Genomic DNA, 57,671 nt, shown 5'->3' with positions numbered 1-57,671 from the left:
CCGCGAGCCTGCGGTCGATTTTGTGAGCCTGGTACTGTTTGTGATGACGTGGGTCATTGCCATGTTTGTGCGGATCTCGGAGCAGTGGGGACTTTCGGAAAAGAAGGTTTTACAGTCAGAGGCGGACAAAGCACAGGCGGAATTGTATTTCTTCAAGGCACAGATCAACCCGCATTTTCTTTTTAATACCCTAAACAACATTTACTCCATGGCTGTGAGCCGGAGTGAACATACCGCCCCCAGTATTCTGAAACTCTCGGCCATGATGCGGTATATCACCGAGCAGGCCACTGAAAACTTTGTCCCTTTACAGGAAGAAGTTACCTGTCTTGAAAACTACATTGCATTGCAGAAGCTGCGTTTGACAGATAAAACGAGAGTATCCACAGACTTCGGACCGCCTGACACCAATACATTGATTGCCCCATTGATCCTGATGACTTTCGTTGAAAATGCATTTAAGTACGGCGTCAGCAATCATCACCGGTCGGAGATTACCATCCGCCTTTCCGTGCATGCCGGAGAGCTGTTGTTTTTTTGTCAAAACCAGATTTTCGGGCAGGTGCAGGTTGAAGGCAGGGAAGGAGTAGGCATCAGCAATACCCGCAAGCGCCTCGACTTCCTGTATCCGGATCGGTACAGGCTTGACATTGAGGAGCATGCTCCTTTTTACACCGTGCAATTAAAGCTCGATTCCCATGACATGCGTAGCTATTGACGACGAGCCGCTCGCGCTGGACCTGCTGCGGACCTACCTGGCTGCATTTCCGGACATTGCATTGCTGCGGACCTTTGACGATGCCGTGGAAGCCGCGGCTTTCCTGAAAATTCATCCGGTAGACCTGCTTTTTGCAGACATCAACATGCCCGATCTGTCGGGTCTGGAGCTTGTTGCAGGACTTGATTTCAAGCCGGTTGTTATTTTTACTACTGCTCATAAAAAGTATGCACACGAAGGTTTTGAGCTGGAAGCACTCGATTACCTGCTCAAACCGATCAGCCGCGAACGCTTTGAAAAAGCAGTAACCCGGGCACTGGAAATATACAGCCTGCGCAAAACACCGGTACCCGCACCTGAATACATTGTGGTGAAATCTGAGTACAAGTCGGTCAGGATCAGCCTGGCCGATATTGCGTTTATTGAGGGTATGGAAGATTACATCAAAATTCATCTGACCAGCGAACCACATCCTGTACTGACCTTGATGTCGCTCAAAAGCATTCTTGAAGTACTTCCGGCAGGCGATTTCAGCCGCATTCACCGCAGCTACATTATTCCCGACAGACTGGTAAAGTCTATCCAAAGCAGGAAAGTATTGCTTACCTCTGGCCGGGAGCTGCCTGTGAGCGGGAGTTATCTCGATTTTATCGAAAAATGGAAAGGTAAGTGACACCATGTTAAGGCATTCACCGGGACAATCCGGGCATTGACCGACACATGGCGTTTGTGTTGCAACAAAATAGTCTGCATAAGCGATAAAGCTCTTACAAACATGAACTGTAACTCAGATATGGAGCGTAAAGAGTTTTTAAAAAAGGGGTTTTCTGCATTGACCCTGGCAGCTTTTATTCCGATGATCGGCTGTTCTGGCGACACGGTTGATCCCGAAACGGACATTTCCACGGGCACCACGACGGGTACCGGCAGTTCCGCGGAAATATCTTCCGGGACCTGTACGGCTACTGCTTCCGAAACGGCAGGCCCTTTTCCTACCAAAGTCCCGGGCAGCCTGGTGCTCGACGATATTACTTCGGGCCGTACCGGCAACAAGCTGACCATCCAAATTACAATCCAGAATAAAAATGCAGGCTGCGCGGCACTTTCCGGCGCGCTGGTAGACATCTGGCATTGTGATGCGGCGGGTAATTACTCGGAGTACGGAGGTACGGGCATGCAGTCGACAAGCTATACTTCGGTGCATTTTTTGCGCGGCCGGCAAACAACTGATGCCAGCGGGCTGGTTCGTTTTACAAGCATTTATCCCGGCTGGTACTCGGGCCGTGCCCCGCACATTCATGTGCATGTGTACAATGCAAGCGGCAAGTCGCTCCTGGTAACCCAGATCGCCTTTCCTGAGGATATCAGCAAGCTCGTATATGCACAGGGCGTGTACGCGAGCCACGGACAAGCAGACACGACCAATGCGCACGACAATGTATTTAGTGATGGTGTCGGCACTGAAATGCCGTCAGTTACGGGAAATGTTTCTACCAGTTTTGCACTCACGCATACCATTGTTGTGAGTGCCTGATGAAATTGAAAGATCCGATCGATGCTTACCCAAACTGACGCCCGAATATACCTGGAAAGCCTGCGCGGGCAGTTTCAGATGGATGGTTTCCAAAGTTTACGGACATTCAATTTTGAAGAATACTGCGCTGCCGGCCGTGAGCCGCTGGGAACGCTGGAAGTACTGAATGACGAAATGCTGATGCCGGAATGCAGCCAGAAGCTGGTTATAGAGCGGTTTTGCCAGGTTATTCTGGTGCCGCTGGTTGGGGCTATTGAAGTCGAAGAAAAGGGTACGATGCCAAAATTTGTTAATTCAGGCGAAGTACTTTTTCTTCAGGCTTCGCCGGACAGGCATTATTCCGTTACCAATCCATATCCTGACGAAGCAATCAACTATTTGCAGATCCGGATCAATGACGATCTTTTTTTAAGCACGCCGTTGTCATCAACAGCCATCACTTCTTCCTTCAGTTTGCATGATAAAAATGTTCTTTTTCCGGTACACGGCTATAATGGTAGCTCTGCGCATTTGTTCATCGGGCAATACGATGGCCGGGCAGAAGACATTTTCCCGAACCGGAACCCGGATCATCATGCATTCATCTTTGTCATCGAAGGAGCTTTCGAGGTGCAGAATCGTTTGCTGGAAAAGCGGGATGGTCTTGCATTGCGTCATACCGAAATAATCGAATTTGAGGCGCTGTCGAATGGGGCAATTTTGCTGGTGCTGGCGGGGTTAACCAAGGAGAGCAATCAAAATTGACTTATCCATGTTATATTGGTACCGGATGAAATGCATTTACCATGGAAATAATTATTGATATACCGGAAAAGAAGGCTCCATTCGTACTGGAGTTATTGAGAAATTTAAATTTTCTGAAATTCAGGACGGCAGAACCCAGGGATTCTTTCACGGACTTCAGCAATGAGTGGACGGAGCTTTCCAATCGTTTGCCACAAACGGATCCTGAGATTACGGAAAATGAAATTCTTGCGGAGATAAAAGCTGTCCGGGCGGAAAGAAGCACAAGGTAGTGAGGGTTGTCATTGATACAACGGACTATATCAGTGCCCTTATTGGAAAAACCCATAGGGACAAGTTAGAGCGCGTTCTGTTAAACGAGGGTATCCAGGTATTGGCGGATACAACACTGCTTCAAGAAATCCGCGAAGTGGCTTATCGCGACAAGTTTCGAAAATATATCACAACCAGGGAAGCCGATGACTTTATCAGCACGTTGAAGCGGCGCCTAAAACCTGTTGTGGTAACCTCAGTAATCAAAGAAAGTCCTGATCCGAATGACAATTTTATTCTTGCATTGGCCAAAGACGGCCAGGCTGACTACATTGTGACTGGCGATAAACGTGGATTATTAGATCTCGGGTCTTTTGAAGGTATTCCTATTCTTCGCTTGCAAGCATTTCTTGATATTGTTGGTATATAAAAAAGCGAATGCCGTTTTCACAGCATTCGCTTTCAATTATTTGTATTTTCTTAAAGTACCGCTTCTGCGAGAACCAATACCTTGTTATTCAGCACTTCCACAACACCTCCGTCGATGACGTAAGTTTGCTTGGCAGCTCCGGTATCCACAACCACGTCACCTTTACCCAATGTACTCACCAGGGGAGCATGCCGGTTTAAAACCTGAAACTGGCCTTCTGTTCCCGGCAGGGTTACTGCATTGGCTTCGCCTGCGTAAACTTTTTTGTCCGGGGTGATAATTTCCAAATGCATTGTTTCCTGCGTTTAGCTGTTCGCGATTATCTGCTGGCTTCCGCAAGCATTTTCTCTCCTTTGGCTTGTGCGTCCTCAATCGTTCCGACAAGATTGAACGCCATTTCCGGAAGGTGGTCATAAGCACCGTCCATGATCAGGTTAAAACCTTTGATGGTATCGTTGATGTCAACCAGTGTACCTTTCAGACCTGTAAACTGCTCGGCCACAAAAAACGGCTGTGACAGGAAGCGTTCTACGCGGCGTGCGCGGGATACAACCAGCTTATCTTCCTCGGAAAGTTCTTCCATACCAAGGATCGCAATGATATCCTGAAGTTCCTTATACCGCTGAAGAATGTTTTTCACACGCTGAGCGCAATCGTAATGGGCTGCACCCAGTGTTTCTGCATTCAGAATACGCGAAGCAGAGTCAAGCGGATCCACAGCAGGGTAAATGCCTTTCTCAGAAACTTTACGGCTCAATACGGTCGTAGCGTCCAAGTGGGCAAATGTTGTTGCCGGGGCAGGATCAGTCAAGTCATCCGCAGGTACATAAACCGCTTGTACGGAAGTGATAGAACCACGTTTTGTAGAAGTGATACGTTCCTGCATCTGGCCCATTTCGGTAGCCAGGGTAGGCTGGTAACCCACCGCCGAAGGCATACGTCCCAAAAGGGCGGATACTTCCGAACCTGCTTGTGTAAAGCGGAAAATATTATCGATAAAGAACAGGATATCACGGCCCTGACCTTCGCCTTCGCCATCACGGAAGTACTCCGCCATGGTCAGACCTGAAAGTGCCACACGGGCACGTGCGCCGGGGGGCTCGTTCATTTGTCCGAAAACAAAAGTTGCCTGAGAATCTTTCAGCATGCTGTAATCTACTTTAGAGATATCCCAGCCCCCTTCTTCCATACTATGTTTGAATTCTTCGCCATATTTAATGATACCGGCTTCGATCATCTCACGCATCAGGTCATTTCCTTCACGTGTACGCTCACCGACACCAGCAAATACAGAAAGACCTGCATATGCTTTTGCGATATTGTTGATCAGCTCCTGGATCAAAACGGTTTTACCTACACCGGCTCCACCGAAAAGACCGATTTTACCACCTTTTACGTAAGGTGCCAGCAGGTCAATCACTTTAATTCCGGTAAACAGAACTTCCGTTCCGGTTGCCAGCTCTTCAAACTTGGGAGCAGCCCGGTGAATGGAAATACCATTGCTGTTATCCAGGGGCGCAAGTCCGTCAATCGCCTCACCGATCACATTAAACAGACGTCCTTTGATGCCTTCGCCAATGGGCATTTTGATAGGTGCTCCCAGCGGAGTTACATCCATACCGCGCTGCATACCTTCGGTACTGTCCATCGCAATGGTACGAATGCGGTCTTCACCCAAATGCTGCTGGCATTCCAGCACCACTTTCTGACCGTTTGGTTTGATGACCTCCAACGCATCCAGGATCGACGGAATCGCTCCGCTATCCTCAAACGATACGTCTACAACCGGACCAATTACCTGCGTAATTTTTCCTATGTTTGCCGTGTTTGCCATTATATAATTTTGATTATCTTCTGTGAGGTTTTTTTCAGACCGCAAAAGTATGTGATAATTTGGTCAGTACCAATAGTCAGATCATTCATTTATAGGATAATTTTTAGATAACAGGCCGTATTGGCTGCGGATATATCTAAATTTTCCAGAGCAGAATTCGTTATCTGTTCCTTACCGGTTTGGACAAAATTTATGAAGGAGCTTTTTTTCTGGAAAGTGTGGTCGCCGTCCGAGCGCCGGACAACCATCGCTGTATTGGCAGCAATCATTCTTGCAATCGTTTTATTTTTAATCAAAATCATTGACCCGCTTGGTAATGCCGTCCGCTGGAACGTGCTCAGCGAAGTTTCCGAAATCAATGCTGCAATAGATGTACTGCAGATCGGCACCTGGCAGTTCAGCATTCATACACCCTCCCAGCTGGTGACCGAAAGTTTCATGGCTTCGGTCATGGAAACCGACCTGCTTTCCGTCAGGCTTTTCTGGATTTTTACCATGGCGGGAATATCACTGATCCTGGCTGCACTCACAACCCTGTCGCGGTTCTGGTACCTGGCCGGAATGATCCTGCTGATTCTGTTTCTGGCATTCTGCCGCCTGGAAATCCTCCATGTTTTCGGCGATCAAACCAAGTCATTCTTTCTTCTTACGGTCATCCTCTATGGTGGAATATCCTATTATTTCCATGCATTCCGCACAGACCTGGGCATAAGTACCCGTATTTTAAGCATACTGGGCATTTCTGCCATCGTGGCTGCGCTTGTCACATTTGGCTCTTCCGCAGCAATGCCGGCCTTTGCAGCGGCAAACTATTCCTACCCGGTCTGGATGATGCTTACGGCCCTGTTCCTTCTTATTTCTTCCACGGAGATTATTGCAGCCTGGGTTTGGCTTAGTACGGCAGGAGCACAGCGGAAGGGCAAGGGCGGACTTGTAAACTTTATCGTGATCAGTGTACTGTACCTGCTGGTACTGCTGCTGGTATTCCTGAAAAATACGCGCAAAATCGACTGGGACGTAACGCTGGTCAGTCCGGTGGTGCTGGCACTGCTTTCCGGGATACTCGGTATCTGGGGGTTCAGGAAAAGAGCGGATTCCACAGGCGGAACAATGCCTTTCCGCTCTGCCGGGTTCTGGCTTTATACAGGATTATTCCTTATTGCGCTATCCTTTTCTGCCTTCGCCGCAGCGGCTGCCAATGATCCGGTACTTGAAGTACTGGAAGATGTCGTGGTACAAGGACAGCTGGCGATGGGTATCCTGTTTCTCTTTTACATACTAGTCAACTTTTACCAGCTTTTTCAGCAGGGACTGGCTGTACATAAAGTGCTTTACAAGCCGCTGCGCTTCGGACTTACACAAACCCGGCTTTTTGGATTTGCGGGCGTGGTGATCCTTTTTTCGGTACAAAGATTACTTCCTGTCAACCAGTCGATTGCAGGTTATTTCAACGGACTTGGCGACCTGCACGCAGCTACCGGCGAGTACACGCTGGCGGAGCAATACTACAAGCTGGCTTTGCAGCAGGAGTTTCAGAACCATAAGTCCAATTATGCGCTCGCCTCACTGGCCATGCGGCAGGGCGATAACAATGCAGCGGCTTATTATTTTCGTCAGTCTTTGCTCAAAAATCCTTCCGCACAGGCTTATGCAGGGCTGGGCAACATCCTGATGAGCGAAAAGTTGTTTTTTGATGCTGTACACAGCCTGCAGGAAGGCGTCGGACGGTTTCCGGAAAGTGGTGAGCTGCTGAATAACCTGGGTATGCTGTATGCCCGCACCAATGTGGCCGACTCCGCTTATTTTTATCTTGAAAAAGCTGAAAACAATACTGCGCGCAGTGAAGTACCTGCGACCAACCTGCTGGCAATCCTGGCCAAAAGTGCCGGTCCTGAACTGCTCGATTCCCTGACGAGCGGCGAAAAGAGTTATGAGTATCTTTCCTGGCAGGCCAACTGGCTCGCTGCAAGAAACCTTAAACAACAGTTTTCCAAAACTGCCTACAAGTCGGAGGCACTGCCCGAAGACTCGCTACTGAATGTTTCATCTTTTGCCTATCTGGTGAATTATGCAGGCAACCAGGCGCGGCAGGACAGTACACCGGCGGCGCTGCTCAGAAAGCTCCCGGCCAAAAATCCTATGCTCGGTACAGACCTGCTTCTCGCCTCCATTTATCCTGAATTTTACAGCGGCAACAAGCTCAAGGCCCTGGAAACGCTGGCATCCTGGGCAGCTGAGGACGATGAGAAAAGCGCATTGTACAAAAAAGTGCTCGGACACTGGTTTTTGCAGCTGGGTTTGTATGCGCAATCCATTGAAGCATTTTCGGGCGTGGAAGGGGCGGAAGGGACAATCGGGGTGGCGATTGCAAATGCATTACAGGGTAACCGAGAGGTAGCAGTGGTACTGCTGGACAAGTTGCAGGAAAACGCGCCCGATACAGCCATTGAACAGCTGAAAAATACATTATTCTCGGGTGCAAAGCCAAAGCTGCCCACAGACTCGCTGCTGGCAGCAGCCGTACGCGCACCTTCCCGGGCAACCATAGAAAATGCAGTCCGGGCCAATCCGTTTGATCCGCAGGTCATAACGTCGGCATCGGAATTTTATCGCAAACAAAAACAAACTTCCAGAGCATACCGCCTGGTGGTAGATGCGCTGCGCTTCAATGAGTATGCACCGGAAATATGGGCTCAGTATGCATTGCTGAGCCTGGAACAGGGTTTGTTGAGCCAGGCGAAGGAAGGGGAGGAAAAGGTAAAGCAATATGCCACACCCGCCGGTTATCAGCAATTTGCCACGCGATATCAGTCGATGCGGGCTCTTATCGAAAAACAACGGGCTGCATTTTAGTGTTTAGTTATTTTTATTTCAATTATTACACTTCATCCCAAATAAATGTCTCTTACCTGGAAAACCTCGTTTAGCGGACGCGAATGCCGCATTTTTCGGGGAAAGCTGATGGTTGGCCTTTTAAAGCTCAGCCTCTGGAAGACCGGAGGTTACGGCGAACTGCAAGGCTACCTGCTTCGGTTTAAAACGAATGGAATCTGGCGAAGAAATACCGTTATTCTTGATATTGACGGGAAAAAAGAGCTTGGAGAGATCAAATTCAACCTTTGGAAAGGGTCTGCCACCATCACCTACGATCACATGGAATATGCTTTCAAGTACCACTCATGGACCAGGCGGCAGTGGACAGTGACTGCACCGGACGAGTCGGCCACCTTTGAGCATAAAGGTCTGTTTCAAAAAGAAGGGGTTGTTGAAAATGACGACCTTTCCTTTGCCGTGATCCTGTCGGCCCTTTATGCGGATGCTTATTTCAGGCGGTTGACTGCCACGGTATCCTGATCACGCGTTTCCCGGTTATAACAAAAACATCCTTCTGCAAGTCATGAAAATCATTGAAACCAAAGAGATTTCCCGCCGCTATGTCATGGGCAGTGAGGTCATACAGGCTCTCAAATCTGTGACGATCGATGTTAACAGAGGGGAATATGTTGCGTTTATGGGACCGTCGGGCTCAGGAAAATCGACGCTGATGAACATCATCGGCTGCCTCGATACGCCTTCCACAGGTACTTATATCCTCAACAACAAGGATGTGAGCGACATGACCGAAAGTGAGCTGGCTGAGGTCAGGAATAAGGAAATCGGGTTTGTGTTTCAAACCTTTAACCTGCTGCCCAGGATGTCGTCTCTGGAAAATGTTGCGCTGCCTCTGATTTATGCAGGAATGAGTAAGTCCGACAGAACTGATAAGGCCATGCTCGCGTTGAAAAACGTAGGACTGGAACACCGGGCGGGTCATAAGCCCAATGAACTTTCGGGCGGGCAGCGGCAGCGTGTAGCCATTGCCCGGGCTTTGGTAAACGACCCGAGTATACTCCTGGCAGATGAGCCCACAGGTAACCTCGACAGTAAAACCTCGTACGAGATCATGGACCTGTTTGACCAGCTTTATAGTAAAGGAAACACCATTGTGATGGTGACCCACGAAGAAGATATTGCACATTATGCGCACCGTATCGTACGTTTGCGCGACGGACTGGTTGAGTCTGACACCATTAATCCCAATCCAACGAAAGTAAATGCGTTGGTCTGAAAGGCATGAAAGTTAATTTTAAAGACCTCATCATTTTTGAAAATGAGGATTTCCTACTAGTCAATAAGCCGCCGCACCTGGCCACGCTGGATGAGCGTACCGCCGACCGTGGCGGAAGTGTGCTGAGGCTGGCCAAAGAGTATAATTCTGAGTTACAGGCTGCACACCGCCTTGACAAAGAAACTTCCGGAGTACTGGCATTTGCCAAAAATCCGGCCGCTTACCGGCACCTTGCCATGCAGTTTGAGCACCGCGAAGTGACCAAGCGCTACCATGCCGTTGTTACCGGCGTGCACCAGCTCGACAGTATTTCGGTATACCTGCCCATTTTACCCCTTAAAAATGGAACTGCCGTGAAGATTGACCGTGCCGAGGGAAAGATGGCCGAAACTATTTTCAACACCCTAAAAGTATACCGCGGCTACTCGCTGGTGGAATGCATTCCTGTAACCGGTCGCATGCACCAGATACGCATTCACTTGTCGTGCCTCAAAGCACCCATCGTGAACGACCCCCAGTATGGCGGTGAGCCCATTTATCTTTCTACTTTAAAAAGAAAGTTTAACCTCAAAAAGGAAACGGAGGAGCAGCCGCTGATCCAGCGGGTGGCATTGCATGCGCATGCGCTTTCATTTGCCCTGATGAATGGTGATCCGGTTCGCATTGAAGCACCTTATCCAAAGGATTTTGAGGTACTTGTGAAGCAGCTGGATAAATATGGGGGGTAATTTTCAGGGAGAGCTTGCGGGGGAAAAATAAGTTTATGTAGGTTTGACATAAACTTATTTACCACTATAAATGCTCGATAAAATGAAATTACACACATTACCCTGCACGATTCTTCTTTTCCTTCTGCTGTTTTTCTACGGCATTCTCTCCTCTGCACAGTCTGTCCGGAAAAACGATGTCATCATCAGGCGCGACAGCTCGCGTATCCAGGCGCTGATCACCCAAATGACCTACGAGAAGATCAACTACCGTGACCTGAGCACGGCTGATAGTGCCCGCAAATACATTTACCTCGAGCAGGTCGCCAAAGTACTCCTGAAAAACGGCAAGACAGTCAATGTCCGCGACTCCGTGATGGCTGTACATACGCCGCCGGATACCATTGGGCAGTATGCAGACCTCAGCAATCTGCCGCAAGATCCATTTGAAAAAAGCATTGTCATGGCTAATTCGGATCAGTTGCGGGATAAATACAGGTACCATCACGACAAGGCTGCTAACAACAGAAACGGCGCTATTGTATTTACTTCCTTTGCAGCTGCATCGCTGGTGGCAGGATTGGTGATCATCAGTACAGGGGAGGATCACGACGATAAGATATTCGGCACATCCCTGGCCGTCGCAGGTCCGATAGCCGGAGGAGTATTGGCACTTGTAACCTTCCGGAATTTTGCCATACACAGCAGTCGTGCCAGAAAAGCCAGAAACGAGCTAGAACGGCGCAACCAGCCACTGACTTTCATGCGGATCTCGCCTGCTTTTGATCCGTTTAATAAGTTGGCCCGACTCTCCGTCCGGTTCTCTTTGTGATAGCGCTTAGTTTTGCGGCGATTTCTTACTGTTTATTCAACATCCTCTTTCTTATCCCCGATGAATCAGAAACTACTCTCCAGCACGATCGTTTTCATTTTTGTTATGCTGCTTGGAGCACTTACCACACAGGCGCAAAATGCCCGTAAGCCCGACGTGATCAACCTGCGCAACAATACTAAGCTCGAAGTGTTTATACACGAAGTGGACGACAGTGCAGTCAAGTACAAAAAGCTGACCGACCCGGAAGGACCGCTTTTTACCGTGAGGAAAAATGAGATCGCATCCATTCAGTACGGCAATGGGGAAGTGGAAACATTTGAAGCCTCACTGGAAGTACAAAATTATTATACACCTTCCCAGTCCGGGGCTCCGGTACAGGCACGGCCTGCGGCTCCGGCTCCCAGGAATGACTTCGAAGCCGGGTTGCAAAATGCCAATAATGACCGCCTGCGGTCAACCTACCGCTTCTACAAGGGTAAATCAAAGGGTGGAATGGCTATGGGCATCGCCGGAATTGCAACCGGCATGCTGGTAGCAGGCATAGGTACGGGCATTGTGGCGGGCGCTACGGATGCCAATGGTAATTTTGCGACTTACCAGGACGAAAAGCGGGCCATCAAGGGAGCCTGGATGATGATCGGTGGATTTGCGGGTGCGGTAACCTTTGGTACGGTTGGTTTTGTAAAAGCAGGTAAAAACGGCTCCAAGGCTACACGTGTTAAAAGAGAGCTGATGCGCCGGGGCGAATCGCTGACTTTCCGCCTGCAACCGGCTTTTAATCCTGCCAATGGATCCGGATCTCTGGCATTAAGCCTTACATTTTAAAATTACATTAGAGAAATGTTAAAAACCGCAAATCATTTTTATATTTGCAAGTACCGTATTTCGTAAAAGGAAATTAAACAAGAACATGAAATCTTCATTTAACATCAGCTGGTGGTGGCGTACACATCTAACAAAGATGAACGTATAGCCTATTGCCAGGTATAATGAAGAAAATATACTCTCAAGGCGGCTCGCTGTTCATCTTAACAGCGAGCCGCTTTTTTTGTTTTCAACCCTTTCAAATCACCATCCTATGGAATTGCTTAATAAGGTTTTTACCATACAAACCCACTACAAAAAGCTCCTCGCCGACACATTTACGCCGGTGTCCATTTATCTGAAATTAAGAGACCGGTATGTTAATACGGTTCTGCTGGAAAGCTCTGATTATCACGGTAATGAAAACTCTTTCAGCTATATCTGCTGCGATCCGGTGGCCTCTTTTAAGCTGAACAATAACCAGATTACCAAGCAATTCCCGGATGGCAGCACGGATGTTGTCGAGCTGGCTGACCGCCGGGATGCAGTGCAGCATCTGTACCGGTTTGCAAAAAGCTTTCAAGGAGAAAAAAGTCCGTTTTCCTTCATTTCAAACGGACTTTTTGGGCATATGACTTATGATTCGGTGCAGTATTTTGAAGATATCGACATACAGGCCCCCAATGCTGAAACGCATATTGATCAGATCTTTTACCAGGTATACCGGTACGTCATCGCCATCAACCATTTCAAAAATGAGCTTTACATTTTTGAGCATAATTATGGCGACAACCACAAGGAAAGCAATTTCGAACAGATTGAAATACTGATACGGAACCGGAACTATCCGAAGTACGGGTTTGAGACAATTTCGGAGGAAACATCCAATGTAACCGACGACGAAATGCGGAAGGTTATCCGCCAGGGAATTGACCACTGCCTGCGGGGCGATGTGTTCCAGATTGTGCCTTCGCGGCGTTTCAGCAGGAACTTCAAAGGAGACGAATTCAATGTGTACCGCGCATTGCGGTCGATCAACCCTTCGCCTTACCTTTTTTACTTTGATTATGGCAGCTACAAAATCTTCGGATCTTCTCCGGAAAAGCAGATTTTCATCAAAAACGGTCAGGCCGAAATTCACCCTATTGCCGGTACTTTCCGGCGTACCGGCGACGATCAGGCAGACGCAGAGGCGGCTCAGCAGCTGCTCGACGATCCCAAGGAAACGGCCGAGCACGTCATGCTGGTAGACCTTGCCCGGAACGATCTCAGCCGCAGCTGTGACCAGGTACGTGTAACCAACTACAAGGAAGTGCAGTACTACTCACATGTTATCCACCTAGTTTCCAAGGTAGTAGGCAAAATGAAGCCCGATGTCAATCCATTGCAGCTGGTAGCAGACACTTTTCCTGCGGGTACACTGTCGGGCGCGCCCAAACACAATGCCATGAAGCTGATTGACCAGATGGAAAGCAGCAACAGGAGTATTTACGGCGGGGCCATCGGGTTTATGAATTTCAACGGTGACTTCAACCATGCCATCGCCATACGTACTTTCCTGAGTAAGGATAATACCCTTTTTTACCGTGCCGGGATGGGCGTCGTAGCCAAATCCGATGTTGAAAGTGAGCTGCAGGAGATCAATAACAAGCTTGCTGCATTAAGAAAAGCCATTGAAGTTGCAGAAGAAATCTAGTCCGGAAAACGCACCATATTATGAAAATCCTTGTCCTCGATAATTACGACTCTTTTACCTACAACCTGGTATACATCCTCCGCGAATTGCACGACCAGGTGGATATTTTCAGGAATGACAAAATCAGCCTGGAAGATGTAGGCAAATATGATAAAATCCTCCTTTCACCCGGTCCGGGAATACCGTCCGAAGCTGGCATTATGCATGAGCTTGTCCGCGAATACGGTGCTTCCAAAAGCATCCTCGGCATCTGTCTCGGGCATCAGGGAATAGGGGAGGTGTACGGTGCCACGCTCGAAAACATGACCGACGTGCTGCATGGAATCAGTGATACGGCCATCGTAACCGACTCATCCGAGCGCATTTTCAAAGGTTTGCCCGACAAGATCAAAGTAGGCCGTTATCACTCCTGGACGGTCATGCCGGACACATTTACCGAAAATATCAAGATTACGGCATTGGATGAAAAAGGCAGGGTTATGGGGCTTTCACATCGTCAGTATGATGTGAAAGGATTGCAGTTTCACCCGGAGTCGGTGCTCACGGAACATGGCAGGGAAATGCTGCAGAACTGGCTCGAATACTGATTACCCGCCCTGACAATGAACTGTTATTATACCCACATGCATCAATATGAAAGAGATTTTAAACCATCTTTTTGAGTACAAGGTATTAAGTAAAGATCAATCCAAAGACGCCCTCATCGGAATCAGTACCGGCAAGTATTCTACCTCTGAAATTGCCTCTTTCCTGACCATTTATGCCATGCGGAGCATTACCGTGGAAGAGCTTCAGGGCTTTCGCGATGCCATGCTGGAACTTTGCCTTTCGGTAGACTTGTCGGCTTACGACCCTATCGACGTATGCGGCACGGGGGGCGATGGAAAGGATACCTTCAATATTTCGACACTCTCCTGCTTTGTGGTTGCCGGCGCAGGCCAGCGTGTAGCCAAGCACGGCAACCACGGCGTATCCTCACTTTGCGGATCTTCGACGGTGCTGGAATACCTCGGGGTGAAATTTACCAATGAAAAAGATCAGCTTGAACGCAAGATCGAAGAGGCGAATGTATGCTTTCTGCATGCCCCGCTTTTTCATCCGGCGATGAAGAATGTGGCCCCTGTGAGGAAAGAACTTGGGGTTAAAACCTTCTTCAATATGCTGGGTCCGATGGTCAATCCGGTATCTCCCCAAAAGCAGCTTGTAGGCGTTTTCAGTCTTGAATTAGCGCGTCTTTTTGCATATCTTTACCAACAGACGGACAAGCAATTTCTGGTTCTCCATGCATTAGACGGCTACGACGAAGTGTCATTAACAGGTCCTTTCAAAATCATCGCCGCTCACACCGAGCAAGTTCTTAGCCCCTCTGATCTGGGATTGAAAACCGTGCGCGCTGAGGAATTATCGGGCGGAAAAACAGTGGAGGAGTCAGCCAGGATTTTTATGAATGTACTTCGCGGAGACGCAACCCCGTCCCAGCAGCAGGCCGTACTTGCCAATGCAGCGCTGGCCCTGCATTGCTCAGATCCGCAACTTTCACTGACCGACTCCGTAGCCATGGCACGGGAATCGCTTGAAAGCGGCAGGGCCCTGAACAGTTTCAAAAAATTGATAGCAGATTAATCCGGAGACAAGCACTCTGAAATGAACATATTAGAAAAAATCGTTGCCCGAAAAAAGGAAGAAGTCAGTGAGTCGAAAAAGCGTGTAAGCATTGCACAGCTGGAAAACAGTCGTCTTTTTACCCGTCCAACCATTTCTCTTGCCACAGCGTTGTCCGATGCTGCGGCACCCCGGATTATTTCAGAATTCAAAAGGAAATCGCCTTCCAAAGGTATCATCAATGATCAGGTGACGCCTGCGCAAGTCACTCGTGACTATGTTGCTGCGGGAGCAGTTGCACTATCCGTACTGACGGACACCGACTTCTTTGGCGGCTCATTTGCCGATTTCGGCAGTGCCCGGGAGGCCAATACCGGCACCCCGATGTTACGTAAAGATTTTATGGTGGACGAATACCAGCTGTACGAGGCTAAGTCGATCGGGGCGGATGTAATTCTGCTGATCGCCGCCTGCCTTTCTCCTGCCGAAGTAAAGTCACTGAGCCGCAAGGCGCATGAGCTGGGGCTGGAAGTACTGCTGGAAGTGCACAACGCAGAAGAACTGTCTGAATGCCTTACAGACGAGGTAGATATCGTAGGCGTAAATAACCGGAATCTTAAGACGTTTGTCACGTCCATTGAAACATCTGTTGCTTTAAGTGAACAGATCCCGGCGTCTTTTGTTAAGATATCAGAGAGCGGGTTGCAGGGCGCTGATGAAATCGTCCACCTTTACAAACATGGTTACAAAGGTTTTCTGATTGGTGAAACATTCATGAAAACCGCAGATCCCGGGGCCGCACTGGCGAATCTGCAACTTGAACTAACTCAACATAGCAATTTAAATCCTCTGGTTTTATGAAAATCAAAGTATGCGGAATGCGCCGGCAAGATAATATTGAGCAGGTGGTTGCTTTACAGCCTAACTTTATCGGGTTTATTTTCTATGATAAATCGCCCCGCTTTGTTGGAGAAGAGCTGAACGAGGAGTACATCAGAAGCATTCCGAAAAACATCAAGAAAGTAGGCGTGTTTGTCAATGCAAATCCGGGCTATATCCTCAACATGGTCAAAAAGTACGACTTGCAGTATGCGCAGCTTCACGGTAACGAAATGCCCGACATTTGCCGCAGCATCCGTCAGAAAGGTGTGAATGTGATCAAGGCATTTTCTATTGACGCAAGTTTCAACTTTACCATGCTGAACAACTACAAATCCTACTGCGATATGTTTTTGTTTGACACAAAAGGAGAGAATCCGGGCGGAAACGGGCTGCCTTTTGACTGGCAGGTTCTTAAAAAGTATGATAATGAAAAGCCTTTCCTGCTGAGCGGGGGAATTAGTCTTGATAACATAGACGAAGTGATTGCATTATCCCGTACCATGCCGGTTTACGGCATCGACGTCAACAGCCGGTTTGAAACCGAGCCCGGCGTAAAGGATATTGCCATGCTGGAAGAATTGTTCAATACAGTACGTGTCAAAGAGCAGGAGGAGGCGGAAGCCTGATTGGAAATATGGAAATCGCAGCAGAAAAGAAGTCATACCAGGTTGACGGCAACGGCTACTATGGAAATTTTGGGGGAGCATTCATTCCCGAAATGTTATACCCGAATGTAGAGGAGCTTCGTGAAAATTACTTGCAGATCATTGCTGAGCCTTCTTTTCAGAAAGAATACAGTGACCTTCTGCGGCACTATGTAGGCAGGCCCACACCTTTGTACCGGGCCAACAGGCTTTCAGAAAAGTATAAAACAAACATTTTTCTGAAACGGGAAGATCTCTGCCATACCGGTGCGCACAAGGTCAACAACACCATCGGACAAATTCTGATGGCTAAAAGGCTCGGAAAGCAGCGCATTGTGGCCGAAACTGGTGCAGGGCAGCACGGCGTAGCTACGGCTACCGTATGCGCGCTGATGGACCTGGAATGCATTGTGTACATGGGCGAGCTCGACATTGAACGTCAGGCGCCGAATGTGGCCCGGATGAAAATGCTGGGCGCAGAGGTGCGGCCGGCTACCTGCGGCTCACGTACCCTGAAAGATGCCACCAATGAAGCCATGCGCCACTGGATCAATAATCCTGTGGATACGCATTACATTATCGGGTCGGTAGTAGGCCCGCATCCCTATCCGGATATGGTGGCCAGGTTTCAGTCTATTATTTCTGAGGAAATCAAATGGCAGCTGAAAGAACATACCGGCAGTGAAAATCCGGATTATGTACTGGCTTGTGTAGGTGGCGGCAGCAATGCGGCAGGAGCGTTTTTTCATTACCTGGATCAGGAAAATGTAAAGCTGGTAGCCGTGGAAGCCGCCGGAATGGGCATACAGTCCGGGCATTCTGCTGCTACTACTGCCCTGGGCAAGCCCGGCGTACTGCACGGCAGCCGCACGATCCTGATGCAAACCGAAGATGGCCAGGTGGTTGAGCCTTTTTCCATTTCCGCAGGTCTGGATTATCCGGGTATCGGTCCGCAGCATGCGTATCTGTTTGACAGCGGCAGGGGAATTTTCATGTCTGCCACGGATGAAGAAGCGGTACAGGCTGCCTTTGAGCTGACCCGCCTGGAAGGCATTATTCCCGCTCTTGAATCGTCCCACGCTCTGGCCGTACTGGGGCGGCTGAATGCATCTCCGAACGAAACCGTGGTTTTGAACTTGTCGGGTAGGGGAGACAAGGATATGGGAACTTACATGAAGTATATTGTCTGATTTTAAATCATAAATAATTACCGATATGGCTACACTAACATTGCCGGAGGTTTTTGACGTGCGCCTGAAAATTCAGGAACTCGAAACCAAGGTAAACTCCGGTACGCTTTCCCTTTTTGAAAGGTGCGACATCGAGGACGAAATTCTTGAACTGAAAGAAAAGCTGGGCGAATTTGACCGTACCAAGTTCAGTGAAGACGGCGAATGCCTCAACTGCTCGGCCTAGTTTCGATTATTGCATTTTCACCTTTTTCTAAAACCCAGTTACCAATGAAGATTAAATACCTGATCGGTGCCCTGATGCTGATGGTCGCATCGGCCAATTTTGTTCAAGCTCAAACCACTTCCAAAAAAATGCTGCGTCACGTTGTTTTGTTTAAATTTAAAGACTCCGCTACGCCGGCGCAAGTGAAGGAAGTAGAGGAAGCATTTAAGGCATTGCCTAAGAAAATCAAGGAGATCAAAGGCCTTGAATGGGGCACAAACAACAGCCCGGAAGGATTGTCACAAGGTTTTACGCACGTATTTTTTGTGACATTCGAGAATGAGGCCGGCCGTGAAGTGTACCTTCCGCATCCTGATCACAAAGCATTCGGCAAAGTGCTCGGACCCTATCTTGACAAAGTATTGGTAGTGGATTACTGGACTCAGGAATGAACCGCATTACATCACTTTTTCAAAGCCAGCCACAAAATACCGGATCAGGTTTCCTGAACGTGTATTTCACAGCAGGCTTCCCGGAACTTTCAGATACCCGCCGCGTTTTGCAGGCATTACAGGACGGGGGTGCTGATCTGGTTGAGATTGGTATGCCTTATTCGGACCCGGTTGCTGACGGTGAAACAATCCAGAAGAGCAATGATCGGGCACTGGAAAACGGCATGACCGTCAAGATCCTGTTTGAGCAGCTGAAAGGCATGCGCGACAGTATTACGGTGCCTGTGCTGCTGATGGGTTATGTAAACCCGGTTCTTCAGTTCGGTATAGAAGACTTCTGCAGGAATTGCGCAGAAGTCGGTGTTGACGGTTTGATTCTGCCGGACCTGCCGATGGACGTCTATCTGAATGAATACAAAGCGATTTTTGATGCTTACGGCATCCTTAACATATTCCTTGTCACGCCTCAGACTTCCGAAAAACGCATCCGGCAGATTGATGAAGTGAGTGAAGGATTTATTTATACCGTTTCGTCTGCAAGTGTAACTGGTTCCAGTACCGGTGTGAGCCACGATATGGAGGCTTACTTTGAAAAATTGAATGGAATGAACCTGAAAAATCCGCGCCTTATCGGTTTCGGAATCAAGGACAATGAAACATTCAGCAAGGCTTCACAGTATGCGGCAGGTGCTATTATCGGCAGCGCATTCATCCGGCTTCTGCAGGCAAGCAACAACCTGGAAATGGATATCAGGTCGTTTGTAAGAGAAGTCAAAAACAACACTGAGACGGTGGAAGCTTAACTTTTTGCTTTTTATAGGGAAAGAACCCGGAGGCCAAGGCTTCCGGGTTCTTTCTTTTTGCACCTTTCCAAGCTGATTTCGGTAAATTTTCGATAAATTACTGTGTTTTCTGCGGATGGCGGTCAGTGGTAATTTTTGGTTCCGGCATACGTTATTCATCCATCATAGATAACACATACAAGCATGGCTGCACCTTTCACCCCGGCGATGGAAGGCCTGTTAATCCGCATACAGGAATACCGTCAAAAATATTACCAGAATCAGCTTCTGAAAGGGTCCATACTATCCGCCGGACTGCTGCTTTCTGTTTTTCTGTTTTTTAATACCATTGAATATTTCGGAAGGTTCAGTACCACCGTGCGCGGGCTGCTCTTTTTCGGGTTTCTGGCTGTACTGGTATTTTCATTTTTTCAATGGGTTGGCAAGCCGCTCATTCATTTGTGGGGAATCAGGAGACCGATTTCTGATGAGGTTGCAGCTTTGCAGATTGGCTCCTACTTTCCCGAGATCGGCGATAAGCTGGTCAATACGCTGCAACTACGAAGCCTTTCGGGCATGCAGTCAGACCTTATTGAAGCCAGTATCCGGCAAAAGTCTGCCCAGATGCTCATCGTGCGTTTTTCAGACGCAATCCGCTTTAATGAAAATAAGAAGCGTATCGGATATGCCATTTATCCTCTCGCTGCCATCGCGGTCATTCTGCTTATCAATCCTTCCTTTTTTTCGTCGAGCTCCGACAGGATCATTCACTTCCAGCGCAATTACACATATGCGCCATTTTCATTTGTATTGGAAAACAAAAGTCTGAAAGCTTTCCGGAATGAGGACTTTACATTAAAACTGAAACTGAAAGGCGACGCCATACCCGGCGCTGTGTACCTTGTACAGAATGGATCGAGGTTCAAGCTGACGCAGGAAAGCAGCCGGGATTTTTCGTATACTTTCAAAAACCTGCAGCGTGACGTAGCTTTCTCTTTTGATGCTGCGGGCTTTGCTTCGGATCCATACAGGATTACGGTCAGAGAGCGGCCATCACTGCTTTCGTTTGATGTAAACCTGCATTACCCGGCTTACCTCAACAAGCCGGCGGAAGGTCTGAACAATGTTGGGAACCTGTCGGTACCTGAGGGTACTACCATTGAATGGGACTTTAATACCAACTCAACAAATACATTGGGGATCAGGTTTGAGAATGACTCCGCACTTTATCAGGGCAGGGAAGGTACGAACGATCATTTTCAGGTTCGAAGATCGGTACGAAAGTCGGCCCAGTATGAGGTTTTACTGAAAAATGAGGAAGTATCAAACGCTGAGAAAATCGGGTACTTTATCAATGTCATCCCTGACAAATATCCGGTCATGAGCATTGAGAATTTCCAGGATACTACGCTCTACAATTACCTGGTACTTGGCGGTTCCATCAGCGACGATTACGGATTTTCACAGCTGAAAATGTTTTATTCTGTAAAGAGGGTAGGGGAGCCGTCCGCCACTGAACCGAAGAGCATACCTGTTCCTTTTAATAAAACGGTCAACACACAAAGCTTTTTCTTCCAATGGTACGTAGACAGCCTTAAACTTAATCCGGGCGACCAGATTGACTATTATGCCCAGGTGTGGGACAATGATGGCGTAAATGGCCCGAAAAGTGCCAAATCCAGACCGATCCGCTTTACTGTACCATCCCGTGATTTGCTGGAAGCCGAGATCAGGAAATCAGAGCAGGAAACGGAAAACCAGATGCAGTCGGCCATGAAGAAGGCGCAAAGCCTGCAGAAAGATCTCAACAACCTCGACAACCGGCTGAAAAGTAACAAGGAGCTCGATTTTAAAGAGCAGAAACAGATTGAGGAAGTTTTGAAAAAAAGAGAAGAGCTGATGAAAGAACTGCAGGCTTTGCAGGAAAAGCATCAGAATTCCAATGAAAAGTCGAAGCAGTTTAACCAGCAGAGCCCGGAACTTCAGAGCAAAATTGAGCAGCTGCAAAAGCTGATGAACGACCTCATGAATAATGATACCGACAAGCTTTACAAAGAGCTTAAAAAGCTTTTGGAACAAAAACAAAGCGACCGGATGTCGAGCATGATGGAAAAGCTGAAAAACAAGGAGGGAAATCTGGAAAAAGAGCTGGAACGCACCATGAAGCTTTTCAAGCAGATGCAAATGGAGCAGAAGATGGAAAACCTTACTGAAAAGCTGAATGAGCTGGCAGAGAAGGAGGATGCACTTGCGGAGAAAACCCAGGAGAATGACAAGAACAAAAATGCCGCGGATAAGCAAAGCAAGAATGAAGATCTGAAAAAACAGCAGGAAAGCATTCAGCAGGAGTTCAGCAAGGCTGAGGAAAATTCGAAAGAAATAGAGAAGATGGCCGAGGAGCTCGAAAAGCAAATCGATATGCCCAAGGATGAGCAGAAAAATGCGTCTGAGAAAATGGAAGAGGGAAAGCAGCAGCTGAGCAAGCAGCAGAACTCAAAAGCTTCCCAGGCGCAGAAAAAAGCGGCTCAGTCCATGAAAAAAATGTCGGAGTCGATGGCTGAGGCGATGGAAGCACAGGAAATGGAGCAGATGCAAGAGGACCTGGATGCATTGAGGGACATTCTTGAAAACCTGATCACCCTTTCTTTTGACCAGGAAACACTGATGAAGGATTTCAGGGGCGTAAGCCTGCAGGATCCTCGGTTTGTAAAACTGGGCCAGCAGCAATTAAAGCTGAAAGACGATGCAAAGATTGTTGAAGACAGCCTGTATGCACTGGCCAACCGCGTGGTGCAGATACAATCTTTCATTACCCGCGAGCTCAATGACATGAAGTCGTACATGGATGAGAGTGTGAAAAGCATCAAAGACAGGCAGATTAATCAGGCTACTTCCAAGCAGCAGTTTGCAATGACTTCCATGAACAACCTGGCCTTGATGCTGAGCGACGTATTTAACCAGATGCAGCAGCAGATGGCGATGGCTATGCCGGGATCGGGTAAGAGCAAGAAAGGGAAGCAGAAAGGAGAGCAGCCGGGAATGGGTGAGATGCAGGAAAAGCTCAACGGACAGATCAAGCAGCTTGGTCAGGGTAAGGAAGGTCAGGGTAACAACTCAGAACAACTTGCCCGCATGGCGGCTCAGCAGGCGATGATCAGGCAGATGGTACAGGAACTCATGGAGTCTCAGAAGGGGAGCCAGGCCGGCAAGCAAATGGAGAAAGAACTGCAGGAGATTGCCGAGAAAATGGACCAGACTGAAACTGATCTCGTCAACAAGAAGATTACACCTGAGCTGATCAAACGTAACCAGGAAATTACAACGCGGCTTCTGGAATCGGAAAAAGCGGTGAAGGAGCAGGATGAAGATGAGCAGCGCAAGGCACAGGCGGCCAGGCAGCAGCCACGCCAGCCACCTGCCGCATTTGAGAAGTACATCCGGGAGAAGGAAAAGCAGACCGAGCTGCTTCGGACGATCCCGCCTACGTTCTCTCCATTCTATAAGCGTGAAGTTGACACATACTTCCGCAAGTACCAGGCGAAGAACTGATTTTTAGCGGCTTTTGTTGCATATATCCGGCACAGGTGCACCGTACAACGGGATCCTGCTGCCGGATAAATTTTTGTAACGGGATAGTTCGTATTTTTGCAAATTATTTCACGTTAATGCATTTATAGGTTTACAGCATAAACATTGCTGCTGCCCGACCTGCCAGATTCATATGGTGAATTTCTTCACAGAGGATGTCGATTTTGATCTTGTTAAACCATTGAAGACAAAGAAATGGTTAAAGAGCATTTCAGAGTCGGAGGGGTATGCCGTAGGAGAGTTGAACTATGTTTTTTGTTCAGACGAATACCTGCTGGAAATCAACAAGCAATACCTGGATCACGACTACTTTACGGATATCATCACCTTTGACAACAGTGAGGAAGAACATGTACTTGAAGGTGACATATACATCAGCATAGATCGTGTGCGCGAGAATGCGGCTACCTTTAAAGCCGATTTTGACTTAGAAATGCGGCGCGTTCTGGCTCATGGCCTGCTTCACTTAATGGGGTGGGAGGATGCGGATGATGATCTTAAAAAACAAATGCGGGCGAAGGAAGATGAAGTCCTTAGCCGATTCTAGTTAAATTTCCACGTGGAACACTTTAATTAAAGTGCTTCAACAAGTGACAACAATATGTTTCAAGAATATGACGTGATTGTCGTGGGTGCAGGCCATGCCGGGTGTGAGGCTGCTGCCGCTGCGGCAACGATGGGGTCGTCCGTACTCCTCATTACCATGAATATGCACACGATTGCACAGATGTCCTGCAACCCTGCCATGGGCGGTGTTGCCAAGGGGCAGATTGTGCGGGAGATTGATGCGCTCGGCGGTCAGTCCGGTATTGTCAGTGACCGTACCATGATCCAGTTCCGGATGCTGAACTTGTCCAAAGGACCTGCTATGTGGAGCCCAAGGTGCCAAAGCGACCGGGCGCTCTTTGCCCAGGAATGGAGGAACATCCTTGAACAGAATCCGAATGTGGATTTCTGGCAGGATACTGCCAAGGAAGTCATCATTGAAGACGGGAAGGCAAGAGGTGTAAAAACCAGCCTCGGTATCGAAATCCGCTCAAAAGCGGTAGTCCTAACCAATGGCACCTTCCTGAACGGACTGATTCACATTGGTGAAAAAAACTTTGGGGGTGGACGCACAGGTGAAAAGTCAGCTACCGGATTAACGGAGCAACTCGTTTCCCTGGGATTTCAGGCAGGCCGGATGAAAACGGGTACACCTCCGCGCGTGGACGGGCGCTCGCTCGATTACTCCAAAATGGAAGAGCAGCCAGGCGATGAGAACCCGGCTAAATTCTCCTACACCGATACGAAACCACTGGCGAAACAGCGGAGCTGCTGGATAACCTACACCAATTCCGAAGTACACGAAGTGTTACGTACCGGATTTGAAAAATCGCCCATGTTCTCCGGCCGCATCAAGGGACTGGGACCAAGATACTGTCCCTCGGTGGAAGACAAGATTAACCGGTTTGCAGATAAAGACCGGCACCAGATATTTGTGGAACCGGAGGGTTGGGATACGGTTGAGGTGTATGTTAATGGATTTTCTACTTCTTTGCCTGAGGATGTCCAGTATGCCGCATTGCGTAAAATCCCCGGCTTTGAGAATGCCAAGATGTTCCGTCCCGGCTACGCCATCGAGTACGACTATTTCCCGCCCACACAGCTGAAATCAACCCTTGAAACGCACCTGGTTGCTGACCTGTTTTTTGCGGGTCAGATTAATGGAACGACAGGGTACGAGGAAGCAGCCTGCCAGGGTTTGATGGCGGGCATTAATGCACACCGGAATGTACATGCACTTTCACCTTTTGTTTTGAAAAGGTCCGAAGCGTACATCGGGGTGCTGATTGATGATCTCATTAATAAAGGGACCGAAGAACCTTACCGTATGTTTACGTCCCGTGCTGAGTACCGCACGCTGCTTCGGCAGGACAATGCTGATATCAGACTTACTGAAAAAGGCTACGAAATAGGATTGGCAGATGAATTGCGACTGGAAAATGTCCGTACGAAAATCCGTGAAACAGGAGAGATCATTGATCTGATGTCGGCTACTAAACTGTCCCCGGCAGAAATCAACGATGCACTGGAAGCAATGGGAACGGCGCAGATCCGCGAGAAAATGTCAGTAGCGCACATACTCAGACGTCCGCAGGTTTCCATCGATGCATTGATCAGATCCAATCTGACAGTAGCTGCCTTGCTGGCCAACTATGCAGAGGACTCTGTTCACCAAGCGGAGATCAGCCTGAAATACGACAGCTATATTGAGAAAGAGATGCTGCTGGTAGAAAAGATGAACAAGCTCGAAAACCTGAGCATTGTAGACAATTTCAACTACGATGTAGTTACCTCACTCTCTTTTGAAGGCCGTGAAAAACTCAAACGTACCCGTCCTTCAACCATTGGGCAGGCTTCCCGTATCAGCGGGGTGAGTCCGTCGGATATTTCCGTACTTATGCTTTTTATTGGAAGATAAATGTCCCTCGAAACATTAGAAAATTGCCCTGTTTGCGGGCACACCAACTTTGAAAATCACCTGCTCGTGGAAGACTATACGGTCTCTCACGAGCAGTTTCATATCTGCCGGTGCAGCTCATGCTCCTTTTTGTTCACCAATCCACGGCCTCGTGAGGCATCTATCGGAGGGTACTATGCATCGCAGGATTACATTTCGCATCACGACGATCGGAAAGATCTGATGAGCTCGGTGTACACTTCCGTAAGGAATTACACCCTGCGTCAAAAAGTCGGAATGATTAATGACCTGGCAAAAAGGAGAGGAAGCCTCCTCGACATTGGCTGTGGTACCGGTGCATTCCTGAATGCTGCGAAAGATGACGGCTGGAAGATCAGCGGAACAGAGCCTGACCCCGATGCCAGGGGTATTGCTTCGGGCAGGGTAGGTGCTCCTGTCTTTGAAAACATCCAGGCAGCCGAAATCCAGCAAAAGTCCTTCGATATTATTTCCCTCTGGCACGTTCTGGAACATGTCCACCAACTCAATGAAACCATTAAATGGATAGGCACTCACCTGAATCCGGGCGGGAAAGTAATTATTGCAGTACCCAATCCAGAATCGGCTGATGCCCGAAAATATGGTCCGCAATGGGCCGCCTACGATGTGCCCCGCCACCTCTACCATTTTACAAAAGCATCCATGCAAAACCTGCTTGGAAGGCACGGGTTACAGGTAGCAGAAGTGCGGCCGATGTGGTTTGACTCTTTTTACGTGAGTATGCTCAGCACAAAATATAAGAGTGGCAAAGTAAGGCTTGCTGAAAGCTTTATAAGCGGAGCAATATCCAATATCCGGGGTACGAAACCATCCGTAAATACATCCAGCCTCATTTACGTTGTTTCAAAAAAATAACATTTTTTAAAATCATAAAGCAGCCCTCAGTACGTAACACTTGTATTGAGGGCTTTTTTCAATTCATACCAATGTTCAGAACCTTTCTCATTGCTGTAATCTCTCTCCTTATTTTCGGTCGCTGTGCTCAGCAGGTCACTCCTACAGGTGGTAAAAAGGATTCCATTCCGCCCGGTCTGCTGGAAAGTAACCCGGTCAACAAGACATTAAACTTCAAGGGCAAAGTTGTCGAGCTGTTTTTTGACGAGTACGTGATTGTAGATAATATCAATCAAAAGCTTGTGATCACTCCCGAGGCCGACAACCCTTATTCCTATAAATTGAATGGTCAGTCGGTGCGGCTGACATTCAAAAACGAGTTTAAAGACAGTACTACTTATACCCTGAATTTTGGTGATGCGATCAAGGATTTTGCAGAAAAGAACCCCGCAAAAAACCTGAAAGTAGTGTTTAGTACAGGCGCTACACTTGACTCGGGAAGGGTATACGGTACATTGAAAGACATTCGTACCAGCAAGCCTATCTTTGATGCCCTGGTGGGACTCTATAACATTTCAGATACGCTCGACATTGCCAAACAAAAGCCCTACTACTTCTCCCGTACAGACAGCTCCGGCAATTTTTCCATTGAAAATGTTCAGACAAGAAATTACAGACTGATTGCAGTTGATGACAAAAACCGGAACATGCTTTACAATGCAAAGGACGAGCGCGTAGGTTTTTTGAACAATGAGATCAGTGCAGGCGCTGATTCCGTATCCTACCTGCTGGACATGTTCTTGTCCGACAATACGCCGCTCAAAGTACAGCGAACCCTGCCGCGGGTCAACAATTATGCAATTGTCTTCAATAAATCTGTGGAGCGCGTGGCGGTCAATTTCGTTAACAAAGATTCGCTCCCCTACCTGCTGGAAAACCCTACAACACTGAAATTTTTCAATGTTGAACCTCATCCTGACTCTACGATCGTGAAGCTTACGGTTACTGATTCACTCGGTGCCAGTGCTGAGTTTGATCAGAAAATCGCGTTTCAGGCACAAAGAGGAAAAGAGCGGCAGCGCGATCCGTTTTCGATCAGTACCGAACCGGAAAGCAACAAGCCACTCACGACGGATTTCAGATACAAGTTTGTTTTTAACAAACCTGTAAAAAAACTCGGCGCAGACAACATTGTGCTCATTACAGACAGCCTCACGCATGAGCCGCTGAGTACATTTCCGCAAACGTGGAATGCCACGCACAATGAACTTGTAATAACTGCCAAATCTTTCGCGAAGGATTCCGTGAAGTGGGACCTTCCCAAAGGCAGCATCATCAGTGTTGAAGGCGATACCCTTCCCAAAACCCTCTTCAAACATCCCCATTTGAATGAAGAAAATTACGGCCAGGTCCAAGGCCGCCTGGTCAATGCTGATCCTGCAGTAAAATACATTGTGGAGTTGATTGACGAACAATTCAAAGTGATCGCTACGCAGTTTTCAAATACTTACACTTTCAGGTACATCCCCCAGGGCAAATACCAGCTGCGCGCAACCCAAGATCTGAATGGGAACGGAAGGTGGGATACGGGTGAAGCAAAAGCGGGTCTTCAGCCGGAGCCGATTTTCTTTATGCCAGACAAATTCCTGCTCAAGGCGAACTTCGAACTGAATGATATAAACATAATACTCCCCAAAAACCAATAATCTTATACACTTAATGTGGATAACTATGTGCATAACCGCGTTTATTTGTTGGTAAGACCCCGAATTTTGTGGAGAATTGTGTGTATAACTCGTATTTGCTGTGGATAAATAATTGATTTTGCTCCTCCAGTGGACAACACCCAGGCTAATCCGGAGTTAACAGCCTGTTGATACACTATAGCTGCAGTGGATAACTGAATTCCATAAAAACAGTGTTCTATCCACATAGTAATGTGAATAAGATTTTAATTATCTTGTATATCAGCTCACTACAATGTGAATTCTCTTTCAGTGACTGTTGATAAACCACTTTAGTTATCAACAATATGTTGATAACTATGTTAATCTTAAGTGGATAAGTTAGTTATCCTCATTTCCACACAACTAATAATCCATAATAATGAAAGGAAAATTTTTTTTATCTATTAAGGAAGGATTACTGAAGGGTTTATTGATAAGCATTTTGGTTCCGGCGGCGGCGGCGCTGGGGCAGAGCGACCGGGAGCTGGCGGAGGAGTATTTCAAAAGCAATGACTGCCCGAAGGCCATTACTTATTATGGGAATATCCTAAAGTCTTCCTTCGAGAAGGCCGCGCTTAAAAACTATACGACTTGTATTGTCAAGACGAAGGAGTGGAGTGCCGCCGAGCAGCTGTTTAAAAAGCAGATCAAGGCAGATGCTGCCAATTCAAGCTGGTACCATATCTATTGGGGTATCATGTTGGAAGCTCAGGGAAAAGCACAGGAAGCCGCTAAGCGTAATGAACAGGCTATTGCCGCTGCCGGATCAAGGATTGACCTGCGCCGGGATATGGCCGAGGAATTCAGGACACAGAACAAGCCCGAACTTGCCAGAACTGTCCTATTGGAAGCCAGGCAAATTACCAAGAGAGACGACCTGTTTCAGCTCGAACTGGCAAGCGTGTACCGCGACCTGAACAGTCCGGAAAAAATGATCGACGAGTTGCTTTCCTATGGCATGCGCTACCAGAATACAGAAGTAGTGCAGAACATGCTGCAGGATTTTACCAAAGATGAAAAAGAGCAGGCGTTGCTGGAAAAGGTACTTTATGACAAGATCCAGAAATTTCCGAATGAGGGCTTCTACAATGAGTTGCTGATCTGGTACCAGATCCAGAAAAAGGACTTTTACAAAGCTTTCATTCAGGAACGCTCATTGGACAAGAGATTCAAGCACAACGGAGCAAGACTGTACAATCTGGGTAACCTTGCTTTACAGAACCAGGATTATGCCAATGCCGGCAATATATTTGATTATCTGGTAAAGGAGTATCCCAAAGGGCAGCTCTATCCGGTGGTTCGCAGGATGGCGATTTTTGCCCGTGAAGAACAGGTAAAAAATACCTATCCGATTAAGACTGCCGAAGTACAAAAGCTGCTCGGCCAGTACCAGGCTCTGGTTGATGAGCTGGGTGTCAATCTGCGCACGATGGAGGCATTGCGTAACATGGCTATTCTGAATGCCTTTTACATGAATGACTTCAAGGTTGCGATTAATATTCTGCAGAAGGCCATAGAAGCTGGAAAGCAGGAGAAGAATTTTGTAGACAAATGCAAGCTTGATCTGGGTGATATTTACCTGCTGCAAGGTGAACCCTGGGAAGCTACGCTCGTGTACTCCCAGGTTGAGAAATCACAGAAAGATGACCTGCTGGGATACGAGGCAAAGCTGAGGAATGCAAAGCTGCATTATTTTAAAGGAGAATTTGAACTCGCAAAAGCAGTGCTTGACATTTTGAAAAAAGCAACATCAAGAGAAATCGCGAATGATGCCAATGAACTCTCCCTGCTGATTATGGATAACACAGGACTGGATAGTACCGAGGCGGCCATGAAGCAATATTCGAATGTGGAGCTGTTGCTTTTTCAGAACAAGAGGTTTGATGCACTGGACACTCTGAAGCAGCTGTACACTAAGTATCAAAATCACAGCCTTGCTGATGAGATCCTATGGCTCACCGCAAGAACTTACATCAAGCTTGACAGTAACCAGCAGGCGATGGAAAACCTGCAGACGCTCTATGCCAAGTTTGGTCACGACATCTATGGAGACGATGCACTCTTCACCATGGCGAAATTGCTGCAGGAAAAATTAAATGATAAGGATCAGGCTATGAAGTTTTATCAGGAGCTAATGGAAAAATATCCGGGAAGCATTTTTGTTGCTGAGTCACGAAAAAGGTTCCGGCAGCTGAGGGGAGATGTAATCAACTAGCTCACGACATTTCAGACCAAAGAATAAGCCTTTCAGATTCAGATATTCACGGGACAATATACGTTCGTGAACTTCTGTGAAAATCTGAAAGGCTTATTTTTTAATTATAAATACTATAAAATGCTGATAAGCAATTCCTTAAAGTCCTGAAAAGAAGGCTTCATTTTCAAGGAAGTTTTTTCAACAGAAAGCAGTTTTTCCAATCGTTCAGGGATTTCTATCCTGAAACGCAGAGTATCCTCCACCAACTCGAGAAATTTGGCCGGGTGAGCTGTTGAGAGGAACACACCGGTAAAGTCGGACTGGTTTTTACGGCGGTACTCCTGCAAGCCCTGGTAAGCAACAGCAGTATGCGGACACATTACATATTCGTAAGCATCGTAAACTTTCCGCATAGCTTCTCTGGTTTGCTGGTCATCGAAGTAGAAGCCGGAAATTTTATCTGTGATCAGATTCCAGTCATCCTGCATAAAAGTCTTCAACCGTACAAAATTGCTCGGGTTACCTACATCCATTGCATTGGAAATAGTTTCAATAGAAGGTATCGGATCATAATCGCCGGATTCCAGATAGCTGGGAACCGTGTTGTTCAAATTTGTAGAAGCAACAAACTGCTCCACGGGCAGGCCCATGCGGTAGGCGAGTAATCCTGCACTAAGGTTACCAAAGTTTCCGCTAGGTACTGAAAAGACGACCGGCTTTTGTAAATGTTTTACTTGTGCATAAGCAGAGAAGTAGTAAAAAGACTGCGGGATCAGCCTTGCAATATTAATAGAGTTCGCAGAAGCCAGATGAAACCTGGCTTGAAGGTCTTCGTCCAGGAAGGCTTCCTTGACCAGCCTTTGACAATCGTCAAAATTACCGTCTACCTCAATCGCACTTACATTATGGTCCAGGGTAGTCAGCTGACGTTCCTGTATTTCACTGACTTTTCCTTTGGGGTAAAGGATTGTTACCGTAATCCCGGGAACCTTATAAAAACCCAGCGCCACAGCACCACCCGTATCGCCTGAAGTAGCTACAAGAATTTTGATTTCCTTTTGTGATTTTTGCAAAAAATAGGACATTAATGCAGCCATAAACCGGGCACCAAAATCCTTGAATGCCATGGAAGGACCATGAAAAAGTTCAAGCACAAAATCATTGCTACCAAGCTGTTTTACAGGCGCTTCAAAGTCAAAGGAACGTTGTATGATCTCCTCAATTTCTGCTCTGGTAATTTCATCCCCAAGTAAGGTCCAGGCAACCTCTGCTGCAATTTCATTAAATGTTTTTTCCTCAATATTGTTAAGAAACTGAGCGGATACTTTTGGAATGTATTCAGGTACATAAAGACCATTGTCGGAAGGAAGACTATTGAAAACAGCTTCTTCCAGGGATGCTTTCAGGCTGGGAGTTTTGGTACTATGGAATATCATTTCAATAATTGTAGTAGCCTTTAAGAAATCACAAATTTAAGGAAAAATAACCGGCTGGCATTTGTTATTCAAAACCATTGCGCACAGTTGTAGGGGTTTACAGCAGGACATATGGCCGCCAGCCGGTAAGAAGCAACTTTTTCATCCACATCAAATCAGCAAATTATGTCATTAGGAATTTTCAAGGCGCCAGCACCAAAAAATGAAACAGTCAGAAGCTACGTACCCGGGAGCCCCGAGCGGCTGGAACTGCAGAAGGCATTGGAAGAAGCCCGGTCAAAGGTTATCGAAATTCCGCAGTATATAGGTTCAGAGGAAATTTTTTCAGGGAACAGGCAGAAAGTAACACCTCCTCACGATCACCAGCATGTGCTGGGGTATTTTCATCAGGGGAGCAAGGAAGATGTAAATAAGGCAATAGCAGCAGCATTGAAAGCACGTAAGACATGGGCCAAAATGCCGTGGGAACACAGGGCAGCCATTTTCCTGAAGGCGGCGGATCTAATTGCTGGTCCGTACCGAGCTGAGATCAATGCGGCCACGATGCTAGGGCAATCAAAAAACGCTTATCAGGCCGAGATCGACTCTGCATGTGAACTGATCGACTTTCTGCGGATGAACGTTAACTATATGACGGAAATCTACCATCAGCAGCCGGCTTCCTCTGACGGCGTCTGGAACCGGATGGAACATCGTCCCTTGGAAGGGTTTGTTTTTGCAATTACCCCTTTCAATTTCACGGCCATAGCTGGGAACCTAGCAGCAGCGCCTGCATTGATGGGCAATGTAGTACTATGGAAACCCGCCTTCACGCAGGTGTATGCTGCGCACGTGATTATGAAAGTGTTCAGGAAAGCAGGTCTGCCTGATGGCGTAATTAATATGATCCTCATTGACGGCCCGGAAGCGGGCGAAATTATATTTTCTCACCATGAATTCGCTGGTATACATTTCACCGGAAGTACCAAAGTATTCCAGGAAATCTGGAAGAATATAGGTGAGAATATAGCACAGTATAAGAGCTTTCCGAGAATTGTCGGGGAGACAGGAGGTAAGGACTTTGTACTGGTGCATAAATCTGCTGATCCTAAGGCGGTAGCTACTGGTTTGGTAAGAGGTGCATTTGAGTACCAGGGACAAAAGTGCTCAGCTGCATCCAGGGCCTACATTCCTTCCAACCTGTGGGATGAAATACGTTCATTAATGTTAAAAGACTTGGATGAGATGAAGATGGGTGGAGTGGAGGATTTCGGTAATTTTATCAATGCAGTGATTGATGAACGTTCTTTTGATAAAATTACATCCTACATCGCCAGGGCAAGGGAAAGCAACGATGTTGAAATAGTTGCTGGTGGAACATATAGTAAGGATTCAGGCTACTTCATTGAGCCGACTATATTACTGGCACACCAAGCCGACTACGTGACTTTATGTGAGGAAATTTTTGGGCCGGTACTGACCGTCTATATATATGATGAAAATGAATTCGAGCAAATCATTCCTGTTATAGATTCAACATCTCCTTACGCGCTTACCGGTTCAATCTTTTCGAAAGACAGGGCAGCTATTCTTTATGCTTCCGAAAACCTGGTCAATGCTGCAGGAAACTTTTACATTAATGATAAACCGACAGGTGCGGTAGTTGGTCAGCAACCTTTCGGGGGAGCAAGAGGTTCGGGCACTAATGACAAAGCGGGATCCATGTTGAATTTGTTGAGGTGGGTTTCTCCGAGAGCTATTAAGGAGACGTTTGTTGAGGCTGTTGATTACAAATACCCTTTTCTAAGGAGTGAATAATTGAACTTTCGAGGATAAATATTTGAACAGAAAAAAGAACTTTCAAATATTCCTAAATATTTTCGGCACAGGTATTGACTTGAAAAAGTCTTTTTCTACCTTTGCAATCCCAATCGCAAACAGCGAAACAAACAAAAGGTTTGTAAGCGTGATTGGCTTGTTCTTTGACATGATGAGATAGACCAAAAGAGTAAGAAATACTCGTTTAGAAAAGACAAAGTGTTTTTTAGGAGACACTAAATAGAATTTACAATGGAGAGTTTGATCCTGGCTCAGGATGAACGCTAGCGGCAGGCTTAATACATGCAAGGCGAAGGGGCGGCAACGTCACTGTCGTACGGGTGCGTAACGCGTATGCAACCTACCTATCACTGGGGGATAGCCCGGGGAAACCCGGATTAATACCGCATAACACAGGGGTCCCGCATGGGTACTATTTGTTAAAGATTTATCGGTGGTAGATGGGCATGCGTTCGATTAGCTAGTTGGTATGGGTAACGGCCTACCAAGGCGACGATCGATAGGGGAGCTGAGAGGTTGATCCCCCACACGGGCACTGAGATACGGGCCCGACTCCTACGGGAGGCAGCAGTAGGGAATATTGGGCAATGGATGCAAGTCTGACCCAGCCATGCCGCGTGCCGGATGAAGGCCCTCAGGGTTGTAAACGGCTTTTATTCGGGAAGAAGAGCGAGGATGCGTCCTTGTGTGACGGTACCGAATGAATAAGCACCGGCTAACTCCGTGCCAGCAGCCGCGGTAATACGGAGGGTGCGAGCGTTGTCCGGATTTATTGGGTTTAAAGGGTGCGTAGGTGGCCTATTAAGTCAGTGGTGAAATACAGCCGCTTAACGGTTGAGGTGCCATTGATACTGATGGGCTTGAAATAATTGGAGGCTGCCGGAATGGATGGTGTAGCGGTGAAATGCATAGATATCATCCAGAACACCGATTGCGAAGGCAGGTGGCTACGATTGGTTTGACACTGAGGCACGAAAGCATGGGGAGCAAACAGGATTAGATACCCTGGTAGTCCATGCTGTAAACGATGAGGACTCGCTGTTGGTACGCAGGTATCAGCGGCTTAGGGAAACCGTTAAGTCCTCCACCTGGGGAGTACGCCGGCAACGGTGAAACTCAAAGGAATTGACGGGGGTCCGCACAAGCGGTGGAGCATGTGGTTTAATTCGATGATACGCGAGGAACCTTACCTGGGCTAAATCACAATAGACGTATTCAGAAATGGATATTCCAGCAATGGCTGTTGTGAAGGTGCTGCATGGCTGTCGTCAGCTCGTGTCGTGAGATGTTGGGTTAAGTCCCGCAACGAGCGCAACCCCTATGGTCAGTTGCCAGCACGTAATGGTGGGGACTCTGGCCAGACTGCCTGTGCAAACAGAGAGGAAGGAGGGGACGACGTCAAGTCATCATGGCCCTTACGTCCAGGGCAACACACGTGCTACAATGGGCGGTACAGAGGGTAGCTACACTGCGAGGTGATGCCAATCCCAAAAAGCCGTTCTCAGTTCGGATTGGAGTCTGCAACTCGACTCTATGAAGCTGGAATCGCTAGTAATCGCGTATCAGCTATGACGCGGTGAATACGTTCCCGGACCTTGTACACACCGCCCGTCAAGCCATGGGAGTCGGGGAGACCTGAAGCGGTAGGTTAAAGACACCGTTAGGGTAAAATCGGCGACTGGGGCTAAGTCGTAACAAGGTAGCCGTACCGGAAGGTGCGGCTGGAACACCTCCTTTCTGGAGACGAAAGATTCTGCTTTTGGTTTATCTTTATCATATATTAGGGCTTGTAGCTCAGGTGGTTAGAGCGCGACACTGATAATGTCGAGGTCCGTGGTTCGAGTCCACGCAGGCCCACGGAATACAAGGATTGCGGTCAGAAAATTGTTTCTGATTTTTGAGTATTGAAAACTTTGGGGGATTAGCTCAGCTGGCTAGAGCACCTGCCTTGCACGCAGGGGGTCAACGGTTCGAATCCGTTATTCTCCACATTACTGCTGTTAGAAGTAGTAACGAGTTCATTGACATATTGGAAAAGTAGAAGAGAAGAAGAATAAGGTCGTGCAAGCGACTTAAGGGCGCATGGGGGATACCTAGGCTCTCAGAGGCGATGAAGGACGTGATAAGCTGCGAAAAGTTACGGGGACAGGCACATACTGATTGATCCGTAAATATCCGAATGGGGCAACCCAGTGTAGTGAAGCTACATTACCCTACGGGGGGCAAACGCGGGGAACTGAAACATCTAAGTACCCGCAGGAGAAGAAAACAATAGTGATTCCGCAAGTAGTGGCGAGCGAACGCGGAACAGCCCAAACCAGTCTGGTTACGGCCAAACTGGGGTTGTAGGACCCATCAAGTGGATAAAGAGCGAACTGGAATGGTCTGGGAAGGCCAATCATAGAGGGTGAGAATCCCGTACAGGCAGTGACTTTATCTGAGTGGGTATCCTGAGTAAGTGGGGACCGGTGGAATCCCCTCTGAATCCGGCGGCACCATCCGCCAAGGCTAAATACTCCTGAGAGACCGATAGTGAACGAGTACCGTGAGGGAAAGGTGAAAAGTACCGCGAGCAGCGGGGTGAAATAGAACTTGAAACCATGCGCTTACAAGCGGTCGGAGCCTGTAATGGGTGACGGCGTGCCTTTTGCATAATGAGCCTACGAGTTACGGTTACTGGCAAGGTTAATGTTTGCAGAACAGGAGCCGAAGCGAAAGCGAGTCTGAATAGGGCGATTAGTCAGTGGCCGTAGACGCGAAACTTTGTGATCTACCCTTGGTCAGGTTGAAGCGCTGGTAACACATCGTGGAGGACCGAACCGGTAAACGTTGAAAAGTTTTCGGATGAACTGAGGGTAGGGGTGAAAGGCCAATCAAACTGAGAAATAGCTCGTACTCCCCGAAATGTTTTTAGGAACAGCGTTGTGGTTGAGTCATGTTCAGGTAGAGCTACTGATAGGACTAGGGGGAGTCAAATCCTACCAAATTCTGACAAACTCCGAATGGGGCATGATATACACGGCAGTGAGGGCTGGGGTGCTAAGGTCCCAGTCCGAGAGGGGAACAACCCAGAGCATCAGCTAAGGTCCCAAAATATATGCTAAGTTGAACTAAGGGGGTCCGACTGCAGAGACAGCCAGGATGTTAGCTTGGAAGCAGCTATACATTTAAAGAGTGCGTAACAGCTCACTGGTCGAGCGGGGCGGGCATCGATAATAAACGGGCATCAAGCATATTACCGAAGCTATGCGATAGTATTTATACTGATCGGTAGGGGAGCATTCTCACAGGGGTGAAGGTGTGGCGTGAGCTGCGCTGGACTGGTGAGAAAAGCAAATGTAGGCATAAGTAACGATAATGCGGATGAGAAATCCGCACACCGAAAGACTAAGGATTCCTCCGCTATGCTAATCAACGGAGGGTTAGGCGGGGCCTAAGGTATAGCCGACAGGTGAACACCGATGGACAGCAGGTTAATATTCCTGCCCTTGCTGTAAGTGTGAAGAAGTGACGGAGTAACATGGCTTGTACGTACTGACGGAATAGTGCGTTGAGCGGCGCCTACGGGCAAAGCGAACAGGCGAAGATACTTCCAAGAAAAGCTTCTGAAACGCCAGCTTATAGCAACCCGTACCGTAAACCGACACAGGTAGTCGAGAAGAATATTCTAAGGTGCTCGAGTGAATCACGGCTAAGGAACTCGGCAAATTAACCCTGTAACTTCGGGAGAAGGGGAGCCTCCTCTGCAAAGAGAGGCCGCAGAGAAATGGCCCAGGCGACTGTTTAGCAAAAACACAGGGCTCTGCCAAATCGAAAGATGACGTATAGGGCCTGACACCTGCCCGGTGCTGGAAGGTTAAGAGGGGATGTCACCGCAAGGGAAGCATTGAATCGAAGCCCCAGTAAACGGCGGCCGTAACTATAACGGTCCTAAGGTAGCGAAATTCCTTGTCGGGTAAGTTCCGACCTGCACGAATGGTGTAACGATCTGGGCACTGTCTCGGCCGTGAGCTCGGTGAAATTGTAGTAGCGGTGAAGATGCCGCTTACCCGCCACGGGACGGAAAGACCCCGTGCACCTTTACTATAGCTTTGCATTGTTTTCGGGTCAGGGATGTGTAGGATAGGTGGGAGGCTGTGAATGGGCGTCGCCAGGCGTTCAGGAGCCAACGTTGAAATACCACCCTTCGCTGGCCTGGGATCTAACCTGACTTGTGTCAGGAACCGTGCATGGTGGGTAGTTTGACTGGGGTGGTCGCCTCCAAAAGTGTAACGGAGGCTTCCAAAGGTCTGCTCAACACGCTTGGTAACCGTGTGTGGAGTGCAATAGTACAAGCAGGCTTGACTGCAAGACCGACGGGTCGAGCAGGTGGGAAACCAGGGTATAGTGATCCGGTGGTTCTGTATGGAAGGGCCATCGCTCAAAGGATAAAAGGTACGCCGGGGATAACAGGCTGATCTCCCCCAAGAGCTCACATCGACGGGGAGGTTTGGCACCTCGATGTCGGCTCGTCACATCCTGGGGCTGGAGAAGGTCCCAAGGGTTCGGCTGTTCGCCGATTAAAGTGGCACGCGAGCTGGGTTCAGAACGTCGTGAGACAGTTCGGTCCCTATCTGTGGTGGGCGTAGGAAGATTGACGGGGGCTGACCTTAGTACGAGAGGACCGGGTTGGACCCACCGCTGGTGAGCCGGTTGTTACGCCAGTAGCATGGCCGGGTAGCTATGTGGGGAATAGATAAGCGCTGAAAGCATCTAAGTGCGAAACTAGCCCGAAGATGAATCTTCCACATAAGGGTCGTTGTAGACTACGACGTTGATAGGCTGCAGGTATAAGTGTAGAAACACATTCAGCTGAGCAGTACTAATTACCCAACAGCTTGCACATTTAATCTTTATCTTTTTCTCTTCTACTTCCAATATGACATGAAAAAGCATGACCGAATGAATGAACGGCCCGCCGCTGCGGTGACCCAATGAGAGAATAAAGCATTATTCAATCATTCGAAATTCAATCATTCAATCATTGAACTCAAAGAGCTTGTTGGTGGCTATTGGACGGGTGTACACCTCTTCCCATCCCGAACAGAGAAGTTAAGCCCCGTACCGCCGATGATACCTGGATCAAACCCGGTAAAGTAGGTAGCCGCCACAATCATTATCCATAAGACCATCCCTCAAAAGATGGTCTTTTTTTCGCTTTAGACTACTGGATTGTGGCCTGAATGGTGTATGTGGGAATGTTTAGGTACTACTATTTATGAATTGGAATTAAAGAGCTTTACTTTTCTTCCTAGTTCAAGGAAGCATATCTTGTTAATATAAAGGAAAAAGCCTGGTCAATTTGCACTCCCCCCAAAAAGTTAGACACTTCTTGGGGGCATTTTTTATTGGTAAAGACAGAAAACACAATCTAGAGTTTAGGCTGACACTAGTCAGCTTGTATTTGAAAGGAGCTACTTTCAATGGTTTGTCAAAAGAATTTGGCATACCAGGTATCTGATACAAAGTGGGTTAGCCACTATCAACTTCATAGCGTGCCGAGTCTTCTTCCTCAATATGGCCGTTTGTACACGACAGAATTTAAGTTGCGGGTAGTAAAGGCTTATCATGACAAAGGGCTATCTTTGAGCCAATGCTGCCTTACATACAAAATACTCAGTATCAGTACGTTGTTTAGCTGGGTCAGACAATACAAGCAGTCTGGTGTAAATGGTTTGAACAATTCTCCTGGCCGGCCCCGCACAATAACAAAGAAAACCACATTCAAAAGAACCTACGGCCCTCTTACCCGCCTGGAAGAGTTTGAAAGGGAGAATTTGTACCTGCGTGCGGAGAATGAAATTCTAAAAAAGCTGGAAGCCTTAGCCCAGCAGGAGCAGCAAGAAGCAGCGCAAGGAAAAAAGCGTGATTGCTTATGAGCTAAGGTCAAAATTCCCGGTTGAATTATTGTTGCAAATCCTGAAAATCCCCAGGAGCAGCTTCTACTATCACCTGCAAACCAAGTCGGTGCCCGGCAAGCATGAGGATGCAAAACGTCAGAGCAGAACGATAAGAACGATATACCACCAGCACAAAGGCAGGCTGGGCTATCGCAGGATTACCCTGGCCATGAAAAATACAGGCACCTGCATCAACCACAAAACGGTTTTGAAGCTGATGAAGCAGTCAGGGCTGCGCCCACTAATACGCACCAGGAAGTATTGTTCTTACAAAGGAAAGACGGGCAGGGTTGCACCCAATGTTCTGAAAAGGGCTTTTCACTCCCAGCGTCCCGGCCAGAAATGGGCAACAAATGTAATAGAGTTCAAGGTCAAAGACCAGAAGCTGTATTTATCGCCCATTATAGGCCTTTTTAATGGAGAGATTGTTAGTTATAACCTCTCACAATCCCCAACTTCAAGCAGGTGGCCGATATGCTCAAAGCCGCGTTCAGGAAATTAGATCCAGAAACAGAGCTGATACTGCACTCAGACCAGGGTTGGCAATACCAAATGAAGGCTTACCAACGTATGCTGGCCGACAAAGGGATTACACAAAGCATGTCCAGAAAAGGCAACTGCCTGGATAATGCTGTAATCGAAAACTTTTTTGGCACTATCAAGTCCGAGTTGTTTTATCTCAAACAGTACCGCTCAGTGCAGGAGTTGAAAACAGAAATAAAACAATACATCCATTATTACAACCACGACAGGATCAGGCTTAATCTAAACAGAATGAGCCCGGTACAATACCGGACTCATCACACTAATCGTTAATTCTTAAACCGTCCAACTTATGGGGCAGTCCAATTACTACTGACTTTTTTCTATGCAAAAAATAATTACTTTCAGAACTTCCAACGAACAAACGCCTCCATTGCCTCATACTCCGCCAAGCCAAGATCATCATAAAGCTGTGCTGTACCTCTGTTTCTTTCTTCTGCACGTTGCCAGAACTCCCTGGAATCTTCTCCTTGAAAAACTACGCCGTCCTTTTGAGATTGATGTTTGAATATGCCTTGACGCTTTTTTAGAACCTGATCCGGGCTCATAGGAACAGCCATCTCAATTTCGTAAATATCCCACTCTGCCCATGCACCGCGATATAACCATACCCAGCAGTCCTTCATGAAGTCTTTTTCCTTGGATCTGTTAAGCGCAGCCTCAATTGCATCCCAGCATACCTTGTGAGTTCCGTGTGGATCGGCAAAGTCGCCGGCAGCATAAATCTGATGCGGCTTAATTTTTTCAATCAGATCTTCCACGATCTGAATATCAGCTTCTCCAATGGGTTTTTTTTGAACTGTACCTGTCTCGTAAAATGGCAGATCCAGGAAATGGGCCTGGCTTGTAGGAATACCTACAAAACGGCAAGTTGCTTTTGCCTCTCCTCTTCTAACCAGACCTTTTACTTTACGAATTTCAGGAGTGTCAATCTCACTGTCTTTTGTATGTCTTAAAAACTCTTTGGCATCCTGAAACAGCTTGGTTGTTTCGGGACTATTAATGCTGAAGCCACCATTGAAGTCAACAACAAAGTCGATAAACCGTAATGCTTCATCATCAGCTACGGCAATATTGCCAGAAGTTTGGTATGCTACATGAACTTCATGACCCTGATCAACCAGGCGCTGAAATGTGCCGCCCATTGAAATAATATCGTCATCCGGGTGCGGGCTAAATATCAGCACACGTTTTTTGGCAGGTTGTGCACGTTCAGGCCGATAGGTATCATCCGCATTGGGCTTGCCACCCGGCCAACCCGTAATAGTATGCTGAAGCTGGTTAAAAACATTGATGTTGATCTCGTAGGAAGCACCGTATTGTGCGAGGAGATCACTCATCCCATTATCATTATAATCCTTGTCTGTAAGCTTTAAAATAGGCTTGCCCAGTATTTTTGATAAGTGAGCTACCGCTTTTTTGATCATCTTATTATCCCAAACGACCGTATCCACAGCCCAGGGAGTTTTAATTCTGGTCAACTCTGATGCAGCACTTTCATCCACTACAAACGTAACATCAGAATGTGCCTGTAGGTACGAAGCAGGGTTTAGTTCACTTACAGGGCCTTCAACCGCGCCTTTGATGACAGAAGCTTTACGTTCGCCCCAAGCCAGCAGTACAATTCTTCTGGCATTTAAAATAGGAGCAATGCCCAATGTAATTGCCTTACGGGGAACGTTGTGCAGCCCGCCGAATTCCATACCTGCTGCGACCCTTGTAGAATGATCAAGCGTGATCAGTCTGGTACGTGAATTGATGAGTGAGCCTGGCTCGTTGAAACCGATATGACCATTTCCTCCAATCCCCAAAAGCTGGAAATCCAGCCCACCAACAGCATTTATTTTGTTCTCGTAAGAAATACAATAGTCTCGCAAAGCAGCCGATGGAACAGTACCGTCAGGAATAAAATAATTTTCCTGAGGTATGTCAACATGATTAAAAAGCTGCTCCTTCATGAACCGGTGGTAACTGTAAATGGATTCAGGCTCCATTTGGTAGTACTCGTCGAGATTGAAAGCAATGACATTCCTGAAACTCAAACCCTCTTCTTTATGCATCCGAACCAGAATGGCATATACAGTTTTAGGTGACGAGCCCGTAGCCAGGCCAAGAACACAAGGTTTACCCTCACTTTGTTTTTGGCGGATCAGGTCTGCAATTTCCTGAGCTACTGCGTTCGAAGCCTCTTTTGAATCGGCAAAGATCTGTGTGGGTATCTTTTCGTAAGTGATAGGCTGTCCAATGGTACCTTTGGTATTCTTGGAATGGTTAGTGGTTTGCATTAAAATGGTTTGAGGATTCAACGGTTGTTGGCTCATCTTTTGAGAAATTGATTAAGAGTTCGAGAAAAACCGGCTGTGATGTAGCCTGGAACTTGGATAAAAAGATATAAAAAAGCTATCAGCCTGGCAACTAGCCGCAAAAATACAATTTACAGACGTATATTATTAAAATAATTTAAAAAGAACTTCATCACGCTTGATCCTTACAAATCGTATAAAGTGAGCAAGCAAGAGTGCCAAACAAAAACTTGACAGAAATCCTGGAAGCAAATTTCGTTAGCCAACAAATGATTGTACTTTTGCACCTTATTCCAATCGTCACACCATTTTACACCAATATCCGATGTCTACACTCACCAGCATTGAGCGTGATACCACGATTTTTGACCTGATCAACCGTGAAAAGCACCGTCAGGAATCAGGTATCGAACTGATTGCCTCTGAAAACTTTACCTCCCGGCAGGTAATGGAAGCATCAGGCAGCGTTCTGACCAACAAGTATGCCGAAGGCCTTCCAGGCAAGCGTTACTACGGCGGCTGCGAGGTGGTAGACGAAATTGAACAAATTGCCATTGATCGCCTGAAAGAGCTTTTTGGTGCAACCTGGGCAAATGTGCAGCCACACTCGGGTGCACAGGCCAATACTGCGGTATTTTTGGCTTGTTTGAGCCCGGGCGATAAGATCATGGGCTTCAATCTTTCTCATGGCGGTCACCTTACGCATGGTTCGCCGGTTAATATTTCCGGCAAATACTTTCAGCCTGTTTTTTATGGTGTAGAAGCAGAAACAGGACTGATCGACTGGGATAAAGTAGAACAGACTGCATTGAAGGAGCGCCCGAAGCTTCTTATATGCGGCGCATCTGCATATAGCCGTGACTGGGATTATGAGCGCCTGCGCAATATTGCTGATCAAATTGGTGCCTTATTGATGGCTGATATCTCGCACCCTGCCGGACTGATTGCAAAGGGCTTGCTGAATGATCCGTTTGATCATTGCCATATTGTTACAACTACCACGCACAAAACACTTCGTGGTCCACGTGGGGGAGTAATCATGATGCGTAATGATTTTGAAAATCCATTTGGAATCAAAACGCCAAAAGGTCAGCTGAGAACCATGTCTTCACTCCTTGATTCGGGTGTATTTCCAGGAACACAGGGCGGCCCTCTTGAACATATTATCGCTGCAAAAGCCATTGCTTTTGGTGAAGCTTTGAGCGAAGGATATTACAACTATGCAACTCAGGTTGCTAAAAACGCCCAAGCCATGGCGGCGGCTTTTGTTGAAAAAGGATACAGGATTATTTCTGGCGGGACAGATAACCATTTGATGCTGATCGACTTGCGTACCAAAAACGGAGTTGATTCTGGTCTTACCGGTAAGCTGGCCGAAAATGCATTGATTAAAGCCGATATCACGATCAACAAAAATATGGTACCGTTCGATGATAAATCGCCTATGGTTACTTCCGGTATCCGGGTAGGAACGGCTGCCATGACCACGCGGGGACTGATAGAGACGGACATGGCGCGGATCGTTGAACTGCTCGATACTGTTTTAAGCAATCACGATAATGATAGTAAGATCAATACGGTAAAAGGGGAAGTGAATGAATGGATGAAGCAATTCCCGCTTTATAGCTAATCTATTTTCACCTTTTGCAAAACAAAACTGCCCGGTTATAAGCCGGGCAGTTTTGTTATAGGACCAGCGCTTTACCAGCATGCAAAGAATTGTTTCCTAAGTTGTTTGACTTAAAAACTTTCGTAAATTTGCACTCCAAATTCGAATACTTATATGAGCAAGAAACACGCAGACGGATCCGGGCTTGAGATCATTGAAACACCTGAAGCGCTCGCTGGGAAAATCAGCAAGGCCGAGGTTTTTTTCATTAAAAACCGGAAGGTAGTTTTGGGTATCGGGGCGGCTATTCTGCTGGCAATCGTGGCTTTTGCAGGCTATAAGGCTTATATCGCAAGTCAGGAAGGTACCGCACAGAATGCATTGTCAAGCGTAATTTATGATTTTGAAGCAGATTCTTTGCAGAAAGCCCTGAACGGAAGCGGTGGCAATGAAGGCTTGCTTTCAATTGCTGATAACTATAAAGGAACAGATGCAAGCAACCTGGCCAGCTTTTATGCAGGTGTAGCCCTTTTGAAGCAAGGTAAATTTGATGACGCAATCAACCACCTGCAATCATTCAGTTCTTCTGATCTTCTGGTTCATGCCCGCGCTCAGTCTCTGATTGGGGACGCATATTTTGAAAAAAATCAACCTGCGGAAGCTATTTCATACTACAAAAAGGCAGTTGATTCTGAAAAGAACGAGTATTTCACACCCGTTTACCTGATGAAACTCGCGCTTGCACAAGAAAAAGCAAATCAGCCGGCTGATGCAGTGTCAACCTATAAACGGGTTATCGATGAATTCCCGCTTTCGTCAGAAGTGGTGAATGCAAAGAAATACATGGGACTTTTGGAGGGACAGGTCGGCAAATAATAGTATAATTATTACTGTCTCTTGGAAGGATAAAGCCGATAAGGTTTTATCCTTTTTTTATTAATCTTGGATCATTTTAACAGAAAATAATATGTCAAGTGCCGACAAAAACCTAAGCGTTTTTAATACAAATGACCTGCCGGATATATCTGATAAAAAGTTTGGGATACTGGTAGCCGAGTGGAACAGCGAGGTGACGGAAAAACTTTTTGAAGGAGCATACAACACCTTGCTGCAACATGGAGCGCGCGAAAAAAACATTGAACGCGGCAATGTGCCGGGAAGCTTTGAGCTTACATTGGGTTCGCAATGGTTTGCGGGCAGGGAAGACATTGATGCCGTAATTGCATTGGGAGTGGTTATTCAGGGTGAAACAAAGCACAATGATTACATCAACCATGCCGTAGCGCATGGGCTGACGAATGTAGGTATTAAAACAGGTAAGCCTGTCATTTTTGGTGTATTGACCCCCAATAACATGGAGCAGGCACTCGATAGGGCAGGAGGGGTGCACGGGAATAAGGGAGATGAAGCTGCTATGACCGCAATCAAAATGCTGGGTCTTAAGAAGAATATATCAGGAGGTTTTTTCTTTTAGAATCAAATTTACCAATCCATATAAGTATGCAAGTCTGGAAATTCGGGGGTACGTCGGTGGGTAAGCCTGAACGTATGCATTCAATCCGAGAACTTCTCAATAACGATCCCAGCCGTAAGATCGTGGTACTGTCCGCGCTGTCGGGTTCAACCAACGCATTAATTGCGATAGGCGAAGCTGCAAAGGCCTACGAGGAAGAAAAAGTTACCACACAGATAGAGGATCTGAAAACGCATTACAATCTTTTTATCAAGGAACTTTACAGTACCGAAGAAGGACTTGCAAAAGGACAGGAAATTGTAGATGCGGAATTTGGTTACATCAATTCGCTGGTTGGTATCAAACCATTTACAATCCGTCAGGAAAAGGAACTTGTTGCTGAGGGCGAAATATTGAGTACCAGAATGTTCCAGGCTTACCTTGAAGAAAAGGGGGAAAGCAGCGTACTTCTTTCTGCATTGGATTTTATGCGGATTGATGCCGACGGTGAACCCGAGCTTCCGGTTATTGAAGAGAAGTTGACAACAATTTTAAATCAATATACAGACAGGCAGACCATCATCACACAAGGATTCATATGCAGGAACCCACGGGAGGAAGTAGATAACCTGAAACGTGGAGGATCTGACTATACAGCGTCTCTGATTGGCGGAGCTATCCGGGCGGACGAAATTCAGATCTGGACAGACATTGACGGAATGCATAATAATGATCCGCGGGTTGTGAAGCGTACCTTTCCGATCCGGGAACTTACATTCGAAGAAGCTGCCGAACTGGCTTATTTCGGTGCTAAAATCCTGCATCCGAGTACCATTACGCCTGCCAAGCTGCGCGGTGTTCCGGTACGATTAAAAAACACAATGCAGCCCGAAGCCCCCGGAACACTCATTGCAAATCAAACTTCCGACAGGGACATCAAGGCGATTGCTGCAAAGGATAATCTTACAGCCATATACATCCATTCAACCCGTATGCTGAATGCCTACGGATTCCTTCGTAGAGTGTTCGAGGTTTTTGAAAAATACAAAACCCCGGTGGATATGATTACGACATCAGAGGTATCCGTATCCGTAACCATCGACAACTCCGAAAGTCTGGATAAAATTACGGCTGAGCTCCGGGAGTTTGCTGATTTAGAGGAACATGACCGTGATCAGACGATCATTTGCATTGTAGGAAATTTCAGTGCGGATAAAGAAGGAATTGCTTTGAAGGTACTGGATGCTATGAAAAACATCCCTATACGAATGATTTCGTATGGAGCGTCTGAACATAATCTTTCCTTGCTGATTCATACCCGTCATAAAGTAGAGGCGCTGAACGTGTTGAACGAGCGGTTGTTTTACTATGAGGATGCAATGAAGGATATTTTTACAGCTCCATAAGCTACTCCATTTACCTATTCAATTCATAGCGCAGGCTAGCATGTTACAGACTAACTACATCCGGGATCACCGGGACGAAACCATTGCAGGTTTAATAAAAAGAAATTTCAAGAATGCAGAGGAAGCAGTTGACCAGATCCTCACACTCGACCAGCAAAGGCGGGACACACAGCAAGAGCTGGACGATGTACTGGCCCAATCCAATGCAAAGGCGCGCGAAATCGGTGCATTGATGAAGTCCGGCAAGCAGGCCGAAGTCGAAGCAGCTAAATCCGAAACTGCTGCATTGAAGGAACGTTCCAGAGAATTGGAGACAGCACATAAGGCATTTGAAAAAACGCTCCTCGATGAACTTGTAAAACTCCCGAACCTGCCTCATGCAAGCGTGCCCGCCGGCTTTGGTGCAGACGACAACGAAGTAGTACTTGAATCAGGAGAAAAGCCCACCCTGCCCGCTGGTGCATTGCCGCATTGGGATCTGATCAAAATTCTGGGAGGGAAAAATGCCCCTGTCATCGACTTTGAGCTGGGAAATAAGATTACTGGTGCAGGATTCCCGGTTTACAAGGGCAAAGCAGCACGGCTGCAAAGAGGATTGATCTCTTTCTTTATGGATCAGGCTGCTGCGGCCGGATATACCGAAATACAGCCGCCGATTCTGGTAAATGCCGAGTCGGGTTTTGCGACGGGTCAGTTGCCGGATAAGGAAGGACAGATGTACCATGATGCCGCTGATGATCTTTACCTGATTCCTACCGCCGAGGTACCGGTAACAAACCTGTATCGTGACGTGATTGTGGCAGATGCTGATCTTCCCGTTAAAAATGTGGCCTATACGCCTTGTTTCCGGCGCGAGGCTGGCAGCTGGGGTGCTCACGTTCGTGGCCTGAACCGGCTGCATCAGTTTGATAAAATTGAGATCGTGCAGATCAACCGTCCGGAAGACTCGTACAATGCACTGGAAGAAATGGTGGCACACGTACGTACCCTGCTCGACAAACTGGAACTTCCGTACCGTATTCTCCGGCTTTGCGGAGGGGATATGGGCTTTACCTCTGCCCTCACATATGATTTCGAAGTATGGTCTGCGGCCCAGGAACGCTGGCTTGAATGCAGCTCAGTGTCAAACTTTGAAACATACCAGGCCAACAGGCTTAAACTGCGGTATAAAAATGCGGACAAAAAGACGCAGCTGCTGCATACACTGAATGGCTCGGCACTGGCATTACCAAGGATTGTAGCGGCATTGCTCGAAAATAATCAGCAAGCCGACAAAACAGTACGCATTCCCGCTGCATTGGTCCCGTACTGCGGTTTTGATATCATTGAATAACGGGCAAAATATCGCAATTCTGCAACAAAATAGCACTATAAAGATGCAGGTATGCCTGCTTGCCTTGTTGAGGAATACATTGTTGTACTTTTTCCAACCATTTGGCCTGAAAATTGCTCTTTAAGCCAGTATGAAGTAAGTACGAGTTCCTAATAAAAGGCAATTTTGTTATGAAAAATCGAATTACGCTTGTAATAGCATCACTCCTGTTAGGCTTATGCATTATGCAGAAAGAAGCCAGAAATAAAGCAATAGTGAATATTAATGTAGAAAAAGTATATGATCTGCCGACAGATGGTGGCAGGCTGGCCGGCGCTTCCGCACCTTTTGTAAGAAAAAGGAATGATCAGAACGGTGAAAAGACTGCGGCAATCGTAAGTGTTGAGCAGGAAATAGCTTCCCTGGACTCTGCTACCCGCGTTGATGAAGGATCGAGGCTTTTGAACCACAATTTGCTTAACATTGCAACAACCGGCAAGGTGCTGCTGAACAATTAGGAAAACATTCCGGGGCTTTAACTGAAAAGCCCCAGAATGTCGTCCTGACTTAGTTTTTTAACAAATCCGGATTCTCCGCCCACCAGATCTTCCGCAAGGTCTTGCTTCCGCTGCTGCAACAGGAGGATCTTCTCTTCAATGGTATCTTTACAGATCATTTTGTAAGCAAATACCTTTCTCGTCTGCCCGATCCGGTGTGTACGGTCAATGGCTTGCCGCTCTACCGCAGGGTTCCACCATGGATCTACGAGGTACACATAGTCAGCTTCTGTAAGATTAAGCCCTACACCGCCAGCTTTCAGACTCATGAGGAAAACCCGGCAGGTCTGGTCATTCTGGAAGCGGCTTACGCGTCCGGCCCGGTCCACAGTTTGGCCGTCCAGATATTCGTACGGGATTTTTACCTTTTCCAGATGTGTACGGATCAGGTCGAGCATGCCCAAAAACTGGCTAAATATCAGAATCTTGTGATTGGAGGCATTTTCCTCAATTTCCCGGATGATTTCTTCCAGCTTTGCCGACTCGTTTCCATAATGCTCTTCTCCGGACAAAATGGAAGGTGAATCGCATATCTGCCTGAGTTTAAGCAAGGCTTCCAGAATCAGGAAACTGCTTTTGTTCAAACCTTCGGTAGCCAGCTTTTCGGCGATTTCCACCCGGTATCTTTCCCGGAAAGTATCGTAAACCTTGCGCTGCTGCTGACCCATTTCACAAAACAGGATTGTTTCTGTTTTGTCAGGCAGGTCAGTGGCAACCTCTTCCTTCGTGCGTTTCAGCATGAATGGATATACCAGTTTTCTTAACTCCTCCGCTTTTTCCTTATCCTGGTACTTATCAATGGGCGTAGCATATTCCGTCCTGAAAAAGTCTGCATGGCCAAGCATACCCGGATTAAGGAATTCAAATTGAGAATACAGGTCAAAGGTATTGTTCTCGACCGGCGTACCTGTCATGGTCAGTCGGTTATGCGCATGCAACAGCCGCGATGCTTTGGAGGTGAGTGAATCCGGATTTTTGATGGCCTGCGCCTCGTCCAGGATAATGTAGTGAAATTCAAAATGCCGCAAGAGCTCTACATCACTCCGCATGGTACCATAAGTAGTCAGCACAATGTCGTACTCCCTGAAAAAATCAATATCCTTGCGCCGCGTCATACCCCGGTGCACATACAGGCTCAGGTCGGGTGTAAACTTTGCAGCCTCTGCCTGCCAGTTGAAAATTAATGTAGTAGGAACTACGACCAGGTTCGTATGATGTGGGTTGACATTTTTTTGTTTTTGTAAAAACGTGAGCATCTGTAACGTTTTACCCAAACCCATATCGTCAGCCAGGCAGCCTCCCCAGCCGAATTCATCCAGAAAGTGGATCCATTTGTAACCCTCTTCCTGATACTGCCGCAGCGTACCCTGGATATTATCAGGCAGGGCTACATTCGGTATTTGCTTAAAATTGAGCAGCTTTTGCTTTTTCTCCCACAATTCCCTGAATACATCCTCACTGTCGATCTCCGAAATAAGTTCGTCTATCAGCGAAAAATGGATCTTTGATAATCTGATACGATCGTCCTCCACTTTCCCGAACTGAAGAAGCGGCTGGATTTTGGTGATCCATTCATCCGGAAGTACACCCAGTGTTCCGTCTTCCAGCTGCACGTAGTTCTGCTTTTTCAACAATGCTTTCTTCGCATCTGCCAGGGTAACTTTTTGCGTGCCGAATGTGATTTCCAGCTGCATATCAAACCAGTCAATACCCGAAGAGGCCCGAACATTTACAACTGCCCTGTGCGGGTTAAAGCGCATTTTTTTCAGCTCTTTAAATCCGAGCAGCTCATGATGCTTCTTACCTGCTGCCTCCACAAAGCCGAACAACCACCCGTCTTTCATTACATGGTCAAACGGAATATAGAAAAACGGCTGCCCCAGCTGGTTCCCGAAAGAAGGATGCAATGATCTAAGCCACTCCCAAACCTCGTTCTCGGCATTGGTATTGCGCTGCTCAATGGTTATCCGGTTTTCATCAAAGCCGGTTCTTGTTTTGCGCAGATCGTGTAAAAATTCCTGCTCACTTCCATTTTCCTGCTCATAAACATAAGCAGGCACTATCAGCAGGTTTGCATCGTCTTCTTTAAGGTAAATGCGCGTCTTTTTGTAAGTCAATGACTTTGACTCGATCTCATGACGGGTCTGGAAAATAATATCAAACCGGCCTGTCAGCGGAACAATCCAGTCGCGCAGGAACTCTGATGAAAATTCCTTTTTGACGCGGACACGATAGCCGTTTTCACTCAGGTATGCTGCCATTTCGGCCTCGCTGATGCCTGCCCAGCGAAATAATGTATTTTCATTGTAAACCCCCAGCCAGAAACTATCCAGTGAGATCACCTTTTGCAACTCGATCGGGCTGCCGGGTTTGAGCTCAATGTAGGGGTTAAGCGTAATAAATTCCTTATCCTCCGTAAGCACGAAGAAAATCCTGACAGGCTCGCGGTGGAGCTGCAATTGTGTGAGCTGGTTGTTGCTGGTCACATAATCGCCGTCCGACAGGTACAGCCGCTCTGCATCGAGATCATTGAAAACGCGTATAATCTGCTTTCCGACGTAGTTCCGGGCTTCTAACCGCTGCTCAGGCGTAACATCGTCAAAATGCAGGTAAGCATTGTAAGCCCATCCCTGCTTGCGGATAAACTTTTGCAATCCTTCTTCCCAATGCTTGGCGATGCGCACCAGCCTGGCATCGGACTCGGTAAGTACCGGAATTTCGTCAGCAGCATAGTAGTGGCTTGATCCGCCTGCGATGTTCCGGATATTGGTAACCTTTTCAGATTTTGAGCTGAATTTGACCGAAAAAACCCCGAATCCTACATCAAGAAGGTGGTTTTTGCCTTTGGGCCAAAAAACAAAGATCGACATGCGGTCCTCGTCGTCCTGGGTACCCCCATTGCCTGATACATTGAACGTGACGGCTTGCTCGGGTAAAATCCGCTCACGCAGCATTTGCCAGTCCTGGTACGGACCTACTTTCTGCAAACCCGGGTCAAGCTTCACAAGGTACAATGCACCTTCTTCATCCAGCTTAAAGTCGAACTTTCCTTTGATCTGGTCGGCAAGCGAGTAGCCGTACTCGGCCAGCAATGCATTTTTTTCTGCTGTAAAATCCCGCATGACCTCAAACGCGCGTTCTCCAAGCTCTTCCTTCAGTTTGAGAAGTGCTGCCAGCTTGTGTTCACAGAGAGGAACCCATAACTTTTGTCCGCAAGTACAGGAAGTATGGATTTTGCGTGTACCGGAAATGCGTTCAAAGTGAACCTGGTTCTGGTGCCCGCTGTATTCGACAGTGCAGGCAGCTTTACCGTCTTTTGCATCCGTGATTTCAACCTGTGTGACTTGCTCCCGGTTTTTCCAGGTATCGTCCATTACAAGGTTCCGTAGCTGATTTTCCTTGATTTCTGCAAGTTCGATGTCCGAGCTTTCCATTTCGTGCAGTACCTGACGAATGCTGGGCATTTTGTCAAGAATATACAAAATAGCTGCTGCCCGGTGCTTGCAGAGGTTTCCGTTACCGTAGGGACATGAACATTCCGTAGATATCTGTGGTGTCAGAAAGTTACGGATGTGTATTTGGTAGTATTGAATGGAATAGTCGCTCTTGACCTTAAATTCCGCTATGCCGGGACCATTATAATCGAGCTTCGCAACTTTTAATCCACCGCTGCTATAAATGGAACGCCCTCTCGACAAAACATCCTTATCTGCCCTCTTCACTAGGTAGGCAGATAGCTTCTCCTTCTTTTCGTTTTCCATTTACCCTGCTGCCTTTTAAAAAACGCAAAAATACGGCATGTTTCTCTTTTATAGAAACGTAGAGGGCAGATATAGGAAGCTTATTGCACGTAGGGCTGATCAATAGGACCTATAAAAGGTGAGTAGGGAAGCGTATGATACGACTGAATTTGCGCGCCGACATTCGGGTAAAGGATCTTACCTGTCACTTCCGGCAGCGGCAGCCACACAATTTCGAGGGCAGTTGTCTGGCCGGGATCAAGTACCGGCTCGCCGGTGATGGTTGCTTCAAATACCATGTGCAGGGTCTCTTTCCGGGGTTCGGTCCAGATTACCTCTCCACAGCAAACCATGTTGCCTATGGTAGCCTCCACACAGATTTCCTCTCCAATTTCACGGACCAGTGCTTCCCGCAGGCATTCACCTGGATCCGGATTGCCGCCGGGCAATGCAAATACTTCCTGGTTGCCGTAGCAGTAGCGCAGTGTAAGTACTGCATGGTCTTTGATAATGAGTGCTGATGGCCGGACGTTCATGAGAGAAGTGTATGTACTTAGTTGATAATGACCATTTTTTCAATTAGTAACATAAAAATATGGATCACCTTAATGTGAATTTCCTGAATGCGGTCGGCATAGCCGAAGTGAGGGACACGGATTTCAACATCAGCCAGACCCGCGAGCTTTCCGCCATCTTTGCCCGAAAGGATGATGATTTTCATTCCCTTGTTTTTGGCAGCTTCCACTGCTTTGATAATATTGACCGAGTTGCCGCTGGTACTAAGCCCGAGCAGCACATCGCCCGGCTGTCCTAATGCCTCAATGTATCTTGAAAATACATATTCATAGCCATAATCATTGCTTACACAGCTCAGATGACTGACATCCGAAATGGCGATTGCCGGCAATGCCCGCCGGTTATCGCGGTAGCGGCCGGTAAGTTCTTCCGCAAAGTGCATGGCATCACAATGCGAGCCCCCGTTACCGCAGGACAGGACCTTGCCATTGTGAATGATCGCTTCCGCCATTAATCCGGCTGCATGCTCAATTTTTTCGAGCTGAGCAGGGTCACTTAAAAATCCGTCGAGCACTTTTTGTGCCTCGCTCAGCTCCTGGCTGATGATATGCTGGTAGTTCATGGGTTGATTACCTGTGATTGGCCCAAGTATACTAATTTTTTATTGCTCTCAGCACGTGGGTTTTTCTTCCCGGACCCTTGTGCCGCTCAACAGTAAAGCCTGCAGCGGCCAGTGCCCGCTTCACAATTCCTTTTGAAGAGTATGTAACCAGTACGCCGCCGGGCCGGGTTTGGGCTGCTATTTTGTGAAAAATGGTTTCGGTCCAGAGCTCAGGCTGTACTCTGGGATCAAACGCATCATAAAAAGTTACATCGAAAGTATCCGCAGCTGCAAACATTTCCAGTGTTGAATGCTCTTTCCGGAAGGTAAAAAACGGGGAGAGAGGATAATCTTCAGACCAGGGTGCCTGATGAATGTCTGCCAAGCCTTTTTGCCCGGTAATCGCATCGTAATTGAGGGAAAGTGCCTCGTCCAGGCTTACCGGGTAGGCTTCTACGGAAGTGTAGTAAACGGGTTTTTGGAGCTGATCAGCCAGCTTCCAGGCAAGAAATGCATTTAATCCTGTTCCCAGGCCCATTTCAAAGACCTTTACAGTACCGGCCGTACTTTCGAGAACGGGTTTGAGGCCGAGGTTTATGTAAATGTGGGTCGATTCTGCAACCGCCCCCTGAAGTGAATGGTATTGCTGGTTGAAGCGGGTGCTGTACAATGAGTGTGACCCATCTTCTGTCACGATGAGGCGTTCCAATAAAGCCGCTGTTTGGTTTGGCTCTAAATGTAATCAAATCATGCGCCTGAGCTTGATTTGTGTAAAGAAAATATCCCCTTTACGCTTCACCAGCAGGTCCACATTCTTACCGTCCCCACGTTGTAAAACCTTGTAAATATCACTTACATTGAGGTCGGCAGCGGCATGGTCGTCAATAAAAAGTAACTGGTCTCCTTCTGCCAATCCGGCCTTGGAAGCCGGTGAATCGGCTGCAATGTGGTTGACAATGTATGACCGGAAATTTTGTCCTTCGGCCCGTATTTCCATTCCGCTCATATCATGCTCAAACTTTTCCCGCATGCGGCTGCGTACGGGTTTCAGCACCATGTAGCCTTCCTGGTAGTTCATGGTAACTTTAAATCGGCGCAGGAGCTCGCAGCCGATGTTACCCTGCCGGGCACTGCCTTGCCGCAGCTTGGCACCGAATGCAATGCTGTCGGGAAATGAGGCAACAATGTTGTCCATTTCAAACCGGCCCAATTTTAGGCGGTCAATACGGCCCAGGTTTCCATTAATGACACCGTTCAACCCGCGTCCCAGCTGCGCCCGGATCACCTTCTGAGGAAGTTGGAAGGATTCTTTCGGTGTATTGTTCAGCAGCAGCGCATGGCCTGCACCGGTGTCAATCAGCACCCGGATAGGATGTTCACGACCGTCGGCAAAAAGCGTGACAGCGTCGGTAAAAGGTTTTGTATCCTCAATAATCAAAGGATGCCTGTCTCCCTTGCTGTTCTTGTACTTGTACCTGTCAGGCCGCATCAGGATGATTTCTTTTTTCGAAAAATCAATCGTTACTACGAAGTTGTTGAAGATCTCGTACCCGAAAATACCGTGGACCGGTACGCCCACATACTCCGACAGGTGTAAAAAATCATCTTCCAGAACCACAATGTTCTGGTGGTTGGCCCGCAGCCTTCCCATCTGGAGCTGATTGTCAATGGCCACATGCGCAGAGATGGACTTGCCCTCACCCGCTCCCGTCAGGTTGACTTTCCGGGTAAGGCGCAGCTTGTTGGCTTTCAGTACGTAGGGGTCTGTGATAATAATGGAACTTACACCGGTATCGAGTATAAACCGCAGTGAGTCAGTATCATTGATCTTTGCATACAGGATGATCAGGTTGGAATGCAGCTCAAAGGGAATGCGGGCAGACTTGTAATTGCGGTCGAGAAAGTAACCGTATTTTTCCTCAGATACAGGATGGTCTTTATCAGACCCGGCGAGTATTACGGCAGGGGTAAAAAGTGTGACCGTTAACAACAACCACATAGACGTTTTCATCGTGGCCTCCTTTCTTGGTTCTTTCGTTAGAAATATTCACATACACGCATTTAACACGTTGACTATAATAGGATTATTGGTCTGTTTATGATCTTCTGTGTTCATGGGCAATCACGTTGGCATTGCCCGGTCTATAAGGTAAAAGTAACTGATTTGAGCTTAAATAAACACAAAAAAATCTCGAATTTTACTTATTTCCTGTATTTGACATCAACGTTGATATATAATCATGGAAATGATGAAATAGTGGTAATTTTGTTGCGTTAAATGGCATTTTCTCACAATAAAAATTTTCACATGCGAAAGAAAATTGTAGCAGGTAACTGGAAGATGAACAAGCTTATGGATGAAGCAGTTGCGCTTACTTCGGAGCTTGTCAATATGGTAAATGATGAAGTTCAGGGTGACGTGAAAGTGATCCTTTGCCCACCCGCACTTTACCTGCCGGTTATCAAAAGATATATTGAAGATTCATCCCGTTTTGATCTTGCAGCTCAAAACTGCTCCGACAAGGTATCGGGCGCATTTACAGGAGAAATTTCTGCTGCCATGCTGCAATCTGCAGGGATCGGGTATGTACTCATCGGACACAGCGAGCGTCGTCAGTACTTCAATGAAAGCAATGCAGTACTGGCAGAAAAGGTCAACACGGCCCTGGCCAATGTTGTATCACCCATTTTCTGCTGCGGTGAGTCCCTGGAACAGCGCCAGAATTCGGATTACATTGGTTTTGTAAAAAATCAGCTGACCGAAAGCCTGTTTCATTTAACCCCCGAGCAACTGCAGGCGGTAGTGATCGCGTACGAACCCATCTGGGCGATTGGTACCGGGCTTACTGCCTCTGCCGAGCAGGCGCAGGAAATGCACGCAGCACTGCGCGGGCACATTGCTGAAAAATATGGGAGAGAAGTTGCCGAGGAAATCTCGATCCTGTATGGCGGGAGCGTCACAGCTGCCAGCGCAGCGGAGCTCTTTGCTTCCCCGGATATCGACGGTGGACTGGTGGGAGGTGCTTCCCTCAAATCGCGGGAGTTTACCAACATCATCAAGGCTCGCTAAGCCAAGCGTACCTGACAGCCGCAAGGCCTGCCGACGATCATCGGCAGGCCTTAATACTGTATTAGTTATCAAGAATCACAAATTCAACACGGCGGTTTTTCTTGCGCTCCTCTGCACTGCCCTGGGTCAGCGGGCGCGTGGCTCCATAACCTTTGGCCTCTATCCGGTCGGCACTTACGCCTTTTCCGGTAAGATAGTCCCGCACGGACTCGGCGCGTTTGCGCGAGAGTTCCAGGTTTTTATCAAAATCACCTACATTGTCGGTATGCCCCTCCACCCGGATGCGGATAGAAGGATTGTCTTTCAGTACGCCCACCAGCCTGTCGAGCTCAGGGAATGATTCCGGCAAGAGTGTGAACTTGGAGGTTTCAAAGTAGATGTTAGGCAGGTTTACGGTTTCGCCGGCAGTAAGCGGTGCCAGGTAGATATCATTGTCAAACATAGTTATGCCGGAAGAATCCGCCGGAGAGATGCGGACGGTCTGTCCATAAAAACCTTTGGCACTGATACGCAGCTCATAGCTGCCCGCAGGGTCAACCCCGACCCGGTACTTGCCCGAGGACGAGCTGATTTCGAGCGAATCCCCTTTTTCCACATACGAGATCCTGGCACTTACCGGCTGCCTGGTTTTGGCATTGAAGACCGTTCCCCTGATTACAGCCATACTATTGTCCGGTGCAGCGGGAGCAGGTGTTGCCGGGGGCGTAATAGTTACTGGTTTTTTGGCCGGTGGCGTGGCTTTAGTGCCAGCCCTGGCACTTCTGGCTGCTGACTTCTTTTCAGGATTGGTGATGTGGATGCCATAGAAATTCCAGGATTGTGATCCTGCGGAACTTCTTCCTTCGTAAAAATCAAAAATCTCGATACCCGGCGTCAGTCTTTCAAAATAAGCAACAAAATTGACGGTTTCGCCGGGTGCTACATTCTTTCGGGTCGGGTCAGTGGGGATATTTTCGGCTTTGATAAGCTTAAATTTCTTTTCAATTTCCCCGGGTTTGTAGAGGCGGGTTTCAGGGTCGAGCCAGATCTGGCTTGCACCCGGCATCAACTGGTCGGGCAGGCCAAACAATTTCAGCTGCGATTTTCCCGGCTTTTCTGTA

At 47.5% G+C, this 57,671-nt stretch carries 48 protein-coding genes, 2 tRNA genes and 3 rRNA genes (2 of these 53 cut by a window edge); 43 read left to right on the top strand and 10 right to left on the bottom strand.

The window, feature by feature from the left end; all coding sequences use genetic code 11:
* The 6 genes from HWI92_RS19095 to HWI92_RS19070 form a co-directional block, all read left to right on the top strand.
* Nucleotides 1-718 carry the 3' portion of a sensor histidine kinase gene (locus tag HWI92_RS19095; protein WP_204658238.1) on the top strand. 401 nt of this gene lie to the left of the window's left edge, so the window shows 718 of its 1,119 coding nt (coding positions 402-1,119); its start codon lies beyond the left edge, outside the window; it ends in the stop codon at nt 716-718.
* Nucleotides 699-1,391 carry a LytR/AlgR family response regulator transcription factor gene (locus HWI92_RS19090; RefSeq protein ID WP_204658236.1) on the top strand — a complete coding sequence of 231 codons (693 nt, stop codon included), beginning with the start codon at nt 699-701 and terminating at the stop codon, nt 1,389-1,391. Before HWI92_RS19095 ends, HWI92_RS19090 begins: the two co-directional genes overlap by 20 nt.
* Before the next feature lie 120 nt (nt 1,392-1,511).
* On the top strand, nt 1,512-2,252 hold the full coding sequence (locus HWI92_RS19085) for a dioxygenase family protein (protein WP_204664694.1): 741 nt from the start codon (nt 1,512-1,514) through the stop codon (nt 2,250-2,252).
* 21 nt (nt 2,253-2,273) lie between these two features.
* On the top strand, nt 2,274-2,996 hold the full coding sequence (locus HWI92_RS19080) for a pirin family protein (RefSeq protein ID WP_204658234.1): 723 nt from the start codon (nt 2,274-2,276) through the stop codon (nt 2,994-2,996).
* A gap of 41 nt (nt 2,997-3,037) precedes the next feature.
* On the top strand, nt 3,038-3,268 hold the full coding sequence (locus HWI92_RS19075) for a hypothetical protein (protein WP_204658232.1): 231 nt from the start codon (nt 3,038-3,040) through the stop codon (nt 3,266-3,268).
* On the top strand, nt 3,268-3,678 hold the full coding sequence (locus HWI92_RS19070) for a putative toxin-antitoxin system toxin component, PIN family (RefSeq protein ID WP_204658230.1): 411 nt from the start codon (nt 3,268-3,270) through the stop codon (nt 3,676-3,678). Before HWI92_RS19075 ends, HWI92_RS19070 begins: the two co-directional genes overlap by 1 nt.
* A 50-nt stretch (nt 3,679-3,728) precedes the next feature.
* Here the strand turns inward: HWI92_RS19070 and atpC are convergent, their stop codons facing one another.
* Together atpC and atpD are read right to left on the bottom strand one after the other, a co-directional pair.
* A complete protein-coding gene (atpC, locus tag HWI92_RS19065) occupies nt 3,729-3,971 on the bottom strand; it encodes an ATP synthase F1 subunit epsilon (RefSeq protein ID WP_204658228.1) in 243 nt (80 codons plus the stop codon).
* Nucleotides 3,972-3,997: 26 nt separating this feature from the next.
* Nucleotides 3,998-5,512 (bottom strand): F0F1 ATP synthase subunit beta, encoded by a 1,515-nt coding sequence (gene atpD / locus HWI92_RS19060; RefSeq protein WP_204658226.1) that lies wholly within the window; start codon nt 5,510-5,512, stop codon nt 3,998-4,000.
* Nucleotides 5,513-5,704: 192 nt separating this feature from the next.
* Between atpD and HWI92_RS19055 the strand changes: the two genes are divergently transcribed.
* The 21 genes from HWI92_RS19055 to HWI92_RS18955 all read left to right on the top strand — a co-directional run bounded on the left by HWI92_RS19055 (nt 5,705) and on the right by HWI92_RS18955 (nt 30,286).
* Nucleotides 5,705-8,365 carry a tetratricopeptide repeat protein gene (locus HWI92_RS19055; RefSeq protein ID WP_204658224.1) on the top strand — a complete coding sequence of 887 codons (2,661 nt, stop codon included), beginning with the start codon at nt 5,705-5,707 and terminating at the stop codon, nt 8,363-8,365.
* Between the two features lie 45 nt (nt 8,366-8,410).
* A complete protein-coding gene (locus HWI92_RS19050) occupies nt 8,411-8,866 on the top strand; it encodes a hypothetical protein (RefSeq protein WP_204658222.1) in 456 nt (151 codons plus the stop codon).
* Nucleotides 8,867-8,909: 43 nt separating this feature from the next.
* Nucleotides 8,910-9,620, top strand: a complete 711-nt coding sequence (locus HWI92_RS19045) for an ABC transporter ATP-binding protein (protein ID WP_310589486.1) — start codon at nt 8,910-8,912, stop codon at nt 9,618-9,620.
* A 5-nt stretch (nt 9,621-9,625) separates the two neighbouring features.
* Complete coding sequence (locus tag HWI92_RS19040) at nt 9,626-10,348, top strand: RluA family pseudouridine synthase (protein ID WP_204658220.1); 723 nt, start codon at nt 9,626-9,628, stop codon at nt 10,346-10,348.
* An 82-nt stretch (nt 10,349-10,430) separates the two neighbouring features.
* Entirely contained in the window at nt 10,431-11,159 is a 729-nt protein-coding gene (locus HWI92_RS19035) for a hypothetical protein (protein WP_204658218.1), read from the top strand.
* 60 nt (nt 11,160-11,219) lie between these two features.
* The gene (locus HWI92_RS19030) at nt 11,220-11,987 is read left to right on the top strand and encodes a hypothetical protein (protein ID WP_204658216.1); all 768 of its coding nucleotides are present in this window, start codon (nt 11,220-11,222) and stop codon (nt 11,985-11,987) included.
* 253 nt (nt 11,988-12,240) lie between these two features.
* The gene (locus HWI92_RS19025; protein ID WP_204658214.1) at nt 12,241-13,662 is read left to right on the top strand and encodes an anthranilate synthase component I family protein; all 1,422 of its coding nucleotides are present in this window, start codon (nt 12,241-12,243) and stop codon (nt 13,660-13,662) included.
* A gap of 20 nt (nt 13,663-13,682) precedes the next feature.
* The gene (locus HWI92_RS19020) at nt 13,683-14,249 is read left to right on the top strand and encodes an anthranilate synthase component II (RefSeq protein ID WP_204658212.1); all 567 of its coding nucleotides are present in this window, start codon (nt 13,683-13,685) and stop codon (nt 14,247-14,249) included.
* Between the two features lie 46 nt (nt 14,250-14,295).
* On the top strand, nt 14,296-15,285 hold the full coding sequence (gene trpD / locus HWI92_RS19015; RefSeq protein WP_204658210.1) for an anthranilate phosphoribosyltransferase: 990 nt from the start codon (nt 14,296-14,298) through the stop codon (nt 15,283-15,285).
* Between the two features lie 21 nt (nt 15,286-15,306).
* On the top strand, nt 15,307-16,125 hold the full coding sequence (gene trpC / locus HWI92_RS19010; RefSeq protein ID WP_204658208.1) for an indole-3-glycerol phosphate synthase TrpC: 819 nt from the start codon (nt 15,307-15,309) through the stop codon (nt 16,123-16,125).
* Complete coding sequence (locus HWI92_RS19005; protein ID WP_204658206.1) at nt 16,122-16,772, top strand: phosphoribosylanthranilate isomerase; 651 nt, start codon at nt 16,122-16,124, stop codon at nt 16,770-16,772. Before trpC ends, HWI92_RS19005 begins: the two co-directional genes overlap by 4 nt.
* An 8-nt stretch (nt 16,773-16,780) precedes the next feature.
* The gene (trpB, locus tag HWI92_RS19000; protein ID WP_204658204.1) at nt 16,781-17,980 is read left to right on the top strand and encodes a tryptophan synthase subunit beta; all 1,200 of its coding nucleotides are present in this window, start codon (nt 16,781-16,783) and stop codon (nt 17,978-17,980) included.
* Between the two features lie 25 nt (nt 17,981-18,005).
* Nucleotides 18,006-18,206 carry a hypothetical protein gene (locus HWI92_RS18995; protein WP_204658202.1) on the top strand — a complete coding sequence of 67 codons (201 nt, stop codon included), beginning with the start codon at nt 18,006-18,008 and terminating at the stop codon, nt 18,204-18,206.
* Between the two features lie 74 nt (nt 18,207-18,280).
* Entirely contained in the window at nt 18,281-18,637 is a 357-nt protein-coding gene (locus HWI92_RS18990) for a Dabb family protein (protein ID WP_374757906.1), read from the top strand.
* Complete coding sequence (trpA, locus tag HWI92_RS18985; protein ID WP_204658198.1) at nt 18,634-19,440, top strand: tryptophan synthase subunit alpha; 807 nt, start codon at nt 18,634-18,636, stop codon at nt 19,438-19,440. Before HWI92_RS18990 ends, trpA begins: the two co-directional genes overlap by 4 nt.
* A 183-nt stretch (nt 19,441-19,623) precedes the next feature.
* The gene (locus HWI92_RS18980) at nt 19,624-22,968 is read left to right on the top strand and encodes a DUF4175 family protein (protein WP_374757881.1); all 3,345 of its coding nucleotides are present in this window, start codon (nt 19,624-19,626) and stop codon (nt 22,966-22,968) included.
* Between the two features lie 172 nt (nt 22,969-23,140).
* The gene (ybeY, locus tag HWI92_RS18975) at nt 23,141-23,554 is read left to right on the top strand and encodes an rRNA maturation RNase YbeY (protein ID WP_204658196.1); all 414 of its coding nucleotides are present in this window, start codon (nt 23,141-23,143) and stop codon (nt 23,552-23,554) included.
* Nucleotides 23,555-23,608: 54 nt separating this feature from the next.
* The gene (gene mnmG / locus HWI92_RS18970) at nt 23,609-25,471 is read left to right on the top strand and encodes a tRNA uridine-5-carboxymethylaminomethyl(34) synthesis enzyme MnmG (protein ID WP_204658194.1); all 1,863 of its coding nucleotides are present in this window, start codon (nt 23,609-23,611) and stop codon (nt 25,469-25,471) included.
* Complete coding sequence (locus HWI92_RS18965) at nt 25,472-26,365, top strand: class I SAM-dependent methyltransferase (protein WP_204658192.1); 894 nt, start codon at nt 25,472-25,474, stop codon at nt 26,363-26,365.
* A gap of 71 nt (nt 26,366-26,436) precedes the next feature.
* Nucleotides 26,437-28,050 (top strand): Ig-like domain-containing domain, encoded by a 1,614-nt coding sequence (locus HWI92_RS18960; protein WP_204658190.1) that lies wholly within the window; start codon nt 26,437-26,439, stop codon nt 28,048-28,050.
* 451 nt (nt 28,051-28,501) lie between these two features.
* A complete protein-coding gene (locus tag HWI92_RS18955; protein ID WP_229248310.1) occupies nt 28,502-30,286 on the top strand; it encodes a tetratricopeptide repeat protein in 1,785 nt (594 codons plus the stop codon).
* 113 nt (nt 30,287-30,399) lie between these two features.
* Here the strand turns inward: HWI92_RS18955 and thrC are convergent, their stop codons facing one another.
* Entirely contained in the window at nt 30,400-31,704 is a 1,305-nt protein-coding gene (thrC, locus tag HWI92_RS18950) for a threonine synthase (RefSeq protein WP_204658186.1), read from the bottom strand.
* 165 nt (nt 31,705-31,869) lie between these two features.
* Between thrC and pruA the strand changes: the two genes are divergently transcribed.
* The 9 genes from pruA to HWI92_RS18905 all read left to right on the top strand — a co-directional run bounded on the left by pruA (nt 31,870) and on the right by HWI92_RS18905 (nt 40,277).
* Nucleotides 31,870-33,501, top strand: coding sequence for an L-glutamate gamma-semialdehyde dehydrogenase (gene pruA, locus HWI92_RS18945; RefSeq protein ID WP_204658184.1), 1,632 nt, complete (start codon nt 31,870-31,872; stop codon nt 33,499-33,501).
* A 249-nt stretch (nt 33,502-33,750) separates the two neighbouring features.
* Nucleotides 33,751-35,259: ribosomal RNA gene (locus HWI92_RS18940) — 16S ribosomal RNA — on the top strand.
* Nucleotides 35,260-35,305: 46 nt separating this feature from the next.
* Nucleotides 35,306-35,379 (top strand) — tRNA-Ile (locus HWI92_RS18935).
* A gap of 58 nt (nt 35,380-35,437) precedes the next feature.
* A tRNA-Ala gene (locus tag HWI92_RS18930) sits at nt 35,438-35,511 on the top strand.
* Nucleotides 35,512-35,583: 72 nt separating this feature from the next.
* A 23S ribosomal RNA gene (locus tag HWI92_RS18925) occupies nt 35,584-38,407 on the top strand.
* 155 nt (nt 38,408-38,562) lie between these two features.
* A 5S ribosomal RNA gene (gene rrf / locus HWI92_RS18920) occupies nt 38,563-38,674 on the top strand.
* The 16S, 23S and 5S rRNA genes sit together here with 2 tRNA genes alongside, the layout of an rRNA operon.
* Nucleotides 38,675-39,086: 412 nt before the next feature.
* Nucleotides 39,087-39,440 (top strand): helix-turn-helix domain-containing protein, encoded by a 354-nt coding sequence (locus HWI92_RS18915; RefSeq protein ID WP_204658182.1) that lies wholly within the window; start codon nt 39,087-39,089, stop codon nt 39,438-39,440.
* A gap of 28 nt (nt 39,441-39,468) precedes the next feature.
* Nucleotides 39,469-39,963 carry an IS3 family transposase gene (locus HWI92_RS18910; RefSeq protein WP_204658180.1) on the top strand — a complete coding sequence of 165 codons (495 nt, stop codon included), beginning with the start codon at nt 39,469-39,471 and terminating at the stop codon, nt 39,961-39,963.
* A complete protein-coding gene (locus HWI92_RS18905; RefSeq protein ID WP_229248308.1) occupies nt 39,936-40,277 on the top strand; it encodes an IS3 family transposase in 342 nt (113 codons plus the stop codon). The genes HWI92_RS18910 and HWI92_RS18905 overlap by 28 nt, the downstream gene beginning before the upstream one ends.
* 71 nt (nt 40,278-40,348) lie before the next feature.
* Here the strand turns inward: HWI92_RS18905 and nagB are convergent, their stop codons facing one another.
* Nucleotides 40,349-42,289, bottom strand: a complete 1,941-nt coding sequence (gene nagB / locus HWI92_RS18900; RefSeq protein ID WP_204664688.1) for a glucosamine-6-phosphate deaminase — start codon at nt 42,287-42,289, stop codon at nt 40,349-40,351.
* Between the two features lie 343 nt (nt 42,290-42,632).
* Between nagB and glyA the strand changes: the two genes are divergently transcribed.
* The 6 genes from glyA (at nt 42,633) to HWI92_RS18870 (ending at nt 48,605) form a co-directional block, all read left to right on the top strand.
* The gene (gene glyA / locus HWI92_RS18895) at nt 42,633-43,937 is read left to right on the top strand and encodes a serine hydroxymethyltransferase (RefSeq protein ID WP_204658176.1); all 1,305 of its coding nucleotides are present in this window, start codon (nt 42,633-42,635) and stop codon (nt 43,935-43,937) included.
* A gap of 153 nt (nt 43,938-44,090) precedes the next feature.
* Entirely contained in the window at nt 44,091-44,792 is a 702-nt protein-coding gene (locus HWI92_RS18890) for a tetratricopeptide repeat protein (RefSeq protein ID WP_204658174.1), read from the top strand.
* Between the two features lie 91 nt (nt 44,793-44,883).
* Complete coding sequence (ribH, locus tag HWI92_RS18885) at nt 44,884-45,390, top strand: 6,7-dimethyl-8-ribityllumazine synthase (RefSeq protein ID WP_204658172.1); 507 nt, start codon at nt 44,884-44,886, stop codon at nt 45,388-45,390.
* Between the two features lie 26 nt (nt 45,391-45,416).
* Nucleotides 45,417-46,775, top strand: a complete 1,359-nt coding sequence (locus HWI92_RS18880; protein ID WP_204658170.1) for an aspartate kinase — start codon at nt 45,417-45,419, stop codon at nt 46,773-46,775.
* 40 nt (nt 46,776-46,815) lie between these two features.
* Nucleotides 46,816-48,108, top strand: coding sequence for a serine--tRNA ligase (gene serS / locus HWI92_RS18875; protein WP_204658168.1), 1,293 nt, complete (start codon nt 46,816-46,818; stop codon nt 48,106-48,108).
* 170 nt (nt 48,109-48,278) lie between these two features.
* A complete protein-coding gene (locus HWI92_RS18870; RefSeq protein WP_204658166.1) occupies nt 48,279-48,605 on the top strand; it encodes a hypothetical protein in 327 nt (108 codons plus the stop codon).
* A 17-nt stretch (nt 48,606-48,622) separates the two neighbouring features.
* Here HWI92_RS18870 and HWI92_RS18865 read toward each other — a convergent pair whose 3' ends face one another.
* The 5 genes from HWI92_RS18865 to HWI92_RS18845 all read right to left on the bottom strand — a co-directional run bounded on the left by HWI92_RS18865 (nt 48,623) and on the right by HWI92_RS18845 (nt 55,512).
* Nucleotides 48,623-52,405: a DEAD/DEAH box helicase gene (locus tag HWI92_RS18865; RefSeq protein WP_204658164.1), complete on the bottom strand. Its 3,783-nt coding sequence runs from the start codon at nt 52,403-52,405 to the stop codon at nt 48,623-48,625.
* 80 nt (nt 52,406-52,485) lie between these two features.
* Nucleotides 52,486-52,920, bottom strand: coding sequence for an NUDIX domain-containing protein (locus HWI92_RS18860; protein ID WP_204658162.1), 435 nt, complete (start codon nt 52,918-52,920; stop codon nt 52,486-52,488).
* 17 nt (nt 52,921-52,937) lie between these two features.
* The gene (lpcA, locus tag HWI92_RS18855; protein WP_204658160.1) at nt 52,938-53,522 is read right to left on the bottom strand and encodes a D-sedoheptulose 7-phosphate isomerase; all 585 of its coding nucleotides are present in this window, start codon (nt 53,520-53,522) and stop codon (nt 52,938-52,940) included.
* A 31-nt stretch (nt 53,523-53,553) separates the two neighbouring features.
* A complete protein-coding gene (gene mnmC2 / locus HWI92_RS18850) occupies nt 53,554-54,210 on the bottom strand; it encodes a tRNA (5-methylaminomethyl-2-thiouridine)(34)-methyltransferase MnmC2 (RefSeq protein ID WP_204658158.1) in 657 nt (218 codons plus the stop codon).
* A gap of 33 nt (nt 54,211-54,243) precedes the next feature.
* Nucleotides 54,244-55,512 (bottom strand): aspartyl protease family protein, encoded by a 1,269-nt coding sequence (locus tag HWI92_RS18845; RefSeq protein ID WP_204658156.1) that lies wholly within the window; start codon nt 55,510-55,512, stop codon nt 54,244-54,246.
* 297 nt (nt 55,513-55,809) lie between these two features.
* Between HWI92_RS18845 and tpiA the strand changes: the two genes are divergently transcribed.
* On the top strand, nt 55,810-56,571 hold the full coding sequence (gene tpiA / locus HWI92_RS18840; RefSeq protein ID WP_204658154.1) for a triose-phosphate isomerase: 762 nt from the start codon (nt 55,810-55,812) through the stop codon (nt 56,569-56,571).
* Nucleotides 56,572-56,632: 61 nt separating this feature from the next.
* Here the strand turns inward: tpiA and HWI92_RS18835 are convergent, their stop codons facing one another.
* Nucleotides 56,633-57,671, bottom strand: partial view of an OmpA family protein gene (locus HWI92_RS18835; RefSeq protein WP_204658152.1) — the 3' portion only. Its footprint extends 167 nt past the window's final position; the window shows 1,039 of its 1,206 coding nt (coding positions 168-1,206); the start codon falls outside the window, past its right edge — the gene reads right to left on this strand; its stop codon occupies nt 56,633-56,635.

The sequence above is a fragment of the Dyadobacter sandarakinus genome (assembly GCF_016894445.1).
GTDB lineage: Bacteria > Bacteroidota > Bacteroidia > Cytophagales > Spirosomataceae > Dyadobacter > Dyadobacter sandarakinus.
The sequence above is the reverse complement of the archived record's forward strand: the minus strand, read 5'-3'. Positions and strand labels throughout refer to the sequence as shown.

Excerpts from the sequence above, each read along its gene's own strand:
- serS (WP_204658168.1), top strand. The coding sequence starts at position 46,816 with ATGTTACAGACTAACTACATCCGGGATCACCGGGACGAAACCATTGCA.
- HWI92_RS18965 (WP_204658192.1), top strand. The coding sequence starts at position 25,472 with ATGTCCCTCGAAACATTAGAAAATTGCCCTGTTTGCGGGCACACCAAC.
- HWI92_RS18845 (WP_204658156.1), bottom strand. The coding sequence starts at position 55,512 with ATGAAAACGTCTATGTGGTTGTTGTTAACGGTCACACTTTTTACCCCT.
- HWI92_RS18980 (WP_374757881.1), top strand. The coding sequence starts at position 19,624 with ATGGCTGCACCTTTCACCCCGGCGATGGAAGGCCTGTTAATCCGCATA.
- HWI92_RS19025 (WP_204658214.1), top strand. The coding sequence starts at position 12,241 with ATGGAATTGCTTAATAAGGTTTTTACCATACAAACCCACTACAAAAAG.
- HWI92_RS18890 (WP_204658174.1), top strand. The coding sequence starts at position 44,091 with ATGAGCAAGAAACACGCAGACGGATCCGGGCTTGAGATCATTGAAACA.
- HWI92_RS19040 (WP_204658220.1), top strand. The coding sequence starts at position 9,626 with ATGAAAGTTAATTTTAAAGACCTCATCATTTTTGAAAATGAGGATTTC.
- HWI92_RS19005 (WP_204658206.1), top strand. The coding sequence starts at position 16,122 with ATGAAAATCAAAGTATGCGGAATGCGCCGGCAAGATAATATTGAGCAG.
- HWI92_RS18960 (WP_204658190.1), top strand. The coding sequence starts at position 26,437 with ATGTTCAGAACCTTTCTCATTGCTGTAATCTCTCTCCTTATTTTCGGT.
- HWI92_RS18905 (WP_229248308.1), top strand. The coding sequence starts at position 39,936 with ATGCTCAAAGCCGCGTTCAGGAAATTAGATCCAGAAACAGAGCTGATA.
- lpcA (WP_204658160.1), bottom strand. The coding sequence starts at position 53,522 with ATGAACTACCAGCATATCATCAGCCAGGAGCTGAGCGAGGCACAAAAA.
- HWI92_RS18880 (WP_204658170.1), top strand. The coding sequence starts at position 45,417 with ATGCAAGTCTGGAAATTCGGGGGTACGTCGGTGGGTAAGCCTGAACGT.
- HWI92_RS19090 (WP_204658236.1), top strand. The coding sequence starts at position 699 with ATGACATGCGTAGCTATTGACGACGAGCCGCTCGCGCTGGACCTGCTG.
- HWI92_RS19045 (WP_310589486.1), top strand. The coding sequence starts at position 8,910 with ATGAAAATCATTGAAACCAAAGAGATTTCCCGCCGCTATGTCATGGGC.
- ybeY (WP_204658196.1), top strand. The coding sequence starts at position 23,141 with ATGGTGAATTTCTTCACAGAGGATGTCGATTTTGATCTTGTTAAACCA.
- atpC (WP_204658228.1), bottom strand. The coding sequence starts at position 3,971 with ATGCATTTGGAAATTATCACCCCGGACAAAAAAGTTTACGCAGGCGAA.
- HWI92_RS19085 (WP_204664694.1), top strand. The coding sequence starts at position 1,512 with ATGGAGCGTAAAGAGTTTTTAAAAAAGGGGTTTTCTGCATTGACCCTG.
- trpC (WP_204658208.1), top strand. The coding sequence starts at position 15,307 with ATGAACATATTAGAAAAAATCGTTGCCCGAAAAAAGGAAGAAGTCAGT.
- trpD (WP_204658210.1), top strand. The coding sequence starts at position 14,296 with ATGAAAGAGATTTTAAACCATCTTTTTGAGTACAAGGTATTAAGTAAA.
- thrC (WP_204658186.1), bottom strand. The coding sequence starts at position 31,704 with ATGATATTCCATAGTACCAAAACTCCCAGCCTGAAAGCATCCCTGGAA.
- HWI92_RS19075 (WP_204658232.1), top strand. The coding sequence starts at position 3,038 with ATGGAAATAATTATTGATATACCGGAAAAGAAGGCTCCATTCGTACTG.
- HWI92_RS18860 (WP_204658162.1), bottom strand. The coding sequence starts at position 52,920 with ATGAACGTCCGGCCATCAGCACTCATTATCAAAGACCATGCAGTACTT.
- trpB (WP_204658204.1), top strand. The coding sequence starts at position 16,781 with ATGGAAATCGCAGCAGAAAAGAAGTCATACCAGGTTGACGGCAACGGC.
- HWI92_RS19035 (WP_204658218.1), top strand. The coding sequence starts at position 10,431 with ATGAAATTACACACATTACCCTGCACGATTCTTCTTTTCCTTCTGCTG.
- nagB (WP_204664688.1), bottom strand. The coding sequence starts at position 42,289 with ATGCAAACCACTAACCATTCCAAGAATACCAAAGGTACCATTGGACAG.
- glyA (WP_204658176.1), top strand. The coding sequence starts at position 42,633 with ATGTCTACACTCACCAGCATTGAGCGTGATACCACGATTTTTGACCTG.
- HWI92_RS18865 (WP_204658164.1), bottom strand. The coding sequence starts at position 52,405 with ATGGAAAACGAAAAGAAGGAGAAGCTATCTGCCTACCTAGTGAAGAGG.
- HWI92_RS19030 (WP_204658216.1), top strand. The coding sequence starts at position 11,220 with ATGAATCAGAAACTACTCTCCAGCACGATCGTTTTCATTTTTGTTATG.
- pruA (WP_204658184.1), top strand. The coding sequence starts at position 31,870 with ATGTCATTAGGAATTTTCAAGGCGCCAGCACCAAAAAATGAAACAGTC.
- HWI92_RS18870 (WP_204658166.1), top strand. The coding sequence starts at position 48,279 with ATGAAAAATCGAATTACGCTTGTAATAGCATCACTCCTGTTAGGCTTA.
- atpD (WP_204658226.1), bottom strand. The coding sequence starts at position 5,512 with ATGGCAAACACGGCAAACATAGGAAAAATTACGCAGGTAATTGGTCCG.
- HWI92_RS18995 (WP_204658202.1), top strand. The coding sequence starts at position 18,006 with ATGGCTACACTAACATTGCCGGAGGTTTTTGACGTGCGCCTGAAAATT.
- ribH (WP_204658172.1), top strand. The coding sequence starts at position 44,884 with ATGTCAAGTGCCGACAAAAACCTAAGCGTTTTTAATACAAATGACCTG.
- HWI92_RS19020 (WP_204658212.1), top strand. The coding sequence starts at position 13,683 with ATGAAAATCCTTGTCCTCGATAATTACGACTCTTTTACCTACAACCTG.
- HWI92_RS18990 (WP_374757906.1), top strand. The coding sequence starts at position 18,281 with ATGCTGATGGTCGCATCGGCCAATTTTGTTCAAGCTCAAACCACTTCC.
- mnmG (WP_204658194.1), top strand. The coding sequence starts at position 23,609 with ATGTTTCAAGAATATGACGTGATTGTCGTGGGTGCAGGCCATGCCGGG.
- trpA (WP_204658198.1), top strand. The coding sequence starts at position 18,634 with ATGAACCGCATTACATCACTTTTTCAAAGCCAGCCACAAAATACCGGA.
- HWI92_RS19050 (WP_204658222.1), top strand. The coding sequence starts at position 8,411 with ATGTCTCTTACCTGGAAAACCTCGTTTAGCGGACGCGAATGCCGCATT.
- HWI92_RS19080 (WP_204658234.1), top strand. The coding sequence starts at position 2,274 with ATGCTTACCCAAACTGACGCCCGAATATACCTGGAAAGCCTGCGCGGG.
- HWI92_RS19055 (WP_204658224.1), top strand. The coding sequence starts at position 5,705 with ATGAAGGAGCTTTTTTTCTGGAAAGTGTGGTCGCCGTCCGAGCGCCGG.
- tpiA (WP_204658154.1), top strand. The coding sequence starts at position 55,810 with ATGCGAAAGAAAATTGTAGCAGGTAACTGGAAGATGAACAAGCTTATG.